The sequence below is a fragment of the Microbispora sp. H13382 genome, assembly GCF_014161445.1.
Taxonomy (GTDB): domain Bacteria; phylum Actinomycetota; class Actinomycetes; order Streptosporangiales; family Streptosporangiaceae; genus Microbispora.
In genome coordinates this window covers 1-55,942 of sequence record NZ_JABBXA010000028.1, presented here as the reverse complement: position 1 = coordinate 55,942, position 55,942 = coordinate 1, and the positions used below count along the sequence as shown (strand labels likewise).

The window sequence follows — 55,942 nt, the reverse complement described above, 5'->3', positions numbered from 1 at the left end:
ACGAGCTCACCGCCCTGCGAGACAAGGGAGTGGTGTGATGTCGTTGTGGCGGTATCTCGACGACGCCAAAGTCGTCGATCTCGCGCAGCCGATGCGCACGGGTATGCCCCAGTCGCCGAACCATCCGCGGTTCAGGATGGTCATCGAGCGCAGGCACGGCGACATGGTCCGCGAGGACGGCGGTTCCGCGGCCAACGAGGTCATCCTCACCGGGGGGCACGTGGGCACACACGTCGACGCCCTCGGGCACGTGTCCCAGGACGGCTACGTGTACGGACGAGTCGAGGCCTCGGGCATCCAGTCGCACCAGGGCCTGTCCCGGTACGGGATCGAGACCTTCAAGCCCTATGTCGGACGAGCCGTGCTGCTCGACGTGACCGCAGTACACGGCGTCGACGTGCTGCCGCCCGGCTACGAGATCACTCCCGTGGACCTGGAGGCCGCGCGGCGCAGGGCCGGCGTGGAGCTGCGCCGCGGCGACGCCGTGCTGATCGGCACCGGCTGGTCCCGCGAGTGGGACCGGCCGTCCCGGTTCACCGGAGAGGAGGGCGGGGTGCCCGGCCCGGGCCCGGACGCCGCTCGATGGCTGGTCGGGCACGGGGCCGCGGTGGTCGGCGGAGAGACGATCGCCTTCGAGCGAATCGCCCCCGGGCGCGGCCACGCGACCCTGCCCGTGCACCGGATCCTACTGGTGGAGGCGGGCGTGAACATCGTCGAGACGATGCGCCTGACCGAGCTGATCGGCATCGGGAAGCCCGAGTTCCTGCTGGTGCTCAACCCGCTGCCCGTCGTGGGCGCCACCGGCGCACCCGTGCGACCCCTCGCGGTGCTCGCGGCATGACCATCGTCTCGACCCTGGCCGAGTTCGCCGCCGCCAGTCGTGCCGGCCTGCCAGAACCGATCGTCGCCGACGTGACCGGCCGCGTGCTCGACACCTTCGGAAACTGCCTCGCCGCCCAGGAGCTCACCGGCCCCGCAGAACCGCACGAGGCGATCATGCGCCTGGCGGGCAGATGGGGCGGCGCCGGGGAGTCATCGGTCATCGGCCGCAGGCTCTCCCTTCCCGCGCCCTCGGCGGCGCTGGTCAACGGCACCCTCGCACACGCGCTCGACTTCGACGACACCCACCTGCCCTCGGTGCTCCACCCGTCCGCCTCCGTCGTTCCGGCCGTGCTGGCCGTCGCGGAGGCGGTGGGCGCCTCGGGCGCCGAGTTGTGTCAGGCGGTCGCGGTGGGCGACGAGATCACCAACCGTCTGGGGATGGCGTCCTACATTCCGGAGATGCGCAACTCCCTCTTCTTCGAGAAGGGCTGGCACGCCACGTCGATCTGCGGGACCGTCGGCGCCGCGGCCGGCGCGGCGCTGCTGATGGGCCTGGACGCCGACGGAATCGCCCACGCGATGGGGATCGCCGCCAGCATGGGAGCCGGCGTCATCGAGGCCAACCGCACCGGCGGCACCGTCAAGCGGATCCACTGCGGCTGGGCGGCCCACGCGGGCGTGGTGGCCGCGGGGATGGCGGCGGAGGGCGTGACCGGGCCGCCGACGGTCTTCGAAGGACGATTCGGGTTCTTCCAGGCGTTCCTCGACGGGCGGTACGACGAGGGCGCCATCACCGACGGGCTCGGCGATCGGTGGGAGCTGCTCAGAACGGTGTACAAGCCGTATCCCTCCAACCACTTCACCCACCCCGGCATCGACGCCGCCCTCGCCCTGCGCGCCGGCGGGCTGCGGCCCGACGACATCGCGGAGATCGAGCTCGGCGTGGCGGCCGCCCCGCTGCGCACCATCGGCGAGCCGTACGAAGAGAAGGTGCGGCCGCGCACGCCGTACCACGCGAAGTTCTCCGGCCCCTACACGGTGGCCAGCGCCCTCATCGGGGGCGGCGGACTCGGTCTGCACCTCGACGACTTCACCGAGTCCGCCTTCCGGGACGAGCGCAGGCTCGCCCTGGCCGCCAGGGTGCGCGTGGTGCCCGACGCGGAGTGCACCGAGGAGTTCCCCCGGGCGTTCTCCGCCGTGCTGAGGGTGCGCACGACGGACGGGCGGCGGCTGGAGCACCGTGTCCACTCCTCGCGGGGCGGGCCGGAACACCCGCTGACCATGGACGAACTGCAGACGAAGTACGAGCTCAACGCCGCTCGCGTGCTGCCGGCCCGGGCCGCGGCCACACTGGCGGCGGAGGTACGCGGCCTGCCGGGCCGCGCGAAGGTCGCGGGCCTGCTCGACGCGGCGCTGATCGCGGGCGGGTGAGCGCGGCGTCCGCGCGCCCCCGCCCGGCCCTGGTGGCGGCTACCTGCGGTGTCGGACTCGGGCTCGTGATGTTCGACAACACCGCCGTCGTCGTCGCGCTCCCCGTCATCGGCGCGTCCCTGGCGGCGTCCGTCTCCGGCCTGCAGTGGGTGGCGGCGGCGATGTCCCTCGCCGCCGCCGCGGTGCTGCCGTTCGCGGGCGCGTTCGGCGACCGCTTCGGCACCCGGCGGGCGGTACGGCTCGGGCTGGCGCTCTTCGGCCTGGCCACCGCCGCGGCGGCCGCCTCACCGTCGCTGCCCCTGCTGCTGGCGGCACGCGTCGTGGAGGGAGCGGGTGTCGCGCTCATGCTGCCGAACTCCGCCGCCCTGCTGGAGGCCAACGTCAGCCAGTCGGACCGCGGCCGGGCGTTCGGGACCTGGATCACCGTGTCGTCCCTGGGCCTCATCGCCGGCCCCACCGTCGGCGGCTGGCTCGTCGGCACGCTCGGCTGGCGGGCGGTCTTCCTCGTCCACCTGCCACTCGCGGCGCTCGGGATGATCGGCACTACGCGGCTGGCCGAAAGAGCACGACGGGCGAGCGGGCGGTTCGACATCGCGGGGGCAGCCGTCACCGGAGCGGGCCTCGCCGTGCTCTGCTGGTCCTTCATCGAGCTGGGCAGGCCGGACGGCAGCCCGGAATGGGCGTTCGCCGGTCTGGCCGCGTGCGTTCCGCTGTTCGCCCTGGTCGTGATCGTCGAGCGGCGGGCCGCCCAGCCCGCCGTCGACCTGACGATGCTGCGCGATCCCGCGTACGCGGCGATCATGGTGAGCAGCCTCCTCTACAACGGGACCATCACCGGCGGCTCGTTCCTGGTGTCGCTGCTCTTCCAGGAGGTGCGGGGGTTCAGCCCCGGCCAGGCCGGGCTGATCGTCCTGGCCGGCGCGATCGGCATGCCGCTGGGCGGGCGGCTCACCGCGCGACTGGCCCGCCGGAGCGGGCTGGCCAGGGTGATGGCCTGCGCCGTCGCGGTCCTCGCCGTGGTCTACGTGCTGGTCGCGTGCGCCGCGCTCGGTCCGACCGCCCTGATCGTGGTGCCGCTCGTCCTGTCCGGCTTCGCCGCCGGGATCCTCTACAACGGGGACACGCTGGCGGTGCTCGGCAACGTGGACGCGGCCAGGGCCGCGTCGGCGCTGGCCGCGCTGTCGCTGGTGCGGCAGACGGGGGCGGTGCTGGGGATCGCGGTGCTCGGCTCGCTCTCCACCCTGGCCGAGCAGGCGCGGATCCTCGACACCGGTCTGCGTGCCGGGCTGCTGGGCGCCGCTGTGGCGGTGCTACCCGGGGTGCTGCTGCTCCTGCGTCACCTCGGCCGGGCCGAGAGGTGACGGGGCGGGCCAGCGCCGGGCCAGGACGGGACCCGGGAGCCCGGGGAGGGGCTCCCCGGGCGGGACGTACGCCCACCGGGGCGAATCGACGAACAGCAGGTCGACGGCCTCGGCGAGGCGTTCGGGGAGACCGGCGACGGAGGGGAGCACCGCGGAATCCCCCGGGACGGCCGGCCTCCGCCTCCGGCACAGGCCAGGCGGCCCGTGGACCGGCCCGTGAACCGGGTCGTGGTCCGGGACGTCGGCGGCCGGGCCCTCCCGCCAGACGGGCGCGCCGGAGAACCAGGCGACGGCCAGGCAGCCGCCGCTTCCGGCCACGGTGGCCGTCCTCGTCGCCCTCGGGGGCAGGTAGGCGTACGTCCCGGCCTCGACGTCCGTGCCGCTGACGGAGATGCGCCCCTCGATCACGACGAACTCCTCGGCGCAGGTGTAGTGGCCGGCTCCCGGCCTGCTCCACCCGGCGGGGAAGCGGACCAGCGACACCGAGGAGCGGGTCGCGCGGTCGAGGTGCAGGCGGACCAGCCGGACGGGGTCCGCCGCCCCGGGCATGGGCACGGTGGTCCACGCCAGGTCCGGGGCGTGCAGATCGACGACTCCGGCCTCGCCGGACGTCACCGTGCTCTCGCGAGAACCCGCCGTGCCTGGCGCACGACCGCCTCGTCGACCATGCGCCCGTTCGAGTCGACGAGCACGCCCGACCCCTCGGCCTCGAACCTGGCCACCAGGTCCCGCGCCCAGCCGACCTCGTCGTCGGCCGGCGTGAAGACGTCGTTGATCACCGCGATCTGCGCCGGGTGGATACAGGCGCGGCCGACGTAACCGAGCCGGGCCAGGCCGAGCGTCGAGGCGCGCAGCGCGTCGAGGTCGCGGAAGTCGGTGGAGACCGGAGCCACCGGGGGGTCGATGCCGGCGGCGGCCGAGGCGAGCACCACCTGGGAGCGGACCCAGAGCAGTTCCCGCTCGTCGTCGCCCGGGGTGATGCCGGTGTCCGCCCGCAGGTCCGCCTCGCCGACCTGCAGGCGGGCCACCCTGGGGGCCGCCGCGATCCGCGGCGCCCGCAGGACGGCCGCCGCGGATTCCAGCAGCGGGACGACCGGCAGCCGTTCGGCGCCGATGCCGGTCAGCAGGGCGTCGAGCGTGCCGAGCTCGTCCGCGGTCTCGACCTTCGCCAGCACGAGACCGGTCACCCTCGGGGAGGCCGCCACGGCTCGCACGTCCGCCTCGCGCAGCTCACCGGGATTGACCCGGACCCAGATCTCCACCGGTCCGGGGTCGGCCGTGTCCAGCCAGTCGCGTACGGCGGCCCGCGCCTCGTCCTTGCCCGCGGCCGGGACCGCGTCCTCCAGGTCGACGATGAGGGCGTCCGCGCCCCTGCCGAGTGCCTTGCCGAGCTTCTCCGGGGAGTCGCCGGGAACGTAGAGGTAGGAGCGCGCGGTCACCCGCCCCACCCCACCTTCGCGTCCCCGCGGGTGAGGGCCTTGGCCACGACGGTGCGCAGCACGTCGTTGGTGCCCTCGCCGATGCTCATGAGGACTGCGTCGCGGTACAGCCGCTCCACCTCGTATTCGGTGGAGTATCCGTATCCGCCGTGCACCTTCAGCGCGTCGATGGCGGCCTGCAGCGCGACCTCGGAGCAGAAGATCTTGGCCATGCCCGTCTGGGCGTCGGCCCGTCCGCGCCGGACCCGGTCGGCGGCCCAGTACGCCATGAGCCGGGCCGCCTGGAGCGTCGTGGCCAGCGAGGCGAGCTGGAGTTGGACGGCCTGGAAGTCGGCGATGGGCCGGCCGAACGCCTTGCGCTGCCCGGCGTAGGCCAGGGCCTCGTCGTAGGCGCGCTGCGCGATGCCCACGGAGCGGGCCGCGATGTTGACCCGGCCCCACTCCAGCGCGGACAGCGCCTGCTGCATGCCCCGGCCCTCGGCCCCTCCGAGGAGGTTCGCCGCCGGGACCCGGGCGCCGTCGAGCACGACCTCACACGACTCGGTGCCCTTGTAACCGAGCTTCGGGATGTCCTTGGTGACCGTGTATCCGGGGGTGTCGGCGTCGACGAGCAGGATGCTCATCCCCCGGTGCGCGGGCGTCGCGTCCGGGTCGGTCTTGACCAGCACCGGGAGCGGATCGGCGTGCCGCGCGTTGGTGATCCAGGTCTTGGTGCCGGTCACCACGTAGTGGTCGCCGTCGCGGCGCGCGGTGGTGCGGATGCCCTGCAGGTCGGTGCCCGCGTCGGGCTCGGTGAGGCCGATTCCGGTACGCCGCTCACCGCTGGCGAGCCCCGGCAGGTAACGCCGCTTCTGTTCCTCGGTGCCGTGCATCGCGATCATCCGGCAGGCCAGGGAGTGGCTGCCGAGAATGCCCGCCACCCCCATCCAGCCGCGCGAGAGCTCCTCGAAGACGAGCGCGAAGGACACCGGGTCCAGGTCGAGCCCGCCGTACTCCTCCGGCACGGTGACGCCGAACAGGCCCATCGCCTTGAAGCCGTCCACGATCTCGGTCGGGTACCGGCCGGAGTGCTCCCAGTCCCGTGCGACCGGCACGATCTCCTTGTCGACGAACGCGCGCAGCAGCGCGCGGAACTCACGCTGGTCGTCGTTCAGCTCGAAGTCCACGAATCACCTCTGGGAAAGTACGAAGACCGGCAGCGCACGCCCGTCGGGCAGCGGCCGCCAGTCGAGCCGGAGCGTGTCGCCGACGCCAACGTCATGCGGGCGCTCGGCGACCACGTTGCTGAGCAGCAGCACGCCCTCCGCGAGGCGTACGCGCGCCACGACGTAGGGCGGCCGGAAGCCGGGCATCGCCCGCTCGACGACCGTGCAGGCGTCCACCACGCCGTCGCCGGTCGCCTCCGACCAGCCGAGGTCGCGCGGGGATCCGCAGGCCGTGCACAGCGCGCGCGGGGGATGCTGCGCGTGCCCGCAGGCCGCGCAGCGCTGGACGAGGAGGACACGCCGCCGGGTGGCGTCCCACCACGGCGCGGTCACCTCGTCGGGGTCGGGCACCTGGCCGCCCCCCGGTACTTCGGTGCTCATCGGTCCACCCCCAGCAGGACGGTCGCGTGCGTGGACAGGATCCCGCCCGTGCCGTGCGCGAGGGCGATCTCCGCCCCCGCCACCTGACGGGCGTCGCACTCCCCGCGCAGCTGCCGCACGGCCTCGACCAGCAGCAGCACGCCGTACTGTCCGGGATGGCAGTAGGACAGGCCGCCGCCGGAGGTGTCGAGCGGGAAGTCGCCGCCGGGCCGGATCCGTCCTCCGGCGATCCAGTCGAGTGCCTCGCCCCTGCCGCAGAACCCGAGCGCCTCCAGGGTGAGCACGACGGTGATGGTGAAGGAGTCGTAGACCTCGGCGACGTCCACGTCCGCGGGGGTCAGCCCGGCGCGGGCGAACGCGGCCCGTCCGGACTCGACGGCCCCGGTCACGGTCAGATCGTCCACGGCGGTCATCGAGGTGTTGGTCGTGCACTCGCCGTACCCGAGCACGCGGACCGGCGGTCTGCGCAGGTCGCGGGCCCGGTCGAGCGAGGTGAGCACGACCGCCCCTCCCCCGTCGGTCACCAGGCAGCAGTCGGCCGTGGTCAGCGGCGTCGACACCATGGGGGCGCCGACCACGTCGGCCACGCTCAGCGGGCCCGTCCCGTGCCGGAACGCCGCCGGGTTGAGCAGCGCCCACTCGCGGGCCGCGACGGCGACCTCGGCGAGCTGCTCCCGGGTCCCGCCGTACCGGTGGAGGTATCGCTGGGCGGCCATCGCGTAGTAGGAGATGGGATAGAGGGGTCCGTAGGGCGTCTCGAACTGCGCCTCCGGAGTGTGCGACTCCACCACGCCGGCCAGGGATCGGGACCGGGCGGAGCGCTGGTTGGAACCGTACGAGATGACCACGGTCGAGCACTGACCGGCCTCGATTGCCTGGACGGCGCGGGCGACGTACATCTCGAACGCGGAGCCGCCGGCGAAGGTCGAGTCGGTCCAGGCCGGGCGCAGCCCCAGGTAGTCGGCGACCTGGGTCGCCGAGAACCGGGACACCCCGGTCGTCGCCAGGCCGTCCACGTCGGCGAGGGTCAGCCCGGCGTCCTCGAGCGCCCGGCCGATCGCCTGGGCCTGCAGGCCGAGGACGGACTTGCCGGTGACGCCGAGATCGCTCTCGGCCGCTCCGGCGATCGCGACGGAGGTGGTCATGGCGCCTCCGTCCCCTCCGGGTCGCACTGCTCGGGGTCACGCTGCTCGGGGTGGCGCAGCACGACCTCGGCCCCGGCCGGCTCCACCGCCACCCGTTCCGGTTCGTCTCCGTCGACGATCAGGATGCGCTGCTCCACTCGGATGGTGTCGCCGTCGACCGCGGTGACCCGCCCGACGCAGCGGACGGTGTCCCCCGCGAAGACCAGATTCTTGAACCGGAAGTGCAGGCGGCGGACGACGGCTCGCGGGCCGAGCCAGTCCTGGAGCTGCTCGACGAGCAGCGCGCCGAAGACCTGCCCGTCGACCACTGGCGCGGGCAGCCCCCGCTCCTGCAGGTACTCGTGGTCGTAGTGCAGCCGGTGCCAGTCCCACGTGGCGCCGGCGTAGGCGATCATGTCGCGGAGGCCGATCGTGCGCTCCAGCGGAGCGACCTCGGTGCCGGCCTCCACCGTCGGGTCGGTCACCGCCGGCCCAGTCACCGTCGGGTCGGTCACCGTTCCTCCTTCAGCGCGACGAAGATGATGGTCTCCTCGTTCGTGACGAGCAACCTGCCCTGCTGGTCGGTGTACTCGGCGGCCGAGGAGACGACGAGCATCTCCTGCCCCCCGGAGGTGCGGCGCTCGGCGATGCCGGTCAGACGCCAGGTCGCGGTGACGACGTCACCGGGCCGGACGGGGCGGTGGAAGGTGTAGGTGTTGCCGCCGCGCACCTTCCGAGTCCCGGGGATCTCGATGTGCCAGTCGTGCCCGGCATAGCCGTCGGGATCGGGCGGCACGTCGGCGTACTGGTTCGTCTCGCAGACCAGGGTGGGCGGGGCGATGACTCCGTCGTAGCCGTGCCGCCTGGCGTACGCGTCGTCCGTATAGAGCGGGTTGTCGTCGCCGACGGCGCGGGCGAAGTAGCGGATCGAGGCCCTGCCGAGCTCCTCGGGCGCGGTGTAGGAGACCTCCTTGCCGACGAGCGCGCGGATCTCCTCCGTCAGCAGGCTCATGGGAGCACCGCCGCGGGGAAGACCTCGATGAGGAACTCCGGACGCAGCAGTCCCGCGCAGATCGCGCCGGTGGACGCGGGCCATGGCTCGCGGAGCAGGCGCTTGCGCACGTCCGCGACGCCCCGATAGGCGCTCAGCCCCTCGGGGCAGACGTACTCGATCGTCGACAGCAGGTGCTCAGGACCGGCGCCGGCGGCGTCCAGAACCCGCAGGATCGCCTCATAGGTCACCTCGGCCTGCGCCACCACGTCACCCGGATGCAGCGCCTGTTGCGTCTCCATGTCCAGGGCCGCGAAACCGCTCATCCACAGCATGCCGCCGGCCTTGACGCCGGGGGTGTAGGTGAGCGTGTCGTAGCGGGCCCAGCCGGGGTTGACCGCCTCCAGGGGATGCCGGGACGCGGTGACGTCGAGCGCGACGAGCACGCCCGGGCGGTGCAGCCGGCTCATCAGGATGCCGCCCGCGCCGGGGTAGACGCCGGCCCCGCCGAGCCGTTCCTTACGGACCGCGTGCGTACGCCGGTAGACGTCCCGGGTGGCGGGCGTCGTGTAGTCGTAGGTCGTGACGGCGGCGTCCAGCGACGACCCGATGCCGCGCAGCAGCAGGTCGGCCCGCTCGAGGCAGTAGGCGTACTGGCCGGTGAGATCGCCCTCGGCGACCACGTCGCCCCGCTCGTCGAGGGGCAGCACCGTGGGCAGGAAGATCGTGCCGTCCGGGGCCTCGGCCACGCCGCCGGCCGCTGCCGTCGCGCCGCCCGCGCTCGCGTGCACCTCGATCTCGATGAACGCCGCCGGGCGCAGCAGGCGGTCGACGATCACCGTGCTGACCGCGGGGCGGTGCTCACCGAAGATCTCCGCCCGGACGGCCGCCGCCTCCTGGTAGGCGTCCAGGCCCGCGACCGTGACGTTCTCCGTGACCCGCGTGACGTCGGCGAAGGACAGCCCGGCCGCGTCGAGGATAGCGCCGATCTTCGCGTACGCCGTGCGGGCCTGGTCGGTCATCCCGCCGCGCACGACGATGCGCCCGGACTCGGGGTCGTACTCGCTGGCCGAGTGCCCGGACAGCCAGGCGCCGTCACCGTGCGTCAGGCCGAGCGAGAAGGAGTAGCCGTCATAGCGGAACCATGGGAAGCGGCTCGGACGGATGGCTTGCAAGGTCATCACTGTTCCTCCGGCGCCGACCGGGCGAGCCGGTCGGCGAGTGCGGCGATGGTGGAAAGATCGGGCTCGTCGGCGAGGCCGCGCACCCTGCGGGCCAGCTCGGCGGTGTCCTTCGGGTCGCCCGCGGCGTTGGCGGTGAACTTCGCGTCCAGCTCGCTGTCGCGGAGCGGGCGGTCGGGGCCGCCGGCGCTGCCGGGCACCCTCCCCTCGATCACCCGTCCGCCGTCGAGCCGCAGGAGCACGCGTCCCGGCGCGTCGGCGGCGACGGTGCTCGATACGCCGGCAGGGGTGACGACGGTGCGCACCCGTGCCGCGAGATCCGCCACCTCAGGACGGCGAATGGATTCCGGGGAGTACGTCCCGAGCGTCACCTCGCCGTCGAGGAGCAGCGCCGCCACACTCCACGGCAGGGAGAACTTGGCGTCGTACGGCGTGCGCGGGCGGGTCTTGCGCTCCGCCGGCTCGCACACGATGGCCGCGCTGTCCGGGTGCACGTCGGCGACCACCTCGATCACCTCGGACGCCCGGACGCCGTGTCCGCGCAGCGCCTCGGCGACCGCGTCGAGGGTCACGTGCATGAGCTGACACGCCGGGTAGGGCTTGACGGTGATCCGGGTGGTCTCCCACGACTCCCCCAGCCCGGAGGTGACCGCGCCGGCGTCGACGGTCCGGCCGGCCAGCGCCGCGTACAGCCCGTGCGGGCCCTCCAGGACACTGTCCGGACCGGTGGCCCCGGCCGCCGCGAGCCGGGCGGCGAGGATGCCGGAGGCCGACGCGAAGCCGGGGTGGAGTTGCTTGGTGGACGCGCCGGTGGACAGGAACTCGAGCAGCCCGCCCGCCTGGCTGCCCGCGATGCCCAGCGCGTCGACGGTCCGGTCGGCGCCGAGCCCCAGCAGCCGGGCCGCCACGACGGCGGCCGACATCACTCCGCAGCTCATGGTCGCGTGCAGGCCGCGGGTGTGGAACCCGTGCGGGACAGCGGCGGCGACGCGGCACACCGTCTCGTAGCCGGCGACCGCCGCGGCGAGCACCTCGGCGCCGGACGCGCCCACCTCCTCGCCGACCGCGAGGGCCGCCGGCAGCACCACCGCGGTGGCGTGGACCAGCCCGCCCGCGTGCGTGTCGTCGAAGTCCAGGGCGTGCACCAGCGTGCCGGTGGCGAGCGCCGCCGCCACCGCCGACCCGCGTTCGCCGGTGCCGAGCACCGTGGCCTCCGCCGGGCCCCCGAGCCCTCGCGCGACCGCGACCGCGGGCGCGGCGATCCGGGTACGGCCGGCCGCGACGGCCGTGCCGAGCCCGTCGAGCAGGTGACGGCAGGCCGCCTCCCGCACCTCCGGGGGCGCGCCGGCCGGCCCCGGACCCAGTGCCCACGCGGTTAGGGCGCGCGCGGCGGTCACGACGCCACCTCCCGGGCGGGCGGTCCGAAGGCACCCGCCTCCGCCAGCGCCGCCACCTTCGCGTCGCCGTATCCCAGGAGCCCGCGTACGACGTGGCCGAAGTCCTCGTTGCGCTGGGGCGCCCGCCGGTACTCGGGGGGCCGCGAACCGACCCGGATCGGGGAGGCGACCTGGCGCAGCGTGCCCCAGCGGGGGTGCTCGGTCTCCACGACCAGGCCGCGGGCGGCGGTGTGCTCCTCCGTCAGGGCGGTGGCGACGTCGTTGATCGGGCCGCACGGAATCGACGCCTCGTAGAGCGGCGCCAGCCATTCGTCGACCGTTCGCCCGCGGAACACCTCCTCGAGCATCGGCAGCAGGACGTCCTTGTTGCGGCGGCGGTCGGCGAACGTCGCGAACCGCTCGTCGTCCGCCCATTCGGGGTGGCCGATGACCTTGGCGAGCCGCTGCCAGAACTTCTCCTTCGCACAGCCGACGACGAGCCAGCCGTCCTTCGCCTCGAACGCCTGGAAGGGGACCAGGGACGGATGGGCGGAGTGGCGGGTGCGCTCCGGAACGAATCCCTCGTTGAGGTGCCAGACCGCCGGATAGGTCAGCAGACCGATGGCGGTGTCGTAGAGGCTGACGTCGCAGTCCATGCCCACGCCGTCCCTGCGGGCCGCGTGCAGGCCGGCCAGGAGCGAGATCGCCGCCACCAGGCCGCCCGAGTAGTCGACCATCGACAGACCGGACTTGGTGGGCGGCCCCTCGGGCTCCCCGGTGATGTCCATCCATCCGGCGAGGCCCTGCAGGACGTAGTCGTACCCCGGCTCCTTCTGCCTGGGGCCGGTCATGCCGAACCCGGTGAGCGAGCAGCACACGATGGCGGGGTTGAGGTGCTTCAGGTCGTCGTAGGTGATGCGGATCTTGGCGGGCACGTCGCCGCGCAGGTTGCTGTAGACCACGTCGCTGACCCGCACCAGGTCCTCGAAGACCGCACGCCCCTCGTCGGTGGCGAGGTCGAGGGACAGACTGCGCTTGTTGCGGTTGAAGGTCTCGAAGAACAGCGAGTCCTCGCCTTCGCCGTACGGCGGCACGTACCGCCCGACGTCGCCGCCGACCCGCGGATCCTCGATTTTGATCACCTCGGCCCCGAGGTCGGCCAGGTGCACACTGCCGAACGGGCCGGCGCCGTACTGCTCGACGGCAACGATCCGGACGTCCTCCAGGGGTCTCACGCCCGCCCTCCTGTGATGTCGGCGATGAGCTGGATGATGGATTCCTGGGCCGCCCTGGTCTCGGACGCGGGGAGCCCGTGCGTCGGCGGGGTCAGCTTGACGGTGTCGGCGAGACCCTCGTAGGCGGCCAGACGGGCGCGCACCTCATCGGGGTCGCCGGCGATGGTGACCGCGTCGACCATCCGGTCCGGCACGACGTCGCCGAGATGGTCGGCGCCGCGTCCGGAGCGGAAGGCCTCCACCACGGCGGCCTGCTCGCCGGCCAGATCGTGGAAGGCGAAGAAGTCGGCGTAGCTGCGCACGCTCGCGTAGAAGCCGACCAGGCCCGCGGCACGACGCCGGGCGACGCCCGCGTCCGCGTCGACGGAGCAGCACGCGGAAACCACGAGGTCGAGGTCTTCCCGGTTCTTTCCCCGCGCCTTCGCCAGCCCCGCCTCCACCTCCGGGAGGACGCGCTCGGCGAGGTACGCCGGGGAGCACAGCTCGTGCGATATCCAGCCGTCGCCGATCTCGGCCGCGAGCCGGGTCATCGCGGGGCCCACCGCCGCCAGATAGATCGGTATCCGGGTACGGGTGACCGGGAACGGCCGCCGGTATCCGCGGATGCGCATCGGCGCGTGCTCTCCGTCCAGGACCATCGGCTCACCCGACGCGCAGTGCGCCCAGAAGTGCCGGATGTCGCGGACGGTCTCCCGCAGCCGGCCGACCGGCTTGCCCCACCGCACGTTGTGCCAGTCCTCGTTGAGCCGCTGCACACCGGTGCCCAGCCCGAGAACGAAACGGCCGCCGGACAGTTCGTCGACGTCGAGCGCCTCCAGCGCGGTCACCATGGGACTGCGGGTGAAGGCGAGCGCGATCGCCGTGCCGATCCGGGCGGTGGCCGTGGACTGTGCCAGCGCCGCCGCCGACACGATCGCGCTGCGGTGCATCTCGGGAACCCAGACGACCTCGGCGCCCGCCCGCTCCGCCGCGCGCGCCGCCTCCACCTGCTCCGCGAGGGTCTCTCCCCAGGGACCGTAGGTGATGCGCATGTCAGCCCTCCAGGCTGAGCGGCCGCTCGGCCACGGGGAAGACACCCTCGATCTGCTCGGCGCCGCGGCGGTAGACGTAGAAGGTCCGCTTGAACGAGCAGACCTCCTTGCCGTCCTGGTTGAGCGTGCGGGTGCGCACGGTGACGATGCCGGCGTGCGGCCGGCTGGCCGACTCGCGCTTGTCGAGCACGATCGATTCGCTCCACAGCGTGTCGCCCGCGAACACCGGGTGGGTCATCTTGATGTCGTCCCAGCCGAGATTGGCGAACGCGTTCTGGGTGAGGTCGGTGACGCTCTGCCCCACCGCGATCGCCACCGTGAAGGTGGAGACCACGAGGGGCCGGCCGAACTCCGAGCGTGCCGCGTACTCCGCGTTGAAGTGCATCTGGTTCGTGTTCATCGTCAGGAGCGTGAACCAGGTGTTGTCCGCCTCCGACACCGTCCTGCCGAGCGGGTGCCGGTAAACGTCACCGACCTCGAAATCCTCGAAGAACCGGCCCTGCCAGCCCGGCTTGACACCCATGACGCTCCCTACCTCGGACCTGTCGTGTTACGGGCCCGAGCCTAAACGTCAGACCATTTAGGGGTCAAGGGATTGTTCCGCTCTGCATAACGGCGTTCCAATCTACGCGCGCCGCGGCCCTCAGCCGTCTCCCCTGCGGCGCTCCCTGTCGATCTGGGAGTAGGTGCTGCGCAGGTGTTCCAGGTGCTCCCGCTGAGCCCGCTCCGCGCCGAGGGAGTCCCCCGCCTCGACGTACGCCAGGATCTCCCGATGGTCCCTGTCGACCCTGTCCCAGTGGTCGTCGGAAACGCCGTGCCGGTCGAAACCGCTCTCCAGCACGCTGAACACGGGCGCCGTCACCGCGTCGAGCAAGGGGTTGTTCGCCGCCTCCAGGAGCGCCTTGTGGAACTGCCGGTTCGTCCGGTAGAGGTCCTCACGCTCGACCTCGCGCGGGTTGAAGATCGCGGCCCGCAGCGCCTCCAGCTGTTCCGGGGACCTGCGGACTGCGGCCAGGCCGGCGGTGGGCACCTCCAGCAGGACGCGCACCTCCAGTAGATTGGCGACCGAGCCCGAATCCCGGAACAGCGCCAGACTGGACAGCAGATAGCTGCTGATGTGCTCCGGCTCGGGGCGGGCGACGAAACTGCCTCCCGCCACCCCCCGCCGGGTGACCAGCAGCCGCTCGCTGGACAGGACGCGCAACGCCTCGCGCACGGTGCTCCGGCTCACGCCGTACATCGCGCACAGGTCGGGCTCGACGGGAAGGCGGTCTCCGGGCTCGAACTCTCCGGAGAGGATCTGCTCGCGCAGCCGGTCGGCCAGATCCTGATAAGCGGGCGCCGAAACACGATCGGTGGACACGGCGACAGCCTAACCTCATCGACGCTCGATGTTGAGCCCGTGTTCCCCCTAGCGAAACAACGTTTCGATGTGTAAGCCTGGGTCCTGCCTGACCGAGCCGGTGTCGCCGGAGAAGGAGAAGCGGATCGGATGAGCCTCCCAGGGACGCAACGGAGAATCGTCCTGGCCCGGCGCCCGCGAGGCGTGCCGATCGAAGACGACTTCCGTACGGAGACGACCGCCCTGCCGTCACCGGGGCCCGGCGAGACACTGGTCCGCACGGTTCACCTCTCACTGGACCCGTACGTCCGCGGCACCCTGACCGGGCGCGACCTCGGCCATCCCCCCGTACACCCCGGCGAGCTCGTGCCCGGCAGGGCCCTCGCCCAAGTGGTGGACACGGGCGAGTGGGTCGTGGCCGAGACCGGATGGCAGGAGTACGCCGCGGTCCCCGCCTCATCCCCGCGCCCGCTGCCGGTGCCGTCCGGCGTGCCGCGCACCGCGGCACTCGGCGTGCTCGGCATGCCGGGGCTGACCGCGTACGCCGCGGTGAGCCGGCTGCTGCGCCCGGAGGTGGGTGACACCGTCGTCGTGTCCTCCGCGACCGGCGCGGTCGGCGGCACCGCGGGGCAGCTCGCCGGGCTCGCCGGCGCACGCACGGTGGCGATCGCCGGCGGTCCGGACAAGTGCCGGGTCGCGGTCGAGCGCCTCGGCTACGCGGCGGCCGTCGACCGCCACGACCCGGACTGGCTCGACGCCCTCGCCGAGGCCTGCCCCGACGGTGTCGACGGGTACCTGCACATGGCCGGCGGCGCGGTCCTCGGCGGCGTGCTGAACCGGCTCGCCGCCGGTGCCCGGGTGGTGCTGTGCGGCCTGCCCGACAACGCCAACGAGACGGGACCGACCACGCTGCCCGCCGGGGCGGTGATGCGGGCACGCGCCACCGTGCACGGCCTCGTCGTACACGATCATCAGGACCTGCTGCCGCGGTTCGCCGACCGGGTCGGCCGGCTCGTCGCGGAGGGCCGGGTGCGCGTCCTCGAGGACACGCACGAGGGGCTCGGCTCCGCCCCCGCGGCCTTCTGCCGGCTCATGGCCGGCCGCAACATCGGCAAGACCATCGTGCACGTCGCACGCGGCGACGGACGTACGCCGGGCCCAGCCGATGCCGGCGAGCCGGGTGGGTGAGAGCCTCGTGACGACGCCGCCGCCCGTCCTTCCCCAGCCGGGGCTCCTCGGCCCGGTCATCGTGACCGGCGACACCGATCGGCAGACCAGTCTGTTCACCAGGGCGTTCGGGCTCGAGGTGCACAGCGTCACGCGGCGTACGGCCCGTGACTCGGAGCGCATCTGGTCGGTCGGCCTTCCGGCGCTGGAGACGACCCTCATGACGCCGGGTACCCGGTCCGGCATCCGGCTCCTCGAATTCACGCCGAGCTCGACCGCGGTGGCGCGCGGCCCGGAGAACGGCGACGCGAAGGACGCCTTCAAGGTCATCGACTTCTACTGCCCCGACCCGGAGAGGGTGGAGCACAGGGCACTCGAGCTGGGGGCGCGCAAGCTCAGGCCGACCTCCCGCTACGACCTCGACGGCTGGAGCTTCAGCGAGACCCACCTCTGGATCGACGACGGCGTGGTGTGCGCGCTCTGCTCCGGCGATCCGGTGCAGTTCCGGCAGTACGTGACGATGACGGATCGCGACGTCTCCGAGGTGATGAGTGTCTCCGCCCCCGTCCGTGATCCCGCAGACGCCCGATGGTTCTACCTGGACGTCCTGGGCCTGAACAAGGTGTACGAGTACGCGTTCGCGGACGAGTCCTTCCAGTCCATGGTCGGTCTCGCCGAGGGGCACGGCATCAGGGCCGCGAACTACGGATCCCGGCTCGCGGAGCCGTACATCGGCATCATCGACTACGGGCGAGGCGCGCGGGACGTCTCACTGCGTGGCGTGCGCCCGCCGACCCGTGGCCTGGTCGCGTGCACGATCGCCGTCCCCTCGGCACGGGACGCGGTCAGGGCGGCGAGGGACGCGAGTCTGCCCGCCCTCGAACCCGCCGAGGAGGAGATCCCTCCGTTCGGCAGGGTGACGAGCGCGCTGATCGAGTCCCCGAACGGAATGCTGCATCACGTCGTGTCGCCGCCGGGCCCCTGATCCCCCAAGCTCCTGACGTCACGGAATCGAAACGATGAACCGGAACACATTTGAGATCACGGAAGGCGTGCCCATGACCACAACACCGCTCGGCACCGCGGAGGCGATGCTCACCGCCGTCATCGAAAGACGACTGGACGGCGTGCTGGAGACCTTCTCTCCCGCCGACGACGCGTACGTGTTCGTCGAGGGACCACGCTGGACCACCCACGGCGGCGACCGGATCAGGGCGGGATGGGAGGCGTACTTCAAGGCGCCGATCCGCATCAACGGGTTCCGCTGGGTCGAGGGTCCCTTCACCTGGGAGAGCGACACCCTGGCCCAGGTCGTTGGCGTCATCGACTACGACATCATGGGCGACGGCAAGGCCGGACGGCTGCGCATGCGGATGACCTGGCTGGTCCGCCGCGAGGAGGGACGCTGGCGTATCGTCCACGAGCACGGTTCCCAGCCCCTGGAGGATCCGTACGGCGCCGGCGACTGGTGGCCCGAAGGCGCCACGCCGCTCGCATGACCGGCCCGGCGAAGGGGACGCGTCCTGTGATCAGTGAAATCCGGGTGGCGACGGTGGCCGTCGCGGATCTCGAACGGTCCTGCGCCTTCTACGCGGACACGTTCGACTACGTCCGTCTCGGTGAGGGAACGGTCGGCGGCCGGGAGGCGGAGCTCGCCTGGCAGATGCCGAGCGGCCTCACCGGGCACGCGGTCGTGATGGGACCGGTGAGTGCGACCACCGGGCTGCTGCGCCTTGTCCGATTCGACGCCGACCAGTCCGTCGCGCCCGGCGAGCCCTACTGGGGCGACTACTCGCGGCCGCAGGACTACGGCCATTACGCGCTCAACATCCGGGTGCCCGACATCCGCTCGGCGATCGGCCGGTTGCGCGCGGCGGGCGGCCGTTCCAAGTCGGAGCCGACCCATTGGACTGTCACGCCGGACCTGTCGGCGTGGGACTCGTTGTCCTACGACCCCGACGGGGTCGTCCTGGACGTGTTCGAACTCGAGCCCGGCGAGGGCTCGGCCCTGGCCGGCTACGACGGGCGACCGAGCGAGCTGCAGACGGTCGCGATGCACGTGAGCGACGCCCGCGCGTCCGCGTCCTTCTACCGGGCGCTCGGTTTCGCCGAGCTGTACGACAAGCTGATCGAGAACATGGAGTCCTTCTTCCGCCTTCCGCGGGGAACCGGACTGCACAACATCAACCTGTACGTTCCCGGCAGCAGCCTCAACGGCCGGGTGGAGCTCGCCCAATACGTCGGGTTCCCCGGTGAGCAGCAGCGGGACCGCGCCGTTCCGCCCAGCCTCGGAATTCTCTCGGTCTCGCTGGAGACCGATGATCTGCAGGCCACCGCGGACCTGGTCGGCAGGCTCGGAGCCGAGCCGGTGTGCGACCCCGTCGAGGTGGACCTGCCGCCGTACGGCCCCGCCCTCGTGCAGACCTTCTTCGGTCTGGACGGCGAGGTCCTGGAGTTCTACCAATGTCGGTGAGCGCCGGAGTCGCCCTGGTGACGGGCGCGGGCAGCGGACTCGGGCGAGCGATCGCCGAGTCCCTGGCGGCGGCGGGGTACGCGGTGGTGTGCGCCGGCCGGCGCGCGAACCGGGTGTCCGAGGTGGCCGAGGCGATCCGGGCCGCGGGAGGCGCCGCGACCGGCGTGCCGCTCGACGTCACGGTGACGGAGCAGGTCGACCATGTGGTCGCCCGCGTCGCCCGCGAGTACGGCAGGCTCGACGTACTGGTCAACAATGCCGGAGTGTTCCGCAAGAGCGAGATCCTGGAACTGACGGACGAGGCGTGGCGGGAGACTCTGGACGCGAACCTCACCGGCGCGTTCCTGTGCGCCCGCGCCGCGGCCCGGCAGATGATCCGGCAGGAACCCGTCGCGGGCAAACGCGGCCACATCGTCAACGTGAACTCCGGCGCGGGCCTGCGCGGCTACCCCACGGGAGCGGCGTATTCCGCGTCGAAGTTCGGGCTGCTCGGCCTGTCCGACACGCTCCGCGCGGAGCTTTCCGACCGCCTGGTGAAAGTGACGGACCTCGTGGTCGCGGCCATGGTGAAAAGCGAGCTGTCCAGCCGGTTCAACCCCGACCGGCTGGACGCCTCCGTCGTCGGCGAGCTGGTGCGGAACCTGGTCGCGCTCGACGGCGCCGCCGTGGTCACCCGCCTCGACCTGGGACAGCTCCCCCCGGCCTGAAGCCCGGCCCACGCGGCCCACGGGTGCGCGTGGGCCGACGTCGGGGCGTGGCAGCAGGGCCCGCCGGGCGGCCGTACGGCCCGTCGGCGCGGGGGAGCCGGATCATCCGCTCCGTCCGGCCATCGGGGGCGTCACGTCCCTTCGCGCAGCTCGGCGAGGTGGTAGGTCGAGGAGAGCCGGTCGGAGCGCAGTCGCACCATCAGCCAGTCCCCGTCGCGGCTCGTCCACAGGTGCTCCTCCGCGCCGCCGTCGCTGGTCAGCAGGAAGTGCCAGGTGGCGAAGGTCCCGGCGGGGACGGCGACCGTCTCCGCGCCGACGAGGGCCGCGGTGATGCCGGTCATCTCCTCGGCGTACGGGCCCGTGGCGCCGTCGGGCCGGGGCGAGGAGCGGAACCCGCCCACCAGTGCCTGCCGTCCGCCTGCGGCCAGGTCATAGGAGGGCACGATCCAGGAGTCGCAGCAGACCGCGTGCGGGACGAAGAACGGCGGGGGCGCCGCAAGATCGATCCGCTGCGACGCGTGGCCCGCCTCACGGAGCAGCAGGTGCGATTCCAGCAGGGCATCCCCCGTGACGAACCAGCCCTCCCCGAGAAACTCCCCGGCCAGCCGATGGCTGATGAAGGTCCGCATCGGGCGGAACGCGGGCGAGACCGTATGCACGACATCGCGTTCGATCCGGCTGTCCCACATGCGGCAGTGGGCGCGCAGCGTGCGGGTGCCGTCCTCGGCGACGGTGAGCGTCCACTCCTCCCGGCCGCGGAGGCCGACGCCGTCGCCGACGTAGTCGATGACTCCGTACCGGTATCGGCTCATGTTCCCGCCTCGTCCAGAGCGCTGAGCAGTTCGTCGACGCCACCCCGGCCATCACGGCGGGAGGACGGCTGGATGATCTCCGTCGCGGCCAGGAACGGGTCCCAGATCGGATCCGCGGCGACGACCGGGGCTCGGAGATCGGCCGGCTGCCGGGCGAGGGCGGCGAGCGCCGCGACCCGGAAGGCGGAGCCGTACGAGGGCCAGGCCTTGACGATGTCGAGGACCCTGCGATGCGGCTCGCCCAGAGCCCGCCCGTCGTAGACCTGGCCGGCGCGGAGCGCGCCGTCGCGGACCAGGTGCCATGCCCGCAGCAGGTGGATCCCGTGGTCGTCCGGGGTGAGGTCGGGGGTGCGTGCCGCCACGAGGCCGGCGGAAACCCGGTCCGGGTCGGGCAGCGCGGCCAGCGCCAGGGCGTGCACGCGCGCCGGATGGCGCCGGGCCACCTCGGCGGCGATCGCGCCGCCCGCGCCCGTGCCGTACAGGTCGACCGTGTCCAGACCGGCCTCGTCCAGCATGTCCACCACGGCCCCGGCCAGCTCACCCGCGTCCACGTCGAGGGGACCGTCGAGCTCCGAGTCGCCGGTGCCCGGCAGGTCGACGGCGAGCGCGGGGCGGCTGCTGCCGGCCCGCGCCAGCAGTCGCTCCACCGCCCGCCCGGAGGCCGGAGCCGGCGGCAGGACCGCCAACGGCCTGGCGCCGGCCGCCGGCGCGATCCACCTGATCAGGCTCTGACCCAGCCGGGTCCGGACATAGCGACGGGACAGCCGGTCCGCGAGGAGCGGCCCCGGCGGTTCCGGCGCCTCCCGCACGCCGGCGGAACACCCCGTCGCCTGGGCGCGCAGCCGGGCCGCCACATGCGCGGGACCGGCTCCAAACGGCGGATGCTCGACGCGGACCCCGGCCCCCGCGGCCGGAATCCGGGCGAGGTGCGCGTGCAACGGGTCGCCGGGCGAGGCCAGCACGAGGGTCGGCACCGCGAGCCGTGCCAGCATCGGCACCGGGTCGCAGGTGAACGCCGCCCGGTATGCCAGCGGGTACGCCTCCCCCGCTTCGAGCAGGCCCGCCGTCACGTCGTGCAGCTGTTCGGGGTCCGGCATCGCCGCGGACAGCCGTGCTCCCGGCTCCTCCCGGTACCAGGGCCAGAACAGGAACATGTTGCGCACCTGGTGCCACGCCGCGACCAGGTGGGTTCCGTCCCCTCGCGGCAGCACGGGAGGAAGGTAGTTCGCGAGCTGGTCGGCCCGTTCCCCGGGGGTCGAGATCCCCAGTCCGTCGAGCACGAGGGACGCGACCCGTTCCGGGTGCTCGACGGCGAACGCCAGTGCGATCTTCGCTCCGGTGTGCGTGCCGTACAGGTGGACCCGCTCCAGGCCGAGCGCGGTCAGCGTCTCCCCGAGCGCGGCGCCGTAGTCCTCGACGCCCGGCTCGGCGGCCGGGAGCCGGTCGGACCCGCCGTGACCGGGAGTGTCGAGCGCGTACACGCTGAACCAGGGCGCCAGCTCCCGGACCAGTTCACGCAGTGGCCGGTGGTCGCCGGGCGAGGCGTGCAGGAGCACGACCGGCAGGCCACACCCCGCCCTCAGGTAATGGACCTGGCGCTCACCGACCGTCACCAAGTGCCGTTCCACGTCACTTGGTGACTTCGACGGTGGTCCAGCCCTTGTCGTCCTTCTTCCACTGGTAGACGTGGATGTCGTCCATGCCGTAGAACTCGTGCTTGTCGGGGGAGACGGAGTTTCCGGACGGGGTCTCCTGGTCGGAGATCTCAATCTTGTCGAGCGCGGCGGTGACGGCGTCGGGTTCGAGAGAGCGGGCCTGGTCGGCCGCCTTCACGTACGCGAGCACGCAGTCGGCGGCGATCTCGGCGGCCTTGGGCGACTCGGCGCCGGTCTTCGGGCCCACGTTCCTGCCGAACCGCTTCTCGATCTCCTCGACGTGCTGCCGGTAGCCCGGCTTCCATGTGTCCCGGGCGTCGCGGCTCGGGTACGGGTAATAGGTGGCGCTGAAGAGCGCGCCGTCCGCGGCGTCGCCCGCCGCCTCGACGAAGGAGATGTTGCGGGCGCCGGAACCGCCGACGATGAGCCCCCGGTAACCCGCCTCACTCGCAGCGGCCATGGTCTTGGCGCCGCTCGCGGAGTTGGAGATCCAGATCGCCCCGGCGTCCTTGAGCTTGTCGACGTACGCGCGGTGCGACTGGTCGTCGGGCCGGGTCGCCTCGAAGCCCTTCCAGGTCAGGCCCGCCGCCTCCGCCTGGACCTTGACCTCGTCGGCCGTGCCCTTGCCCGCGTCGTCTCCCTCGTAGATCACGCCGATCGAGGTGACCCCCTCCGCCTTGAGGTGGGCGATCATCTTCGCGACGTCGAGGCTGACCGGGTCCTGGGCGCGGAACCCGTACTTCAACGAGCTGAAGTCGCCGGTCGCCACCATAGGCTGGCAGTTGACCTTCCTGCCGCTTTCGAAACTGCCCTTGGCGGCGTTGTAGAACGCCGACAGCGCCGGCCCCACCACCAGGCCGATGCCGTCGTCGCCGGCGAACTCGTTCGCGGCCTGCACGGCCTTCGCCGGGTCGAGGCCGGAGTCGCGGACCACGAGCTCGAGCTTGGCTCCGCCGACGCCGCCGTCGGCGTTGAGCCGGTCGATCTCGACCTTCAGCGAGTTCTCCAGCGAGATGCCGGCGACGGCGAACGGCCCGGTCATGGGACCGATGAGGCCGACCTTCACCACTGGACGCCCGACGCTCCAGCCGCTGCCGGAGGATGTCTGCGCGTCTCGGGCGCGTTCCTCCTTGCTCGCGCAGGCGGTGAGCAGCAGGGCCGCGCCGAGCAGCGCGGTCAGTTTGCGACCGGTGGTGAGGGCCATGGGGGGATCCTTTCGGGCGAAGATCAGGCTTTATCAGGACTTCGGGGTGACATCGGTGATGAACCAGCCGTCGGCGTCCTTGTCCCAGCGGTAGATGTGGATGTCGCCGACGTGGTAGAACTCGTGGTCCGCCGGCTTGATCGTGTTGCCGGACGGGGTCTGGGTGTCGGGGACGTCGAGCTGCGCCATCGCCCCGGCCAGCTTGTCTGGGTCGAGCGACTTGGCGCTTTCCGCCGCCGCGGCGAACGCGGTGACGCAGTCGGCCGCGATGGCGGTGCCCTTCGGCATCTTCGCGCCGGACTTCGGCCCCTCGACCACCCCGAAACGCTTCTCGATCGCCTCGACGTGGGTGCGGTAGCCGGCCTTCCACGTGGCCTTGTCGCGGATGTTGAACTGCAGGTTGCCCGCCGCGAAGACGGAACCGATGGCGAGATCCTGGGCCGCGTCGAGGAAGGACACGTTCTGCAGCCCGGACGTGCCGACCATCAGGCCCTTGTAACCGGCCTCGTCGGCCGCCGCCATCGTCTTCGCGCCGCTGGCGTTGCTGGAGACCATGATGGCCCCGGCGTCCTTGAGCTTGTCGATGTACGGCCGATGCGACTGGTCGTCGGGACGGGTCTGCTGGTAGCCCAGGTAGGTGAGCCCGTACTTGGGCGCGAACTCCTTGAGGTAGCCGTCCATCGCCTTGCCGGTGTCGTCGGCCTCGTACACGAGTCCGACCGACTTGACGCCCGCGCTCTGGAGATACTGCGTCATCTTCTCGACCCCGATGTCGTTGGGGTCCTGGGAGCGGAAGCCGTACTTGAGGACGCCGAAGTCACCCGTGCCGACCCCGGGCTGGCAGTTGAGCATGCGGTTCTGCTCGTAGATCCCCTTGGCGGCGTTGTAGAACGCCGAGAGCGAGGGGCCCACCACCATCTTGACCTGGCTGTCGCCCACCATCTCGTTGGTCGCCTGGACGGCCTTGCCCGGGTCGAGCGCGGAGTCCCGGATGACCAGTTCCAGCTTGGCCCCGCCGATGCCGCCCGCCTGGTTGATCCGGTCCATCTCCACCCGGATCGAGTTCTCCTGCAGAATTCCGAGGATCGAGTAGGCGCCGGTCATGGGACTGATGAGCCCGATCTTGATGGTGTCGGTGCCCGCGGTCCAGCCCGAGCCGCTCGTTCCGCCCGCCTCGGCGGCCCGCTCTTCCTTGCTCGCGCATCCGGAGAGCACCAGTGCGCCGACGGCCGCCGCCGCCACCCATCGAATACCTGGTCCGCGCACGTGCCACCTCCTGTTCTCTTGACTTAGATTCCACTGTGCGGAACAGCGTTACGGTGAGCCTAGGAATGCGGCCATCCCCATGTCAATGAATTGGTCTGATGTTTAACCCAGTCGCAATGAGCCGGCTCACAGCGGCTGCCAGAGCTCCACGGAGATTCCGTTGGGCGTGTCGGCCACGGCGAGCCTGGCGGTGCCGTGCAGCGGAGTCGTGGCCTCGAAGGGAGGGCAGAGCACACGCCCTCCGGCGCGCACGGCGCGGGTCACCGCCGCGTCGGCATCCCGCGTGCGGACCGACCATCCCGTGTGCCCGAGGCCGCGGCCGGGCCGCTGCGACGCACGCCGGTCGACCCCGCGCGCGTCTCCGGGGATGTGGACGATCTCGATGCGGGTCGTCCCGCCCTCGGCTCCGGCGAGGAACGCCAGCCGTACGGCGGTGCCCGCCGGCAGGCCGGCCATCGCCTCCAGGCCGGGCGAGCTGAACGTCACGTCGTACCAGACCGACAGGCCGAGCCCGTCGGTACCCCAGAACCGCAGCTCAGCCTCGATGTCCGGAACGTGACAGACCACGGAGGTGAGCTCGGTGTAGTGCCGGGCGGGATCGGTGTCCCAGGCCACCGTGCCGCGCGCCTCGCCCGGCTGGACGAAGACGATGTCGAGCCCGTCCGGCCCGAAGCAGAAGCCCTCCGTGACCGATATCGAGCCCTCCCCCAGCGGCACCTCGTACGTCGACGGCCTGCTGCCCCACGGGTGGCCCCGCGCCCGCAGGCGGTCGTGGGACGCCTGGATGTCACGAGTGTAGAGATCGATGCCGGCGAGGCCGACATCCAGCGTGTGGGGGTGCGCCGCGGCCGCGACCGGCTCGGCGACCTTCAGCAGGTGGATCCGGCCGGTGTCCGCACCCGCCGCGGTGAGCAGCCTGGTCTCCACGTCGCCGAGTCCGTCTCCCCACAGCCGTGCCGCGTCGGCCGCCGCCACCACGCCCTCTCCGGACACCTCGAACCCGAGCTCGCCGCAGAACAGGTCGAGATGGGCGTCGAAGCCGGTGACTCCGATCACCGCGGAGGTGACGCTCTCGACCAGCGGCGTGGAACCCGAGCCGGCGCTCACGAGGCGTCCCGGCCGGCCGCGAGCCGCGCGCCGAGCAGCCGGCCCAGTGTCATGGCCGGAGTCACGCTCATGCCGCCGACGTAGTTGTCACCGGCGAAGACGTTGTTGCCGAGCACCTCTCCCACGGCGAAGAGGCCGGGGATGGGAGCGCCTTCGCGGTTCAGCACGGCCAGGTCGCCGTTCACCCGCAGGCCGTCCCGGCTGAGCAGGGAGGCGGCGACCGAGGTGATCCCGTAGAACGGCGGTGTCCCAATGGGCACGGGCAGGGTCGTCCGCCCGAAATCGGGATCGTGGCCGGCGCGGACCGCCGCGTTGTATCGCTCCACGGTCGCGGTGAGCCCGGCGGCGTCCACGACGAGCCGTTCCGCGAGCTCCTCGATGGTGTCGGCGGCGACGATCCATCGGCCGCGCTCACATTCTGCGAGCATGCGCTCGTGGGTCCAGTCCCCCGCACCGTTGCGGATCAGCGGTTCCGCCGTCTCGGCGATCGCGCGGTCCCAGACGACGTGCATGGCGATTCCCGGCTGGCGCAGCAGCGCCCGCTCCCGATGCTCGGGGCTGGTGCCGTCCTCCGCGACGAAACGCCTGCCGTCGCGGTTGACCCAGATCTCGTGCGGGGTCCGGTAGGCCGGGGCGAACTCCAGGAACGCCTCCCGGTAGTCGACCGCGAACCCGCTGCGGCCGGGATCGGGGATCAACCCCATCACCGGAATGAAGAACCCGTCGCGGCTGACGTCGGCGCCGATCTCGACAGCCATCGCCAGCCCGTCACCCGTGGCGTGGTCGAGACAGGCGACGATCGCGTCCTCACAGCCGGGAGGGAGGAACTCGTTGCGCAGGGCCGGGTTGGCGTCGTACCCGCCGGTGGCGAGCACGACGGCGTCGCCGTACGCGACCACCTCACCGCCGTCTGAGCCGGTCCCGGCGACGCCGGTCACCCGGCCGTCGTCCAGCACGGCGCTTCGGACCCGCGTGCCGAGGAGCAACCGCACCGAGCCCGATCGGACGGCGTCGTCGAGCCGCCGCCGCAGCACCCGCAGCACCGACCTGCCGAATTCAACGCCCCAGTAGGTGCGCGGCACCGAGTAGACCTCGTGCCCGTGGACGAGGCCCGGGGTCGCGGGGTCGAAGTCGAAGCCCTCACTTTCCAGCCAGTCGACCGTGTCGCCCTGCGCACGCACGGTCTGCCAGACGAGGTCCCGATCGGCCTTGCCGTGGGACAGCCGCATCACGTCGTCGAAGTGGCGTTCCGGGGTGTCGTCGATGCCGCGGGCGGCCTGGCGCCGGGTGCCCGCTCCGCTGAACTCGCCGTTGGCGATGTGCAGCATGCCACCCACGTCGGCGAGCTTGTCGACAACGAGCACGCTCGCCCCCGCGGCGGCGGCCTCGATGGCGACGCACAATCCGCCGGTCCCGGCCCCGACGACCACGACGTCGAAACATCCGAGATCCCGTGTGGTCATCGCGCGCCTTCCCGAGGCTCGCACAGCTCCACCTCCAGGCCCGCCGGCCCGCGCACCAGGTGCTCCCCGAGGCGTACGCCGCCGTGGGCCGCCAGCCTGGCCGCCGTGGCGGCGGGGTCGTCCGCTTCGAACACCACCCGGCGCAGCCCGAGCGGCCGATCGGACAGGTCCGCCGCGTCGACCCCGGTGAACGACATGATCTCGAAACGGGCGGGGGCCTGGCCGGCGGAGACGAGGAAGGACAGCCGCAGGCTCGCCCCGGCCGGCATGCCGGTCATCCGCTCGAACGTCTCACCGTTCATCTCGCCGTCGAACGCGACGCTCAGCCCGCCGCCCTCGGCGAAGAACCGCAGCGCCTGCTCATGGTCGGCGGGCACGACGACGGCCGTGTGCAACTCGCCGTGCAGCCGGTCCGGATCTCCCTCGAGCGCGGGGCTCGGCCGGTGCGCGGCGCCCGCCTGCGGAATCGTCCACCAGACGCCGTCGGCGCCGAGCGCGACGCATTCGCTCAGCGTGCCGGAGCCGTACGGGTAGGTCGCGATCGGCAGCGACCGGCCGCCGGCCTCGTCGATCTTCCGCGTGGTCCGGGCGAGGTTCCTGGAGTAGATGCCGAGAAGCCTGGGGCCGATGTCCCAGACGCGCGGCTCAGCGGCCCCTGCGGCGTCCGCGGGGGCGGGGACGAGCCGTATCCGGCCGGTCTCGCCGCCGCGCACTCCCAGAAGCGCTTCCGTGTCGTCGCGTTCGATCATGTCGAGGTCGAACGCCCGGGTGTGGAAGGCGATCGACGCCTCGACGTCCCGGCATGCGATTACTGCCTCCACTACCGCTCCGAGCGACAAACCAGCCTCCGTTCCATCGGGGTCTCGATGTTCCGCAGAACGGAACAACGTTTCACGCTAGAGCGACCACCCCTCCATGTCAATGAAGCGTCAGACCTTTCGGATCCGGGAGGCTCTTCCCTATAGTCGGGACAGAAACAGCGTTTCGATGTGTGGAACGGAGATCCTGTGAGCCGAGATGCTGCGGAAGGGGCGGTGACCGCCTTCCGTGCGGTCGCGCTGCAGACCGCGTGTCACGCCGTCAATCGCGCCGACGACACCGCGGCGAGCCGCGACATGATCCGTACGGCCATAGACCGGGTCCGGGAACAGGTCGTGGCGACGAAACGCTTCGTAGGGCCGGACCTGCGGCTCGTGGTGCTTCCCGAGTACCTCCTGACCGGCCACCCCATCGGGGAGCCGGTCCCCGAGTGGTGCGAGCGGGCGGCCCTGGCGCCCGGCGGCCCGGAGTACGCGCGCCTGGCCGAGATCGCCGGCGACGCCGGGGTGTTCCTGTGCGTCAACGGCTACGAACTCGACGAGCACTTCCCCGGCGTCTACTTCCAGGCGTCGGTCGTGTTCGACCCGCGTGGCGAGGTCGTCCTGCGTTACCGCCGGCTCAACTCGATGTTCGCCGTGACCCCGCACGACATCCTCGACGACTACCTGTCGGTCTACGGCGAGGACGCGCTCTTCCCCGTCGCCAGGACCGAGATCGGCACGCTGGCGGCGATCGCGTCCGAGGAGATCCTCTTCCCCGAGGTCGCCCGCTGCCTCGCCATGCGGGGCGCCGAGGTGTTCCTGCACAGCTCCTCCGAGGTCTGCAGCGCGCTGCTGTCGCCGAAGAACGTCGCCAAGCTCGCCCGCGCGGTCGAGAACGGCGCCTACGTGGTGTCCGCCAACACCGCGGGGCTGTACGGCACCGGCCTGCCGCCCGAGTCGGGCGACGGCGGCAGCCAGATCGTGGACCACCGGGGCATCGTCATCGCCAAGGCCGGTCAGGGCGAGTCGATGGCCGCCAACGCGGAGATCGACCTGGCGGCACTGCGCCGGGCGCGCAGGACGCCGGAGATGATGAACCTCCTCCCCCGGCAGCGCTTCGAGCTCTACGCGCCCAGCTACGCCGGCACCTCCTTCTACCCGCCGGACAGCGTGCGGCCGGGCGAGATCTCGCGTGAGCATTTCGCGGCGACGCAACGCCAGGTGATCGAGCGGCTGTCCGCGGACGGCCTGATCTGAGAAACGGTTGAGATGACGAAGAAGATCTCCGTCCGCAACCCTCGTACGGGTGTGGCGGACTACACGATCGAGGCCGCTGACGCCGGAGAGATACGCCGCGCGGAGCAGCGGCTGCGAGCCCGCCAGGCGGAGTGGGCCGCGCGGCCGGTCGAGCGGCGGATCGCCGTCCTACGGGAATTCAGGGAGACGCTCGTCCGCCGGCGGGACGAGATCGTGTCCAGGCTGGAGGCCGACACCGGACGGCGGTGGGTGTCCGGACTGGAGGTGGACGCCGTCGTCGGCGGCATCGACCGGGCGTGCCTGTTCGCCGAGGAGACCTTCGCGCCCGCCGCGCCCGCCCCCACGCCTGATCCGGAGGTCCACGCCGCCGCCGACCTGGTGGCCTACCCGCTGGTCGCCGTCATCTCTCCATGGAACTTCCCGTTCCAGCTCGCGCTGATCGACGCGGTTCCGGCGCTGCTCGCGGGTTCGGCGGTGCTGCTCAAGCCGAGCGAGATGACGCCCCGGTTCATTCCCGTGCTGCGCGCCTGCATAGCGGAGACCCCGGACCTGCCGGGCGTCTTCGAGGTGGTCGAGGGCGACGGCTCCACGGGCGCCGCGGTGATCGACGCGGCCGACGCCGTCTGCTTCACCGGCAGCGTCCAGACCGGACGCGCCATCGCCGCGGCGGCGGCCGCCCGCTTCATCCCGGCGTTCCTCGAACTCGGCGGGAAGGACCCGGCGATCGTCACGGCGTCGGCGGACCTCGACGCCGCCGCCTCCGCGATCCTGTGGGGCTCGACCATCAACTCCGGGCACTCCTGCATGTCCCTCGAGCGGGTGTACGTGGACCGGCTAGTCGCCGGCGTGTTCGTGGACACGCTGGCCGCCAGGGCGGAACGCGTACGGCTGGCCTACCCGGACCTCGCCGACGGGCAGATCGGGCCGATCATCACCGCCGCGCAGGCGGAGACCATCCGCGAACACCTGGACGACGCCGTCGCGAAGGGCGCCCGGGTGAGGACCGGCGGCTCGATCAAGATCCTCGGCGGCGGCATCTACCTGCGGCCCACCGTGCTGACCGGGGTCGACCACACGATGCGCGTCATGCGCGAGGAGACCTTCGGTCCGATCATCCCGGTGATGGCCTTCGACGGCGCGGACGAGGCCGTCGCGCTCGCCAACGACACCGACTTCGGGCTCAGCGCCGCCGTCTTCGCGGGCACGGCCGACGAGGCGCTGTCGATCGCCCACCGTCTCGAGGTCGGAGCGGTGAGCGTCAACGACGCCTGCCTCACCGGCATGGTCCCGGCCGTCGAGAAGAACTCCTTCAAACTGTCCGGACTCGGAGCCTCCCGCATGGGCCCGCCCTCCGTGCGGCGCTTCCTTCGGCGGCGAGCCCTGCTGGTGCGCGACGCCGCCGGTCCCAGGCCCTGGTACTACGACGGCGCTTCCAGCCAGACGGAGGAACGATGACCATCGCCGACATCCTGCGCGACATGTCCGGAGTGTGGGAGGGCACCTACACCGTGCTCGACGCCGCCGGCGCCCTCGTGGAGCGTTTCGCCAGCCGCCAGGAGGGTCTCATGGAGGGGACCGACTGGACGGAGAAGGTGGTGTACCTCCGCGAGGGCGAGGAGCCCGCGGTACGGCACTACCGCGCCGTCGTGGACGGCGACCACGTCGAGTTCGTCGACACCGAGATGTGGGGCACGACCAGCCGTGCGGGTGACCAGGCCATCGTCTTCACCTTCGGCTGGAACCATCGCCCGCAGGAGCGGATCGTCGAGATGTCGATGCCGCAGGGGGACTACCGCACCCGCCTGTGGCAGCACTTCGAGGAGGGCAGGCTGACCCGCCTGACGCTCATCGAGGAGCGCCGTGTTCCCGGTGCCGAGCCCGAGCGGTGGTACAGCCCGGCCGCATGAAGGACGCGGCGGAGTGATGAGAGCGACAACGGAAAGCACTACAGGAGATCCACCAGTGGAATTCAGCTACGACCTCGTGGTGGTCGGCGCCGGCACCGCCGGCATCCCCTGCGCGGCGGAGGCGGCCCTCGCGGGCGCGAAGGTGCTTCTGGTGGAGAAGGACCACCAGATCGGCGGCACGCTGCACATCTCGGGCGGGCACATGGCGGCGGCGGGGACCCGGCGACAGGCCGAGCGGGGCATCGCGGACTCCGTCGACGCCCACCTCGCCGACATCCGCCGCATCAGCGCCGGGACCGCCCGCGAGGATCTGGTCCGCATCGTGGCCGAGAACGCCGCCGAGACCGTCGACTGGCTGGACGACCGTGATTTCCGCTTCGCGTCCGAGACACCCCGGATCGTCTACGGGCACGAGCCGTACACCACGGCGCGGACCTACTACGGCGCCGACGAGGCGATGTCGATCCTGGAGGTGTTCGAACGCCTGCTGGACGAGGCGATCGCCACGGGCCGGCTGGATCTGTGGAAGAACTCCCCGGTGATCGGGCTCATCCCCCGGAACGGCGGGGTCGGCGGGGTCTCCGTCCTGCGAGGCGACCAGGACGTGGAAGTACACGCCCGTGAGGTGGTGCTGGCCACCGGCGGTTTCGCCGCCGATCCGGATCTGTTCCTGGAACTGGAGGGAGCGCCGCTCGTGTCGGCGGCGCACCCGACCTCGACCGGCGACGGGATCCACCTGGCGAGAGAGCTCGGCGCGGCGGTGGCCGGGACCGGTTCGTTCCTGCCCTCGTTCGGCGGCCTGCCCCATCCCACCTCGCCGGGAAAGGCCAACTGGTCCGACCGTCAGCTCCTCATCGCGGCCGAACGCCCACCCGTCGAGATATACGTCGACAAGCACGGCCGGCGCTGGGTCGCGGAGGACGAGCCCTCGATCGACGACAAGGAACGCGCGCTCACCCGCATCGACGACATGACCTTCTGGACCGTGTTCGACGACGCGATGGTCGAGTCGACGCGGTCGGGCCGCCCGCTCGTCGTGGGCTGGACACCCGAGGATCTCCGCGCCCGTGCCGACCATCGCACCGGCGTGCACTCGGCCGGGACGCTGGAGGAACTGGCGGCGAAGGCCGGGATCGACCCGGCGGGCCTGACCGCGACGGCCGCCCGCTACAACGAGGCGGTGGCCTCCGGCGTCGACCCCGACTTCGGGCGCGCCCATCTGCCGCTGCCCCTCCTCCAGCCGCCCTTCTACGCGATCCGCAACCACGCCATCTCCCTGGTCACGTTCGCGGGGATCGACATCGACTCGGACTTCCGCGTACGGCGGACCGACGGTTCGCCGCTGCCCAACCTGTACGCCATCGGCGAAGTGATCGGCGCCGCGGCCACCTGCGGACAGAGCTTCTGCTCCGGGATGCTGGTCACGCCCGCCATCACGTTCGGCCGGTTGCTCGGCCGCCGCCTGGCCGCGGAAGACCGGTGAGATAGACCGGCACGTTCACGAGGGAACCGCCTCCTCTGGTGAGGGGGCGGTTCCTTCTTTCACGACGGCCTCACGCGATCCCGTCGAGGTATCGGGCCAGCAGGACCGCGTTGGCCTCGGGCGAGCCCGGGGCTCCCAGGGGCGCGAAGGTGGCCTCGGTGGCGTCCCTCAGAAGCCGCAGCGCCACCGGGGTCATCGGCGCCAGCGGATCGGTGAGCGTGCTGCCCACCAGCACGGGCCGCTTCACCAGCGGCAGCCGCTCGGTGCAGGGCCACTGCCAGGCGGCACGGTAGTAGCGGTGGTAGTGCGGCGCGGACCGCAACATGTCGAGCACGACCCGATGCAGGAACTCCGGCCGGTAGGCGTCGACGTCCCGGACACCCTCCGGGGTGTGGTTGAACCAGGGCCACCACAACGCCATGTCCGCGCTCGCCCCCCAGGCGCGGCGCAGATGCGAGCCGTGCGTGTCGGGGGTCAGGTCCACGAAGTAGTTCTCCATGACGGAGGCGACCAGCTCGGGCTGGTCGTCGAACAGCGGCACCCCGTCGAGGACGAGCGCGCCCACCCGGTCCGGCGCGGCGACGGCCAGCTCGACGGCCATCGCCGCGCCGGTGTGGGTGCCGTACACGTCGCACGTCTCGATGCCCTGCGCGTCGAGCAGTTCCACCAGCAGCGGCACGTAGGTGCCGCCGAGGGTCGGCGCGTCCGCCGCGGTCCCCGGCAGCGGTGTGGACCGGCCGTGACCCGGGGTGTCCCAAACGAGGACCGTACGGGTCTCACCCAGTGCCCTGGCCAGGGGCTCGAGGCCGGACCCGGATCCGGGATTGGCGTGCAGCATCAGCACCGGACGGCGGCCGGAGGACTGAGCGCCGAAGCGGCGGACATGGACGACACCCGTGCTCACCTCGACGTAGTCGCGTTCGCCGGACTCGCTCTTCGCCGGCTCCGCGACCACGTCCCCCTCGGGGAGGGCCAGGATGTCGGCGGCCCAGTCGTCACCGGCGACGGCCATCCCGGAGAGCCCCGCCACGCCGGGCCATGCCTCGGCCGCGCTCGACGCCAGTCGCCGGTGCGCGTCGCCGTGGTCGGCCGTCTCCAGGAAAAGGGCGTGCAGGACCTCGGCGGAGGGCAACCCACGACTCCGCCGGTTCCGGGCCGATGGGCGCCACCAGGGGCTGAAGACGAGGCTGTCCCGGACCTCGTCGTACAGCCGCAGCAGGTGCCCGCCGCTGCCGTCCGGCGCGGACGGCGCGGGCGGACGCTCGGCGCCGCCGTACGGAACGTGCAGCACCAGGAAGCCGTGGACCAGCCCGGGGTGGCGTTCGGCGAGCCGGGCGGCCACGGCTGCCCCGGCCCCCTCGGCCGCCACCGGGGTGCGGCGCACGCCGAGCAGGGTCAGCGCCGCGGCGAGCATGTCGGCCTGGACGTCGAGATCTCCCGCAGCGCCGTCGTCGACGGTGGTGCCGCCGAAGCCGATCAGGTCCGGGGCGATCACCCATCGCCTGCCGGCGATCGTCTCGATCAGCTCCGGGTCCCAGCCCCCGGCGCAACCGGGGGCGTCGTGGAGGAGCAATACGGGTGAGCCGGCCCCGGCCTGGCGCAGATGCACCTGCCCCGAGGGCAGAGTGAGGTATCCCGGTCGCATTCTGTTCCTCTATTTAGAACGCTGTTTCACTCCAGGAACCTATTGACGACCGGGCGAGCATGTCAACGCCCTGCCGGCGTCGCCGAGAGCCCGCTTCACGATCACCTCGTAGCCGGCCCAGGCGAACCCGACGCCGATCACGGTGCCGAGCAGGGCGGCCGCCACCGACAGCAGCACCACCTCGGCGATCGCTCAGAGGCTCCGCCCGGACACGGCGAACCCCGCCTCCCATGTACGGGAGGCGGGGTTTTCGCTGCTCAGCGGCTACTTGAGGAGCTGGCGGGCCATGACCATGCGCTGGATCTGGTTGGTGCCCTCGTAGATCTGGGTGATCTTGGCGTCGCGCATCATGCGCTCGACCGGGAACTCGCGCGTGTAGCCGTACCCGCCGAGGAGCTGGACGGCGTCGACGGTGATCTCCATGGCGGCGTCGGAGGCGGCGCACTTGGCGGCGCTGGAGAAGAACGTCAGGTCCTTGACCGGGGTGCCGTTCATGGCCAGCTCCGACTTGGCCGCGGCGGCGTAGGTGAGCTGCCGGGCCGCCTCCAGCTTCATGGCCATGTCGGCGAGCATGAACTGCAGGCCCTGGAAGTCGGCGATCGGCTTGCCGAACTGCTTGCGCTCCTTGACGTACCCGATGGCGTAGTCGAGTGCGCCCTGGGCGATGCCGAGCGCCTGCGCGGCGATCGTGACGCGGGTGTGGTCGAGCGTGGCCAGCGCGGTCTTGAACCCGGTGCCCGGCTCGCCGATCATCCGCGAGGCCGGGATGCGGACGTCCTCCAGGATGACCTGGCGGGTGGGCGAGCCCTTGATGCCCAGCTTCTTCTCCTTGGGACCGAACGACACGCCCTCGTCGTCCTTCTCCACCACGAACGCGGAGATGCCCCGGGCGCCGGCCGAGGGGTCGGTCACGGCCATGACCGTGTAGTACTCCGACACGCCCGCGTTGGTGATCCACATCTTGGTGCCGTTGAGCACGTAGTGGTCGCCGTCACGCTCGGCCCTGGTCTTCATCGAGGCGGCGTCCGAGCCCGCCTCCGGCTCGCTCAGGGCGTAGGAGAACATGGCCTCCCCGCGCGCGACCGGCGTCAGGTAGCGCTGCTTGAGCTCCTCCGACGCCGACAGCAGCAGCGGCACGGTGCCCAGCTTGTTGACGGCCGGGATCAGCGAGGACGAGGCGCACGCGCGGGCGACCTCCTCGATCACGATCACGGTCGCGAGCGCGTCCGCACCCGCCCCGCCGTACGCCTCGGGGATGTGGACGGCCTGCAGGTCGGCCCCGACAAGGTCCTTGTAGACCTCCCAGGGGAACTCCTCGTTCTCGTCGGCCGCCGCGGCACGCGGGGCGATCTTCTCGTCGGCGAGGGCCCGGACCGTCTCACGGAGCATGGGGTGTTCCTCCGCCGCGTCGTGCAGGTGTTCTGACAGGCTCATCCACTTCTCCCAGACCCGAATAGCACTGAGTGCCTTATGGTAAGTCACTCAGTGCCATAGCGCCAGAGTGGGTGTTACGGTAGGTCGGCGAGCAGCGGCCGGAGGGACCTATGTCGACGAGGCGGGACGCGCGGCGGGAACTGATGTCAGCGGCCATCGGTCTGTCGCTCGACGCGGGCTTCGACCAGACGACGGTGGACGAGATCGCCAGAACCGCCGGAGTGGCCAGGCGGACGTTCTTCCGGCACTTCCGGAACAAGGAAGACGCGATTTTCCCCGACCACGACGAGTGCCTGGGGCGGGTGACGCGATTTCTCGAATCGGCCTCCCCGCTGCGTCCGCCCCTCCCCGTGATCGCGGAGGCCGCCGCGATCGTCCTGGACATGTACGCGGAAGACCCCGAGACAGCGGTCAAGCGCTACGAGCTGACGCGGCGCGTCCCGGCCTTGCGTGAGTGGGAAATCGCGGCCATCAGTCGTTACCAGCGGGCGTTCGTGCGCTACATGGATGACCGCCGCGAGGAAGCGAGCAGGGAGACGTTCCGGCTGCGCCACGAGGTGGCGGCCGCCGCCATAGTGGCCGCGCACAACCATGTACTGCGCGCCTGGCTCCGTACGGGCGCCCAAGGGGACGTGCGAGCGCAGTTCGACGCTGCGATGACCGAGGCGATGGCGGCGCTACACCCCTGGATAGACGGCCGGGCAACTGGAGACGAGTCATCTTCCGAGGTCGTCGTGGTCTTGACCGTCAAGGGCGCCCCACTGTGGAAGGTGGCCGAGGAGATCGAGGCGGCCACCCGGCACTGACGGCGACATTAGGGCCTTTATCGAAGTCGATCAGAGCCATTCGGCGATCGCGGCGATGAGGATCGTTGCTTTGTGGCGGACGGCGAGTTTGTCGTACCTGGTGGCGACAGCGCGGTGGTGTTTGAGCCGGTTGATGCCGCACTCCACCGCGTGGCACCGCCTGTACATCTCAGGGTGGAAGGCGGGTGGCCGCCCGCCCTTGGACCCCTTGGCGCGGCGGTTGGCGTCCTTGGCGGCCTTGCTCGGGATGGCGGCCTTGATCCCGCGCCGCCGCAGGTAGGCGCGGTAAGCCGTGGAGGTGTAGGCCTTGTCGGCCAGGACACGGTCCGGGCGCGTACGGGGCCGCCCGGCATACTGCCCCTGTTCACAGGCCAGATGCAGCTTGGTGGTCAGCCCGCCACGAGAACGCGCCAACCCGTGATCGGCAGTCACCGCACCCGCCCCCCGGCGGCTCGGCTTGAAGATCCCCCTTCCCGCCCCCCGGCGGCGTGCTGATGCGCCCGGACAACCGTGGAATCGACGCTGACATCCCAGGTGATGCGCCCGGCCGCGTCCGCCAGCACCTGCAACGCGGTCGGTGGCCCTTGCGGTAGGACTCGTGCGCGCGGATCGCGGCGACCCCGTAGACGACGACCTCCACCAGGCGCGTGGGGACATAGGTGGAGCCGTCGCGGTTCGGGGTGGGCGGCCCGTTGACCTCCAGCACCGCCGACCACATGGCCGGCGCCTCGTGATCGGGAGCGAAAAAGCGCGGGTCGTAGGCGATCCTGCCGGTCAGGCTGATGTGGATGTCGAGCACGGGTCCTCCCCCTCGTCGGCGGCCCCGGGTGGGGCCTGGTGTCTGCTGGCCGGTGGGAGCCGCCCTTCGGCGGCGGCCCCGTTCCGGCAAGGAGCGAACGTCGCGACGGTGTGACCGGAGCTGCAACCCGGATGGTGGCGGGATTCAAGATGTTTTGCGAAGCAAAAGATCTTGAATCCCGCCACTCGCCCACCGCGGCCGCGGTGACACGCGGGCGAGAACCCGGGTTGCGGCGACGGGCTAAGCCGGCGCATAGTCAGCCGCCGGAACAGGGGTGACACCGCAGGCGTGACTACGCCCAGACAGCCAGGCCCTGGCGAAGACCGAGAGTCTCGGAGAGGATCCGTCCGACCCCCTGCACCAGACCCAGGGAGCGCCCGTACATCGGGCGACTCGGAGGCTGCTCGCCTCGGTTCCGGTCCGCCGGTCTGTCCAGCGGGCAGCCTCCTGGCGTTTCGCCGCGCTTCACACCAGAAGGTGCCGTCCTCGCCGGGAGGGCTATTTATCGGAGGCAGGAGGCGGAGCGGGTTGACGCCAGACAGCGGTTCTTGGATCGTCGGCAGCGAACCGGCCGGAACCCTATCCGCGGAAGGGTCGAACCCATGGCGATGCCGACCGTAATCCGAATCGTCTCCGATGAGGAGTACCGTCCCGAGCGTCACAAGGCCGGCTCGGCCCCCTCGCCGAGGCAGCTGCAGCTGGCACGGCGGGCCGCATCAGATCACCCGATCAATGCAACTGGAGGAAGAACGCGCGAATGGCGTACGGGTGGCGCTGTATGGGGTGTGCGATGCGGCGCGTGCCGAGATCATCGAGCAGGTGTAGCGGACAGCCAGCGACTGAGCGATCACGAGCGGCCTGAGGCGCCACCGGAAACGGCCAAGGACTGGATCCGGCAGTACGCGGCCGGGGCCAACAGCTGGACCGTCACCCGCTCGAGGCAGGGAGACTAGCCTTCCCCGGACCCTGGCTCTACTGAGCGGCGATTTTGCCGACCCACGACGGTTAGGCTTGTTGCGAGATGTCGCGACTCGCGTGCTGAGCCAGGACACCTGTGAGCTGAGGAGGTAACGGCATGACCGCCGAGCCACACGACTTGCTCAGTGTCCGGACGCCTGAACAGGTCGTGGAGTCCCTGCAGGCCGACCGGACTCCGCGCAACATTCGTGCGTGCCTGCCTCCTGCCGACCGCGAGTACTTCGACAGGGACTATCGGCGGGCCATGGCCAAGGCCACAGAGGAACTGGACCTCGCGCCGGTGAACGCTCTGCTCGCGCACTGGTGGCACATGGCCAGGATGAAGGCGACCGGGGAGTACGAAGCGGTCCTGGAACGCGGCGCTCGTATCCAGGAGCAGATCGAACGTGGCGAATATGTTCCGGGCAGGCCGTTGCGAGAGGTTCTTGCCGAACGGGCATCTGTGCTCGGCGTGGAACTCGATCTCTAGATGTACACGGTCGGCATCAGCAAGCAGGTAGACGAGCAGATCGCCGCCCTGCCTGCAGAAGCGCTCGCGGCGTTCCACGAAGCGACCGTGTTCCTTCAAGTCGCGCCGTGGAACGGCAACCCCTTCATGGGAGAACGACCAGACGCCCCGATGCGGACGCAGACCTTTGGCGACGGCGGTCGAGGCATGGTCACGTACCTGATCATCGAGTACCGACGAGTGGTGGAGATCATACAAGTCACCTGGTACGGCTGAACGCTCAGAGAACACAACAGCGCCATCGGTGGAGCGCTCTGGGCCTGGTGGAGGCTCGAAGCCCTGAGATGATCGAGTCATGGCGCGTCCGTCCCCACCCGGCAGCACTTCGCGAGCGCGCGGTACGCATGGTCGCCGAGATCGGTTTCGGAACGACCCCATACAGTGCGCTGCGATGAAAGCGGTCGCGGCGAAGCGGCGTATCGGCGCGGCCGAGACGGTGCGCACGTGGGTTCGCCGGGCCGAGATCGACGTAGGCCAGCGGCCGAGAACGACACCCAGCAGGCCGAGGAGATCCAGCACCGGCCGACCTCGGCGAACCTGACAGTGGCGCCCCCTGAGACGAGGCGTTCGAGCCGCCCACGTAGCGGCAGCCCCATGTGCAACCTCGCGGTGCAGGGAACGCGATGGGCACCGCCGCAAGTGTGGCCCTCTCGACCTGCAAGCCCCGTAGGCTGGGGGCCACAAATCGTGACGTGAATGAGGTGCATTGTCAGCCGTGACGACGGACCCGACCCAGATCGAGTTGTGCGTGCTACAGCGCAGGATCGGCGCCGGCACGGCCGTCCCGCCTACAGCGGGGACAGCGTTCATGCCCGCCCTCGGCGGTGGCAGGCGGCACAGCGCATTCAGGGCCGAGAGACGCTCCGGCGCATGGTTTCCTGCATCGGTGACAGCTCCGTCGAGCTACGCGATCACGGGCAGGGGCCCGGCCACGTCCCGGCCGAACTCCTCACCTCCGCAGCGCTTCCCACCAGCGGGCGTACGCGGGCCGTGAAGTCTTTTCCGCGCATTGGGTCCGTCGTCCCGACGACGCAAAGGGTGGCGTGATGCGGCCGGGCTGGTGGGTGGTTGACGGCCAGCGGGTCGTCGCGGGTCCGTTCGAGGATCGCGGCGAAGCCGACTGTTGCGACCTGCCGCCCGAGTACGTCGACGACGATGAAGCGATCAGCCGTTTGCGATCCGCGTACGGGTCGCCTCGCGCCGACGGCACCTTCGACGAACGGCTCAGTCCCGAGGATCGGGCGTGGGAGGCGCACCTGGCCGAGCAACTGGAACGCATCCCCGGTTCCCTCGGCAAGAGGTGGCTGGCGGGCGACCGGTCCCTTGAGGTGGCGGGGGCAGTTGCCGTCGCCACCGCCTTGGTCGAGGTGGGCCTGCCGCTGCACGACTGCGAAGGTCACAGTCCGCTCGGCAGAGCGTGTGTCGCACCGGGACAAGACAGCATCTCCGTCACCTGGTCTCAGCACCGTCGTGCCACCTTCCGAGCCTCTGAGCTCAGCGGGCGCTTCCATGCCGTCCAGGACGTGATGACCAAGGCGATCGTCGACGTCCTCGCCGCCTCTCTCGGACTGACCCTCACCGATGACGCATACGAGGCAGGAAAAGCGCACGCTGCTCTCCTCGATCGTGAGACTGCAGAGGAACGAGCGTGGCAGGCGCACCTGGCCGAGCAGTTGGAACGCATCCCCGGTTCCCTCGGCCACCGGTGGCTGGCAGGCGACCGTAGCCCGCAGGTGGTGCTGGCCGCGGAGATTGCCAGTGCAGTATTCGCGGCGGGTCTGCCGCTGTATGACAGCGACCGCCAAAGCTCGCTCGGCGGTGCGTACATCGGCCACGCGTTGCAGGCAGACGGCTACACCGTGCGCTGGGCCCAGCGCGACCGGCAAGCCCGCCTTCACGTGCACGGCTATCAGGTGTTCGACGACGTGCAGAACGTGATGAACCATACGCTCCGCGATCTCCTGCGCGTGCTCGGATTCCATGTCGAGCCTGATGAGAAGAAGAGCGGGTCCCTGGTCACCGGCCGCACTTGCAGATAGGGCCGATCCGCACCTCCTGCGGATCGGGTCGGGGTCTTGAGGTTGGACACGGTCCAGGCTCGGCAATCCGAGGGGCTCCCCCTGACGCCATTCGTCCTCCTCGTGACCCTGCGCACGTTGATCATCAGGGGCCGTCGGGGTCCGGCTGATTGCAAGGAACGTGGCGTGCACCGCGCGCGGCCCCTACCACCATTGATCAACCAGCGATAACCTTCCTTATCGCTAGTCGATGAACCCCACAGGTCAAGCCGCGGCTCTGCTCAGGATCTGCAATGGATCGAGTTTGACGCTGTCGGACCCCGGCCCCCGCCAAGGCACTGCAGCTAGCTCGCTCTGGATCTTCCCGGTCGGGTGGAATACGCTCCGCGCCTATGACTACGGGTGCTCCCACGACCTGTTCCTGCTGCGGCGAGAATATTACCGAGACAGACCAGATCGACGTGCGGTTCACCCTGCCCGACGCCGCTCTGACCGTTCCAGAGACAGCGCGGCATTGGGCGAACGGCGAACTGCTCCGCGTGGAGGACGATGAATGGTTCGCCAGGTGTCTCCTGCCGGTGCGGCTGTCCGGAGAGTTGCTGCTGGTGCTGGGCACCTGGATACGCATCAGCGGCGCCGATTTCGCCCGTGCCCGCACCCTGTGGGACGAGCCCGAGTACGCCGGTCTGGTGTTGACCGGCACGCTGGCCAACGGCATCGGGCCGTGGGGCGAGGACCTTCTGGGTGCGCCCGTGACCGCAGTGGTGCGCGACGTAGACGAGATTCCCTCCGTGGACTCCAGCGATGATGAACTCCTCTCCCATGTCCTGCACACCGTCTGGAACCGCGATCACGTGCTGCGCTGCTTCGAGCATCCCCTGCCTGTCCCGGTCCAGACTGCGCTGGATGAGCGGTGGAGCATCGAGCGCACCGCCGGTCTGGCGGCGCGCGTGGTCGAAGGTGTGTGGCAGTTCGCGGGTCCCGGCCGGACCGCGCATGCCAAGATCTCAATCCATGCGGAGGACGGGACGCCGGCCGAGTTGCTCGCGACGCTCACGCACGGTGCCCCTCACGTGGACGCGGGCCACCAGGTGACGGAAGAACACGCTGGCGGTCTCAGGCACGCGTTCTGGCTGACTTCCTCCGAGGAAGGCGGTACCCGGCACGAGCTGTACGGCTATGTCATCCAGGACGGCCAGGCTCTACGCCTTGCCTGTCTGTACGAGGAACCGGGCGACCTGCGCTGGGCGCAGCACGTATGGCGGTCCGTGAGGTATCGGCAGTGAGCTCCGCAATGTGGAGGTAGATGGATGGTGCCGCGTCCAGACGGCAGCGCTCACCCATCGGCCCGTGGGACGTCGTTCGGAGGTGAGGATCGCGGCGGCCGGGCCTTGGGCAAGGTGAGCTTCTCGGTCGCCTCCTGACGGCGCCGCTCGGGCCGCCGATCGTACCTGGCGGTAGTGGCGGGGGATGCGTGCCCGACCAAGGCTTGGGTGGTGGCCAGGTCGACGCCGGCGTCGAGCAGTTCGCCGACGAAGGTGCGGCGGAAGTCGTGCGGGGTGCGGGGCGACCGCAGCCTGGGCGTAGCGCGCGTCGAGGATGGTGCCGAGCGCGCGCGGTGTCATGTGCACGGGCTGGCCGCGCCCGTCGACGCGCAGGCGGCCGCCCTTGCGCAGCGGCGGGAACAGGGCGCCGGGGGTGCGGCCGCGCAGCGCGATCCACTGCTCGAGGCGGGCCATGGCCTCGGGGATGAGGTAGACCAGGCGCTCCTTGCCGCCCTTGCCCCGCACCCGTAGTGACCGGGTGCCCGGGTCGTAGTCGGCGAGGGCCAGGCCGGTGAGTTCGGCACGCCGGCACCCGGTGGAATACAGTGCAGCGAGGATGGCCCCGTCCCGGGCACCGGCGATGCGGTGGGCCTCCAGTTCGGAGGTGGCGGCGGCGTCGCACACGCCCAGGACGGCGGCCAGGGATTCGGGGGGGACGTGTGTCCCGGCGGGTAGCCGGGTGCCCTTGACCGGGGGCAGGTCGCTGGCGCGGTCACGCTGCTCGGCGCTCATCTGGCCGAGCCGCCAGGCCTCCTTCAGCACGCGGCGCAGCGCCACCAGGTGCTTGTTGATGTAGGCGGGTGCCCAACCCTGTTCGATCAGCAGGGTGCGAATGTGACTGGTGTGGGCGTAGGTGAGCTGCCCCCAGTGCAGGGTGGCGCCGAAGTCCTCCCGGGGGGTTGGGGGAAGCTGTTTCCACTGCGCGGCATCCACGCCAGCTGTGAGGCGGGCGATGCGGTTCAGGCAGCCACGCATGGTCCGCTTGGATTGATCGCTGGTGAGGGAGTCGAGGTAGACGTGGTAGGGGGACCTGTCGGACGTGGTCGAGGTAGCGGGTAGCAGCTCGGTGGTGGTCTCGGCGATGTCGGGGAGGGCCGTCACGCGGCCGCCCCCGAGTGGTGCTGGATGCGCTCAGCCGCGGCGGCGTGGGCGCGCTGCTCGGTCCGCACAGTGAGGCAGTGCAACGACAGTCGAAGGGTTCCCGCGGTGGCTGTTTTCTCTTCCATGCCTGTCACTGCTGCCGGTCGCCCGCGATCGTGAGGAGGGGGTTGAGGTGATCGAGGAGTTCGTCGACGAGGGGACCGCTTCCCGGAGTGAGGCGCCCGCCCGAGCCCGGGACGGTACGGACGCCGGCGTCGAGAAGGTCGGAGCGGGTGAGGAGAACGCGTACGGCGGCACCAGCGAGGGCGGTGTCAGGGGTGACTGCGGCGAGGTCCCCGTTGCCGTCGAGCACCAGCACCGTGCGGTCGGTGCCGACGAGGAGCGCGCTGGCGTGGACGCGAGTGATCGTCTGGGGGCGCCCGCGCGCCGGCGGTGGGGTGACGGTCATGAGGTGCTCCTTCCGGAGGAGGACGCCATGATCGTATTAGCATTACTTCCGGGAACTAGCCTTCCATGAAGTTAACCTCGGCCCTCAGTACGACCGAAGCAGGACACGAGGTGACGCTGAGACATAGTGGCCAGAGAAAGGGACGCTTGCGCTCCATCTGCGCGTCACGCCGGCTTGCGAACTCATGGCCTGGATGCAGTTGCTCGCCCTGACTGTCAACGACGCTCGAAAACGGGATCAGGCACACTTTTCGTGATCTGACCCTGGTCAGTCGGCCAGCAGGAGGCGTTTGCGCAGGAGGTCGGGGTTGGCGCGGCCGTACATCTGCCGCTTGAGCATTTTGGTCCGGTTGACGTGCCCTTCCACGGGTCCGGAGCTGTAGGGCAGGGTGAGGCCGGCCGTGACTGCGTCTTGGTCGCGGTGTAGCCCGGTGAGTGGTTCCACCTGACCGGCGTGTACGACGCCGCAGCCAAGACTGCCTCGCTGTACCTCAACGGAACCCTCGTCAAGACCGCGCCCGTCAGCTTCGCCCCGTGGAACGCGGACACCGCCATGAGCCTGGGCAGCAAGGTGAAGGGCGACCTCGACGAGGTCCAGATCTACCAGCGACCTCTCAGCGCCGAGGATGTCGCCGTCATGATCACCTCGATCACGGCCCCAGCATCTGTGGCTGCGCCGGTGGCGCAGAAGGAAGCCGCGAAGGCTCTGGCGGCAGCTGTACCGGGCTCTTTCGACTACCAGCGCACAATCTGCAGACGTGTCAGGTCAGCCCCGGTGAGACTGGCTATGCGGAGTACGATGCCCGCATTCGTGAGCTGTCCTACAATTCATGCTGGTCCGCGTACCTCCAGTTTAATGATTACGAGGAGGACGATGCGACTGGGCGAATGAAGAAGTCTACCTGTAAGAGTCTGCCCAATAAGATTAAGTGGATTTGCAAGCAAATTGAGGAGGCGTTCGATGAGGAGTACGCCCTCCGCTTCCGCGCGACAACGGTTATCCACAGCTATCTCGGCGACTCGACCGGAAACGGAGTGGTCGGCGGCGCCGGAACCGGCATCAAACCGTCGGATATGAAGGTTTTCGTTCAGTTCGATGACTTCGCGATCGTCGATGAGGATGGTCACGTTGTCGTTCCTGCGGCAGAGCTGCGCGACCTGCCTATCACGGCGAGGGTGCGTACCTTCGCGCAGGCATGGGAAGATGGCGACTGCGAATCTGGCCCGGACAAGAAAAAGGACATCACGAGCTGGGTCTCCAGCTCGTACGAAACCTTCAACGTTCGAGCAACGATCGACACGTCAAGCGTCTTCCTCTGCAGAATCATGCCGTATGCCGTCTTCCAAGAAGAGTTGCTGGGGATGGATTATGACCTCGAGCTTCCTCTGTGGAGTCAGAAGGTCATAGCTGCGGACGGCAAAACGGTCGGTGTATTCCGCAAGGGAAGCGAACGGCCCAGCGGCCACATGCGACATATCCCGAACTGGCGATGCGACAATAGGGTCTTCGGCGCGAATAATTCGAATATTGAGGATCGCCGCGGCGGCTGCATCAACACCAGAGCAAAGCGCGTATTCGTCATGTCCTACAGCCGAAACGCGGAATTCGCGGAGGTCATCAAGCATATCCAAGACGCATTCACTCCCGGCTTCATGCCAACCTATCCGCCATACAGACCAGGGACGAATTGGGATACGCCGTCGCAAGTGCCCACACGCAAGACGCTCGGCACCGAGCAGGCAAAGAACATAACCGTCGGAAACTGGGCGACCAAGAGTGACCCACTGAAAAAGCTTGCCCCTGGAGCCCAGGACGTAAACAGAAAGCAATTCTCCAAGATCGAGATGCATATGGACGTGGGAAGCCTGGATCCACTGCTTCCGGAGATGCACTGGCTGATCCCAGGGAATACCCCGGAGGAGAAGGAAAAGAACCAGCACAGATTCTACATCAACTACTGCAAGTACTATCAGCCCGAAAAGTATCCGGCTCCGTTCAGAGCAGACAAACTGCCTATAGGCGGACCCAACAGCTGTGACGAATATCCGTTCGCCGCAAGCAAGGAAGGGGCTGGCACCGCTCGGGGTAACTACTCTTTGCGAGCCCTGAACAGGGTCCACAACCGGCTGCAGGGAAATGCAATCGGAAGATGGTACACAGAATATCGAGTTGGCGAAGGCAACTCTTATTGGGTGCTCATTGAGCCCTAAAATCTGAAGAGAAGGAAGTTCCAAAGAGGGTGACGAGAGGCATCATGCCCGCTCTTGTCACCCTCCCTTCCGACTCCCACGCAAACGGAAAGCGGATTACTTATGACTCTTTTTCCTGCCGAAAACCAACAACGTCTACTGGTGGCGCACGGACTCGACAGGTGGTTCGGCGCCCAATGGGTCAGCATTGAGGACGGTCACGAGGTGGCCCGGCGTCTGCACTTCCCGGCGGAGACGATAGAGACCTGCGACTTTCAAACCGCTATGAGGTCATACGATCCTGTAGGCTCTGCGCAGCGGGTTTGGATCACGTCACATGCACCCGGCTGGTCCCATGTCCTTCTCCTCAGTGGCGGGCAGGCGTCGTCCGCGGAGGAGCTCAGCCGCCATGGCCAGCGCGCGTTTGAAATCTCATATGTCGGCGAAATCGAGGAACTTGATGAGCCGATCTACACCCTCGACGGCGAGTACAGAAGCATCTTTGACGAGGCCGAGTATGAGGCCTATCGGACAAACCTATCAAACGACAACACGATGCCGGTATCAGACCTGGAGCAACTTCTGATCATCATAGGAAGAATCACGGGGCGTTTCCTCGACCAGGACTGGGTTTCATCGCAGGGGCTCTTGTGTGTTATTCCATGATGCCGGCGTAATAACTAGTGAACGGATACAAGTGGGGCGATTAGGCTGATAAGAATCGGCCAGTCCAGGCCAGCGGCCACTGTGCGCTCCAGCTGGGTGCCCGCCCGCATCGGCCACTTCGGCACTCGTGTCACGCCCTTCGTCCTTGCATAGTGGCAAGTTGCGGAAGCCCCGTTGGATTTCGTTTCGGCGGGGCTTTCCAGCGGCGAATCCCTGATCACGGGTGTCCGTTATACCGAAGTCAACTCACGACGCTGCCGTACTGCCATGAGCGCGCTGACGGGGACCCTGAGGCGTTCGATGTGCGCTGCGATGCCGTCGTTCGGTTGATTGCGATCGGCGGGGCCAGGCGCACGAAAGGTGCGGGCACCTCCCTGACATGTTTGGCGGAGTCGACGCCGGAAGGGAGAGGCGGAGCGGGTGCGAGCCGTACGCTCCCGTCCACGGCCACCGCTCCGTCTGACACAAACGCTCGATGTACCGGAGTACGTTCGACGTGGTCTTGTCCAACATGAGCTGGACTCGCAAACCGTACTTTCAGGCTTGGCGGCCGCCGCGTCCTTGGCCACGTTCGAGGCGGGCAGCGCTGATGATGAAGTCGGCCACGAGCCGGCGGCCGCCGTCGGACATCTCAACCAGGGCGCGGAGCGCCTCACGGTTGAGGCCGGACTCGCCGATTAAAGAGGACGCCACTACCTGGTCGGCCGTCGCCTCGGCCTCCGCGTCGTCGCCGAAGTAGCCGATCGGCACGCCGAAAAACTTCGCGAGTGCCTTCAACGTCTTGAGCTGGGGGTTGTCCGACCTACCCGTCCGCAGCTTCCAGATCGTCGTTGAGGACAGCCCCTCCCCCGTCGCCTCCGAGATTGCCGCCGCCGCCTCGTGACCTGCTGGCCGAGGACTTGCCGGAGCTCGTCTGGATCAACCCGCCCCGGGAGGTGGCGGTGCCGTTCCTGCGCGGGGTGGTGCCGGGCACGCCGCGCGACGACGCCGGGTTCGCCGAGCACGCCGCCGCCGTCCACGCCTGGGCGGGGTTCCTGCAGGCCGACCCGGAGTGGGTGCCGCTGCACGACGGAGGGCCGTGCAACTCCGGGGGCGAACTGACCGTCACCGGCTGGCACATGGGCGTCAAGGTGACGGTGCGGGCGTGGCTGCCCGCCGCCCCGGAAGGCGGCCCCCGGTGACCGCGCCGGTGACCGCGCCCCGCGCGGGGGACGACTGGCTGCAGTCGGTGCGGCGGGAGCGCGCCCTGGCCGGTGTCGCCGCCGCCCGCCGCCCGGGAAGCCGGCGCTACGTGGGACGAGGTCGCGCAGCGGCTCGGCATCAAGCAGCCGAACGCGGTTCAGTACGCGAGGAGTGCACCGACCGCCTACTGATCTTCGACCGCGGCCATGCCGAGAAGATCCTCCACGACTACGCCCGCCACTTCAACGGGCATCGACCGCATCAGGGCCGGAACCAGCTCGCGCCTCTGGACGACCCGAACGTCGTACCCTTCCCGGCAACCCGGATCGAACGCCGACAAGCCGTCGCAGGCCTCCTGCACGAGTACCACCGTGCAAGTTGATCACTGAGCAAACCCCAGCTCACAGGCTGTGCAGCCATTCTGAAGCGGTACGGGCGTCACGGGCGCCCGCGGTGCCCGACGTGAGCAAGCGCCGGTATGGCCGGCGCCGCCGAAAGATCTGATCAAGCGGCTCTTAAGCCGCCGTCAAGGTTCGTCAGTCCGGATGAAAGTGCCCTGCCGTACATAAGAGGTGCCTCACTACACGACTGTGAAAGGACACCCGATGCGCCGCGCAACACTCACCGCTCTGACCGGCGTCACGATTCTGGCGGCGGGGCTCGTTCCTCTCACGGCGACACCCGCCAATGCCATGCCCGCCGGATGGTTCCATCTCCGGGGCACCACGAAGGACAAGACCGCCCCCTTCGCCCTTCGCTCAATGGACGTGCAATGGGCCCCAGACGGCAAGATCAATGGATTCGTTCGGTTGAACGCGAGCGGGTTCGCCAAAGATTCGCAGCTCTGGAAGGTGAGGTTTCCCAGAACTGGCAAAATAGGCGAGGTCAAACTGGAGAACAAACTGACGGGACAATGCATCGCATTTGGCGCCGCGTCCTCGCCGGACGGCGGTAATGCAGTGGTTCTCGGGCCGTGCAGTGGCAACACCGTTTGGATGGCCGTCCCGATGGGTGTCGACAAGTACGTCTTCCGCTCCCGCGCCTACTACCCCGATCACCCGTTCTGCCTGAGTAAAAGCACGGTGGGCAGCCCGGAGTTCCTCAGACTCAAGATCTGCAGCGACAACCGCTTCACTCCTGAGATGGTCTGGGAAGCGTACAGCGGGGGGTAGAAACGACACGGCACGGAATACCGCTCGCAGCGGCCCGCCGTCGCATCGTCCGAGGCCGGGCGCCTGGCCGGTGCGGGACACGCACGCCGCAACCCCGCCGACCCCTCGGTCCCCGAAATCGGCGACGAACTCGCCACGGCCCGCGCGCTTGCCGACTTGACGGACGAGCTCCTGGTCATCACGTCCAAGGACATCGCCCAGGTCGCCCCGCCCGCTGAGCGGAACAGTCTGTGGTAGCCGGCAGCCGCGCCATTGTCCGGGAGCGCGGGTCCGGCCTGCCTGGATCACGGGCCCATGTTGCACTCCGCCAGTGATCATGTTGTGTACCTCCCTTAAGGGCCACGCCTCCGGCGTACACCTTCCGCTGCGGAGACTGACGCTCTTGTCGATCTTGCGACCACGCTGGGACTGTACCGAGCCGACCTGGACCGGCTGCACCGTCACTATCTCACCGCGATGGCCCGGGCCGCCCTGGCCGACGGCGTGGTGGCTGAGGCCGAGCGCCAGGAGCTCAACCTCGTCGCCACCCTGCTCCATCTGCCGCTCGAAGCCGTCGAGGACGCCCGGGCTGATGCGGCCAGAACTCCCAGCGCCCGACGAGCCGGTTCGAACTGCCGCCGGGCGCTCTCGTCGTCTTCACCGGCGACGGAAAGGCCCGTAAGGCTCGCGCATACGGGATTCCTATCGTGACTCCTGACGCCTGACGCCCGGATGCTTGGGTGAGCACGAAAGCGAACGCCTTTACCTCGTAGATCAACATGACCCCTGGTTGTGAGCTACCCGTTGAACATTCGCGTCCCGGGCTGACGTCGGTGAGCCGGAACACGCGACAGCCTGCGGCAATGACGGGCAGCGGGGTGTCGGCAACTGACGGCTCGTCCGAGCAACAAACGAGCAACGAGAAACAGAAAAGCCGTGATCACCCTCGCGTGATCACGGCTCCGACCTGCTAGAACAGTGTCGGGACGGCGGGATTTGAACCCACGACCCCTTGACCCCCAGGACGTTGGAGTAGGCGTTTTCGCAGCCCAACGGCGTTTAGGTAACTCCGGACGGCGTCTAGTGACGTGCGGATTGTTCGACTGCGCGCAAGACGTGTGGTCCTCACCTGGTCCCCGGGCGGGACTGTCCCGCCAGCAGTCTGCTTGACGTACGACGAAACGACCCTCATCTCGGGCCGAGGTCAGCGCAGGGATGCGAAGAACGCGCGGATGTCGTCGGCCACGAGGTCGGGGCGTTCCAGCGAGGCGAAGTGGCCGCCCTCGTCTGGTACGGCTCGAACCTGTGGACGCGATCCTCCACGCCGACCACCCGCTGGCGGACGCCCCCGCGATCCGTCCGGCACAGTTGCGCGACGGCGTGCTGTGGACCCCCGGCCCGCTCCACCGGCTGGACTTCCTGCACCGCTTCCCCACGGCCTTCGGCATCCACCAGCACGCCGAAGGCACGAATCTCGGACTGGACCACTTCCTGGCAGACCTGGCAGCCGACACGCAGCACTTCAGCCTGCTGCCCGCGGACATACCCCTCCCGCCGCACCCGACGATCCGCTCGGTCCCGCTGATCGACCCCACACCGCTGTACGCCTGGTCACATTGCGCTGGTAGGCGAGTGGGGAACGACCGTGGGCAGCGCAGTCGGGGCTGGACTGCTTGGCGGGAGCGCCGAGCTGCCGGGGTACGGGATCAGGCCTTCTGGCGCTCGCCGCACGAGGTGCGGGCGACCAACGTAGGCGCGAAGACCAACTCGACCGGCCCGCTGGGGCGGTCGACGACGAGTTCGCCCGCCTTCAGGCCCATCTGGTAGGAGGGCTGGGCGATCACGGTGATCCCGAGCGCGGTGGCCCACGGAAAATCGTCCATCGTCACGAACGCGATGTCGCCGGGGATGGCGATGCCGCGAGCGGTGAGGGCCGCGTGGACCGCGACGGTGAGTCGGCCGGTGGTGCAGACGATCGCGTCCAATGGCTCGCCGCGATCACGGCCACGGACGAGCAGCGTGTCGACGGCACCGCTCACCTCGTCTTCGGTTTCCGCGACCATCACCGCGTCCTCGGGCAAGGGCAGCCCCAGGTCCGCGAGGGCCCGCCTCAGCCCCGCCGTGCGCTCGATCTGAGACGTGCGGCGTCCCGAGGACACGACGCCTATGGACGACCGCCCGCACCCGGCCAGATGGACGGCCATCAGCCGCCCGGCCTCGACGTTGTCCAAGCTGATCGAGTGCATGCCGGGCGGCGCGTCCAGCACGGAGCGCGCGATGATCACGCAGGGGGTGCCGTTCTCGGCCATCCGGCGTGTCCGGCCATCGGTCGCTTCGCCGGTCGTCACGATCAGGCCACGCACCCTCTGTTCGTCCATGGTCCGTACCTGGGCGACCTCGCGGTCGACGCGACGGAAGGTGTTGGCGAGCATGACGAGGCTGTCGTTTGCGGCCGCCACCTCGTCGATGCCGCGGATCAGGTCCAGGTAGAACGGGCTGCTCAGGTCGCGGATGACGACTCCGATCGTGCTGGAGCGTCCGGCGAAGACGCCCCTGGTGAGCGCGTTGGGGGTGTACTCGAGACGAGCGACCGCTTCCCACACCCGGGTGGCGGTCGCCTCGGTGACGGCGCCGCCGTTGAGGACGCGGGAGACCGTGGCCGTGGACACGCCGGCGTCCGCGGCGACGTCGCCGATGGTCGCTCGTTTCACCATGATTCTCCCGGTCCCCCCCAGCAGTTCCGGCGCCGGTCAGGCGGCGACGCGCCGACCGGCTCTCGCGACGATCTCGCCACCGACCATGACGATCCCCACGTGGTGGAGCTCCGCAGGGTCCGTCAGCACGAGGTCGGCGATCGTTCCCGGCAGGATACGGCCACGCCGCGGCGCCACGCCGGGGATGGCGTCCGCGACGTTGGCGGTCGCCATCGCGACCGCCGCCGGCAGACTCACCACACCCGCCTTGATGGATCGGTCGATCGCCAGCAGGATCGGGTCGTGGTGGCCGCCCGCGTAGTCGGTCGAGATCGTGTCGACCACCCCCGCGGAAAACATCGCATAAAGCAATTCCGGCCCCGTTGTGAGCCGCTGTGCCCCGAAGGTGTCCAGGGTGGAGACATCCACGATCGCACCCATCTCCTTGAGCCGTCCGGCGTGCTCGACCGCCTCGCGGAGCTCGAAGCTCGAGTGGTTGGAGTGCCCGGCGATCAGCGTCACGTCCGTCTCCGCGATGGAGGCGACCTGGGTCATCGATGCCGCCGCGTTGTGCACCAGCACCGGGACGCCCGCCTCGCGAGCTTGCCCGGCCGCCTCGGCGAGCCCGTGCAAGGCGATGTCGAAGGCCGGCAGCACGATGCCGGAGACGATCTCACGGGTGTCCTCGACCGAGAGCGTGCCAGTCAGGCCCGCGCTCGCCAGGGCCTCCTCGACACGGTCCCGATCGAACGCCTTCTCCGAGATGTGCCGGCCCAGCACCGCGGTCTTCAGCCCGTTCGCCTGCCGGGGTGTGATCTTCACGCCGGTACGTCTCTCGATCTCGGCCGGGATGTACATGTAACTCGCCCCGCCCCCACCGAGGGTGTGTCCCGCCCCGATCTCGCCGAGCGCGACCGCGCCGGCGCGTACCGCGTGCCGCGCGGTGAACATGCGGTTCGCCTCGGTGAGGCCGCCGCCGTCGGCGATGGTCGCCGCCGCCAGGCACGCCGGGGTGTTGCACGAGGCGAGTTTGACGTTGATCGGGTGCACTTCACCGGTGCGCGCGAGCGCCTCGGCGGTGACGAACCCGTCCACGCAGAGCACCGTGGTCGTCCCTTCCAGCAGGTGCCGGTCGAGGTTGGCGAGGACCTGCTCGTGTGGCAGGCCCACGTGTCCGCTGGGAAACAGCGGTCCGTACGCGGTGCCATGTGTGTGGTTGTTGATCAGTCCGGGGATCATCAGCATTCCGGCCGCGTCAACGATCTCGTCCACCGTGCCGTAGGCGTCAGCCGGTCGCGCGGGAACGATCTCGCGAATGGTGCCCCCCGCGACGACGATGTCCACCCCGTGCCGTGGATCCGTGCCCGTGCCGTCGACCAGGTCGCAGCCATGCAGGACGATCGTGCGCATGATCCCTCCGTTACCGGGCCGCCAGTGCCGGCCGCTCGAACCGGAACGCGGCCAGCGCGTCGTCGTGGTCCTCACCGAGCACCTCGCCGGCGACCAGGTCGCCGGCGTGCACGCTGAGCGTCGCGCCGCTGTGCGAGACCGCGAAGTGGAAGTTGGGCAGCGCGACGACCCGGCCGAGTACCGGCAGGCCGTCGCCGGGGATGGGCCGTTGACCGACCCGGACGGCTTCCACGGTCGAGGCTCGCATTCCCGGGTACAGCGCACGACCGGCCTCGACCACCTTGTCGATGGCCGACGGGTCGACGCTGATCTCCCCGGTGCCGGACACGTGTGCCGTGCCGTCGATCTCATGGGTGTGCAGCAGCAGCCGCCCGCCGCCATCCGGGCGTAGGTGGACGTGCGGGGCATGGATGACGCGCGAGACCGATACCGCGACCGGTGAGGAGCAGACGAGCACACCGCGGGTGTTGCGCATGGGCAGAACCAGTCCGGCCAGCGCGGCGATCCCGGCGGCCTGGGGTCCTGCACAGTTCACGACCGCATCCGCGAGGAGCCGCCGGCCGGAGGCGAGCCGCACGGCGCGCACCGTGCCCGCAGTCACCTCCAGTGCGGTGACGGCGTCGTTCGCCGCCAGTTCGGAACCGCCGGCCACCGCCCTCGACAGCAGGTGGGCGATCAGGCGCACCGGCTCGATCCAGCCTTCGCGCGGGAAGTAGGCGATCTCGCCTGCCGGCAACTCGGCGGGGTCCATGTCCGGTTCCAGGCCCAGCGCCTCCGCTCGGCTGAGCCACCGTGCCTCGTATCCGTAGTCGAGGACGCCCGCAACCTTCTTGCGCAGTGCCTCGCGCCCGGCGTCGTCGGCGGCCCATTCGAGGTTGCCGCCCTCGTGGTACCAGTCGCCATGAGGCACGTCGGTGGCCAGCTTGCGATGGGCCGCCATACTCGCGACGCTGAAATCGTGGTACGACCGCGGCTGCTTGCCGCAGGAGTTGGTCCACGAGAACGTCGCACCAGAGCTGCCAGCCGCCGGTGCACCGGCGTCAACGACCGTGACACGAGCGCCCCGCCGCGTCAGCGCGGCGGTCACCGCCGCACCGTAGACGCCGGCACCGATTACGACCACATGCTCGACCATGCTGATCCGGTCTCCCTCGTCTTTCGTGGGGCTTGTCGGGTCGTTTCGGGTGTCGCCGATCTCGGCGCTCATCGTCTAAGCCGGGGCGAATGAAAGGGAACTGATGACCTCGGCTCGACGGCTTACGCCCTCTCGAAGGTAACTAGTTGCTGTAACTAGTTACAAACAAAGCATGCGCCGTTCCGCGTGTCAATCGACGGGATGTCGTCCGTCACGCGGATCCCGGTCTGCTCCAGCTCGGCGCGCACCCGGGCGCGCTCGGCCGCCTCGGCCTGCTCGGTACGTACATGCTCGACCGCGTAACGGACCTTGTGTCCCCAGCCGACCCTCTGGTGGATCTCCGCCAATGCCTCTTCGTCGCCGTCGAACTCGGCCAGCAGCGCCAGGTCCTCCAGCGTCCAGGCGTAGTCCATCTCCTGGGCGGCCCGGCGGGTCGTCGCCGACAGCCGTCCCGCGGTGATGGCCCCCGCGACCTCTTCGCGGGTGCGGCCGGTGAGTTTGCGGATGCGGGTACGGCCGGCCCCGGCCTCATACGCCGCAAACAGCGCCTGGGCCTGCTCGAAGGCGGTCAGCCCCCGCCGAAAGTCGTCGTCGTTCTCGACCACCATGTCGATGAACTGGCCGGCGCGGTCGCCGGCCTTGGCCAGATCGATCAGGCACAACAGGTCGGGCAACTGCTCGCGGCGGGCGGCGGCCAGACGCCGGTTGCCCTTGGTCACCCAGAACCGATAGCCCTCCCCCCGCGGATGGTCCTCGGGAATCGGGACGACGTGCACGGCAACCTGCTGCTCGGCTGCCAGGGACTTGCAGAACGCCTCGGTCAGCGCGTAGTCGGCCCGGACGTTCCCGGGGTGATGGTCGAGCAGGTGCAGGGGGATGTGGGCCAGGCGATCATTGTCGGCCTCGCGCAGACCGTTCTCCCAGTCGGCTGTTTCAGGCATGCGAGCTCCTTGTTGGTGAAGCGGACAGGAACAAGAGGGGAAAGCCAATGGCATGCCGTCTCGGCACGCTGCGGCGCGACGGCGTCCGTACTCATGACGGGAGTGCGGGCGGCCAGGTGCAGGGCCGCCCGCAACAAATCAGGTCAGGCGGCCAGCGGGGTGGCCGGCCCTTCCATGGCCGCCGAGGCGCCCTGGGCCAGACGCCGGGGCGCGGCGGCGACCGGCCACGCGGCCTGTTCCTCACGCACCGGGCTGTATCGAGTGGCCAGCCCCAGGTCGGTGGCGATCACCTTGACCGCCGCGCGTACGACCGGCTCGCCCTCGCGGCTCTTGGTCTCGTACGTGCGGGACATCAGGTCGCAGCCGTGCGCCATGACCAGGTGGCCCTTGCGGTAGGACTCGTGCGCGCGGATCGCGGCGACCCCGTAGACGAGGACCTCCACCTGACGCGTGGGCACGTAGGACGAGCCGTCGCGCCGCGGGGTCGGCGGTCCATTGACCTCCAGCACCGCCGACCACATGGCCGGCGCCTCGTGATCGGAGGCGAAAAAGCGCGGGTCGTAGGCGATCCTGCCGGTCAGGCTGATGTGGATGTCGAGCACGGGTCCTCCCCCTCATCGGCGGCCTCGGATGGGGCCTGGTGTCTGCCGGCCGGGGGAAGCCGCCTTCGGCGGCGTCCCCGTTCCGGCGAGGAGCGGACGTCGCGACGGCGTGACCGGAGCCGCAACCCGGGTGGTGGCGGGATTTCAAGATGTTTTGCGCAGCAAAAGATCTTGAAATCCCGCCACTCGCCCACTGCGGCCGCGGTGACACGCGGGCGAGAACCCGGGTTGCGGCGACGGGCTAAGCCGGCGCATAGTCAGCCGCCGGAACAGGGGTGACGCCGTGGGGCGGCCACGGAGGGAAGGCGCAGGCCCAGGTGGAGAATGGTCCGGCAGGGACCGGACTGGCCGCCCGGATCGGTCTCGCTATCGCTTGGCATCGACAGCTCAGGTCTCGCAGCGTCAATCTCGCACGGGCGGGGCCACCATCGAGCGAGTCTCCATCAATAGGGTCATGTGTCCTTCGCTTCTGCCGCATTGCCGCTGAACGACATCAGCCACGCCGTCTGAGGTTCCCCCCGTAGCACGGACACCTGTGGTGTGGTCACTCGATGGTGTCTGAGGGCAGGTAGAGGCTCTCGAACGTGACGGGGCTGTGCATTCCGATACTGGAATGACGACGGTATGGATTATACCAGCATTCGATCCATTCGAATATGGCGTTGGCGAGCTCTTCGCGGGTTTCCCAGGT

General features: G+C 70.1%; 57 protein-coding genes and 3 pseudogenes (1 of these 60 cut by a window edge). 26 read left to right on the top strand and 34 right to left on the bottom strand.

Features of this window, described 5'->3' with window-relative positions; all coding sequences use genetic code 11:
• The 4 genes in view from HHX41_RS36475 to HHX41_RS36460 are tightly spaced (each overlapping or abutting the next) and all read left to right on the top strand, a layout consistent with a single transcriptional unit that may run on beyond the window.
• Window positions 1-38, top strand: partial view of a CaiB/BaiF CoA-transferase family protein gene (locus tag HHX41_RS36475; protein WP_259401593.1) — the end only. 1,147 nt of this gene lie to the left of the window's left edge; only the last 38 of its 1,185 coding nucleotides appear in the window; its start codon lies beyond the left edge, outside the window; it ends in the stop codon at window positions 36-38.
• Complete coding sequence (locus tag HHX41_RS36470; RefSeq protein ID WP_182909590.1) at window positions 38-841, top strand: cyclase family protein; 804 nt, start codon at window positions 38-40, stop codon at window positions 839-841. Before HHX41_RS36475 ends, HHX41_RS36470 begins: the two co-directional genes overlap by 1 nt.
• On the top strand, window positions 838-2,253 hold the full coding sequence (locus HHX41_RS36465) for an MmgE/PrpD family protein (protein WP_182909589.1): 1,416 nt from the start codon (window positions 838-840) through the stop codon (window positions 2,251-2,253). The genes HHX41_RS36470 and HHX41_RS36465 overlap by 4 nt, the downstream gene beginning before the upstream one ends.
• Window positions 2,250-3,614, top strand: coding sequence for an MFS transporter (locus HHX41_RS36460; RefSeq protein WP_182909588.1), 1,365 nt, complete (start codon window positions 2,250-2,252; stop codon window positions 3,612-3,614). Before HHX41_RS36465 ends, HHX41_RS36460 begins: the two co-directional genes overlap by 4 nt.
• On the opposite strand, the gene HHX41_RS36455 is transcribed toward HHX41_RS36460, so the two are convergent.
• The 13 genes from HHX41_RS36455 to HHX41_RS36395 all read right to left on the bottom strand — a co-directional run bounded on the left by HHX41_RS36455 (window position 3,564) and on the right by HHX41_RS36395 (window position 14,940).
• Window positions 3,564-4,229, bottom strand: coding sequence for a cupin domain-containing protein (locus HHX41_RS36455; RefSeq protein ID WP_169988619.1), 666 nt, complete (start codon window positions 4,227-4,229; stop codon window positions 3,564-3,566). The genes HHX41_RS36460 and HHX41_RS36455 overlap by 51 nt on opposite strands.
• Complete coding sequence (locus HHX41_RS36450; protein WP_182909587.1) at window positions 4,226-5,053, bottom strand: CoA ester lyase; 828 nt, start codon at window positions 5,051-5,053, stop codon at window positions 4,226-4,228. Before HHX41_RS36450 ends, HHX41_RS36455 begins: the two co-directional genes overlap by 4 nt.
• Window positions 5,050-6,219, bottom strand: coding sequence for an acyl-CoA dehydrogenase family protein (locus tag HHX41_RS36445; protein ID WP_169988615.1), 1,170 nt, complete (start codon window positions 6,217-6,219; stop codon window positions 5,050-5,052). Before HHX41_RS36445 ends, HHX41_RS36450 begins: the two co-directional genes overlap by 4 nt.
• Window positions 6,220-6,222: 3 nt before the next feature.
• On the bottom strand, window positions 6,223-6,639 hold the full coding sequence (locus HHX41_RS36440) for a Zn-ribbon domain-containing OB-fold protein (protein WP_169988613.1): 417 nt from the start codon (window positions 6,637-6,639) through the stop codon (window positions 6,223-6,225).
• Window positions 6,636-7,784: an acetyl-CoA acetyltransferase gene (locus tag HHX41_RS36435; protein ID WP_169988611.1), complete on the bottom strand. Its 1,149-nt coding sequence runs from the start codon at window positions 7,782-7,784 to the stop codon at window positions 6,636-6,638. Before HHX41_RS36435 ends, HHX41_RS36440 begins: the two co-directional genes overlap by 4 nt.
• On the bottom strand, window positions 7,781-8,278 hold the full coding sequence (locus HHX41_RS36430) for a MaoC/PaaZ C-terminal domain-containing protein (RefSeq protein ID WP_310742337.1): 498 nt from the start codon (window positions 8,276-8,278) through the stop codon (window positions 7,781-7,783). Before HHX41_RS36430 ends, HHX41_RS36435 begins: the two co-directional genes overlap by 4 nt.
• Entirely contained in the window at window positions 8,275-8,775 is a 501-nt protein-coding gene (locus HHX41_RS36425; RefSeq protein ID WP_169988609.1) for a MaoC family dehydratase N-terminal domain-containing protein, read from the bottom strand. Before HHX41_RS36425 ends, HHX41_RS36430 begins: the two co-directional genes overlap by 4 nt.
• Complete coding sequence (locus HHX41_RS36420) at window positions 8,772-9,935, bottom strand: RidA family protein (protein WP_182909586.1); 1,164 nt, start codon at window positions 9,933-9,935, stop codon at window positions 8,772-8,774. Before HHX41_RS36420 ends, HHX41_RS36425 begins: the two co-directional genes overlap by 4 nt.
• Window positions 9,935-11,332, bottom strand: coding sequence for an MmgE/PrpD family protein (locus HHX41_RS42120; protein WP_310742336.1), 1,398 nt, complete (start codon window positions 11,330-11,332; stop codon window positions 9,935-9,937). The genes HHX41_RS36420 and HHX41_RS42120 overlap by 1 nt, the downstream gene beginning before the upstream one ends.
• Window positions 11,329-12,546 (bottom strand): CaiB/BaiF CoA-transferase family protein, encoded by a 1,218-nt coding sequence (locus HHX41_RS36410; protein WP_169988605.1) that lies wholly within the window; start codon window positions 12,544-12,546, stop codon window positions 11,329-11,331. The genes HHX41_RS42120 and HHX41_RS36410 overlap by 4 nt, the downstream gene beginning before the upstream one ends.
• On the bottom strand, window positions 12,543-13,577 hold the full coding sequence (locus HHX41_RS36405; protein ID WP_169988603.1) for an LLM class flavin-dependent oxidoreductase: 1,035 nt from the start codon (window positions 13,575-13,577) through the stop codon (window positions 12,543-12,545). Before HHX41_RS36405 ends, HHX41_RS36410 begins: the two co-directional genes overlap by 4 nt.
• 1 nt (window position 13,578) lies before the next feature.
• A complete protein-coding gene (locus HHX41_RS36400) occupies window positions 13,579-14,100 on the bottom strand; it encodes a MaoC family dehydratase (protein WP_169988601.1) in 522 nt (173 codons plus the stop codon).
• Between the two features lie 120 nt (window positions 14,101-14,220).
• Window positions 14,221-14,940 carry a FadR/GntR family transcriptional regulator gene (locus tag HHX41_RS36395; RefSeq protein WP_169988599.1) on the bottom strand — a complete coding sequence of 240 codons (720 nt, stop codon included), beginning with the start codon at window positions 14,938-14,940 and terminating at the stop codon, window positions 14,221-14,223.
• Window positions 14,941-15,069: 129 nt separating this feature from the next.
• Between HHX41_RS36395 and HHX41_RS36390 the strand changes: the two genes are divergently transcribed.
• From HHX41_RS36390 to HHX41_RS36370, 5 genes are all read left to right on the top strand, one after another.
• Entirely contained in the window at window positions 15,070-16,107 is a 1,038-nt protein-coding gene (locus tag HHX41_RS36390) for an NADP-dependent oxidoreductase (RefSeq protein ID WP_182909585.1), read from the top strand.
• 7 nt (window positions 16,108-16,114) lie between these two features.
• Window positions 16,115-17,071: a hypothetical protein gene (locus HHX41_RS36385; RefSeq protein WP_182909584.1), complete on the top strand. Its 957-nt coding sequence runs from the start codon at window positions 16,115-16,117 to the stop codon at window positions 17,069-17,071.
• Between the two features lie 73 nt (window positions 17,072-17,144).
• The gene (locus HHX41_RS36380; protein ID WP_169988593.1) at window positions 17,145-17,585 is read left to right on the top strand and encodes a nuclear transport factor 2 family protein; all 441 of its coding nucleotides are present in this window, start codon (window positions 17,145-17,147) and stop codon (window positions 17,583-17,585) included.
• Between the two features lie 26 nt (window positions 17,586-17,611).
• The gene (locus HHX41_RS36375; protein WP_182909583.1) at window positions 17,612-18,559 is read left to right on the top strand and encodes a VOC family protein; all 948 of its coding nucleotides are present in this window, start codon (window positions 17,612-17,614) and stop codon (window positions 18,557-18,559) included.
• Complete coding sequence (locus HHX41_RS36370) at window positions 18,550-19,266, top strand: SDR family oxidoreductase (RefSeq protein WP_169988589.1); 717 nt, start codon at window positions 18,550-18,552, stop codon at window positions 19,264-19,266. Before HHX41_RS36375 ends, HHX41_RS36370 begins: the two co-directional genes overlap by 10 nt.
• A gap of 131 nt (window positions 19,267-19,397) precedes the next feature.
• Here the strand turns inward: HHX41_RS36370 and HHX41_RS36365 are convergent, their stop codons facing one another.
• The 7 genes from HHX41_RS36365 to HHX41_RS36335 all read right to left on the bottom strand — a co-directional run bounded on the left by HHX41_RS36365 (window position 19,398) and on the right by HHX41_RS36335 (window position 27,594).
• Window positions 19,398-20,078, bottom strand: a complete 681-nt coding sequence (locus HHX41_RS36365; RefSeq protein ID WP_182909582.1) for a hypothetical protein — start codon at window positions 20,076-20,078, stop codon at window positions 19,398-19,400.
• Complete coding sequence (locus HHX41_RS36360) at window positions 20,075-21,691, bottom strand: alpha/beta fold hydrolase (RefSeq protein WP_182909581.1); 1,617 nt, start codon at window positions 21,689-21,691, stop codon at window positions 20,075-20,077. The genes HHX41_RS36365 and HHX41_RS36360 overlap by 4 nt, the downstream gene beginning before the upstream one ends.
• Before the next feature lie 16 nt (window positions 21,692-21,707).
• Window positions 21,708-22,937, bottom strand: a complete 1,230-nt coding sequence (locus tag HHX41_RS36355) for an ABC transporter substrate-binding protein (protein ID WP_182909580.1) — start codon at window positions 22,935-22,937, stop codon at window positions 21,708-21,710.
• Between the two features lie 33 nt (window positions 22,938-22,970).
• On the bottom strand, window positions 22,971-24,203 hold the full coding sequence (locus HHX41_RS36350; RefSeq protein WP_182909579.1) for an ABC transporter substrate-binding protein: 1,233 nt from the start codon (window positions 24,201-24,203) through the stop codon (window positions 22,971-22,973).
• Window positions 24,204-24,329: 126 nt separating this feature from the next.
• A complete protein-coding gene (locus HHX41_RS42115) occupies window positions 24,330-25,310 on the bottom strand; it encodes a VOC family protein (RefSeq protein ID WP_182909578.1) in 981 nt (326 codons plus the stop codon).
• Window positions 25,307-26,773, bottom strand: coding sequence for an FAD-dependent oxidoreductase (locus tag HHX41_RS36340; protein WP_182909577.1), 1,467 nt, complete (start codon window positions 26,771-26,773; stop codon window positions 25,307-25,309). Before HHX41_RS36340 ends, HHX41_RS42115 begins: the two co-directional genes overlap by 4 nt.
• Window positions 26,770-27,594 (bottom strand): VOC family protein, encoded by an 825-nt coding sequence (locus tag HHX41_RS36335; RefSeq protein ID WP_169988574.1) that lies wholly within the window; start codon window positions 27,592-27,594, stop codon window positions 26,770-26,772. The genes HHX41_RS36340 and HHX41_RS36335 overlap by 4 nt, the downstream gene beginning before the upstream one ends.
• A gap of 186 nt (window positions 27,595-27,780) precedes the next feature.
• On the opposite strand from HHX41_RS36335, the gene HHX41_RS36330 reads away from it, so the two are divergent.
• From HHX41_RS36330 to HHX41_RS36315, 4 genes are read left to right on the top strand one after another with little or no spacing between them, the layout of a single operon-like run.
• On the top strand, window positions 27,781-28,830 hold the full coding sequence (locus HHX41_RS36330) for a nitrilase-related carbon-nitrogen hydrolase (protein ID WP_220504748.1): 1,050 nt from the start codon (window positions 27,781-27,783) through the stop codon (window positions 28,828-28,830).
• Window positions 28,831-28,842: 12 nt separating this feature from the next.
• On the top strand, window positions 28,843-30,285 hold the full coding sequence (locus HHX41_RS36325; protein ID WP_182909576.1) for an aldehyde dehydrogenase family protein: 1,443 nt from the start codon (window positions 28,843-28,845) through the stop codon (window positions 30,283-30,285).
• Window positions 30,282-30,737, top strand: a complete 456-nt coding sequence (locus tag HHX41_RS36320) for a DUF3598 family protein (RefSeq protein ID WP_169988570.1) — start codon at window positions 30,282-30,284, stop codon at window positions 30,735-30,737. The genes HHX41_RS36325 and HHX41_RS36320 overlap by 4 nt, the downstream gene beginning before the upstream one ends.
• A 55-nt stretch (window positions 30,738-30,792) precedes the next feature.
• Window positions 30,793-32,220 (top strand): FAD-dependent oxidoreductase, encoded by a 1,428-nt coding sequence (locus HHX41_RS36315; RefSeq protein ID WP_220504747.1) that lies wholly within the window; start codon window positions 30,793-30,795, stop codon window positions 32,218-32,220.
• A gap of 70 nt (window positions 32,221-32,290) precedes the next feature.
• Here the strand turns inward: HHX41_RS36315 and HHX41_RS36310 are convergent, their stop codons facing one another.
• The 3 genes from HHX41_RS36310 to HHX41_RS36300 form a co-directional block, all read right to left on the bottom strand.
• Window positions 32,291-33,865 carry an alpha/beta hydrolase gene (locus HHX41_RS36310; RefSeq protein ID WP_182909574.1) on the bottom strand — a complete coding sequence of 525 codons (1,575 nt, stop codon included), beginning with the start codon at window positions 33,863-33,865 and terminating at the stop codon, window positions 32,291-32,293.
• A gap of 39 nt (window positions 33,866-33,904) precedes the next feature.
• On the bottom strand, window positions 33,905-34,045 hold the full coding sequence (locus tag HHX41_RS36305; RefSeq protein ID WP_169988564.1) for a hypothetical protein: 141 nt from the start codon (window positions 34,043-34,045) through the stop codon (window positions 33,905-33,907).
• A gap of 84 nt (window positions 34,046-34,129) precedes the next feature.
• Window positions 34,130-35,299, bottom strand: a complete 1,170-nt coding sequence (locus HHX41_RS36300; RefSeq protein WP_182909573.1) for an acyl-CoA dehydrogenase family protein — start codon at window positions 35,297-35,299, stop codon at window positions 34,130-34,132.
• A gap of 110 nt (window positions 35,300-35,409) precedes the next feature.
• Between HHX41_RS36300 and HHX41_RS36295 the strand changes: the two genes are divergently transcribed.
• Window positions 35,410-36,105, top strand: a complete 696-nt coding sequence (locus HHX41_RS36295) for a TetR family transcriptional regulator (RefSeq protein ID WP_182909572.1) — start codon at window positions 35,410-35,412, stop codon at window positions 36,103-36,105.
• Between the two features lie 30 nt (window positions 36,106-36,135).
• On the opposite strand, the gene HHX41_RS36290 is transcribed toward HHX41_RS36295, so the two are convergent.
• On the bottom strand, window positions 36,136-36,519 hold the full coding sequence (locus HHX41_RS36290) for a transposase (RefSeq protein WP_220504746.1): 384 nt from the start codon (window positions 36,517-36,519) through the stop codon (window positions 36,136-36,138).
• Window positions 36,520-37,979: 1,460 nt separating this feature from the next.
• Here HHX41_RS36290 and HHX41_RS36285 point away from each other — a divergent pair.
• The 5 genes and pseudogenes from HHX41_RS36285 (at window position 37,980) to HHX41_RS36270 (ending at window position 41,694) form a co-directional block, all read left to right on the top strand.
• Complete coding sequence (locus HHX41_RS36285) at window positions 37,980-38,351, top strand: DUF6247 family protein (protein ID WP_182909571.1); 372 nt, start codon at window positions 37,980-37,982, stop codon at window positions 38,349-38,351.
• The gene (locus tag HHX41_RS36280; protein WP_182909622.1) at window positions 38,352-38,606 is read left to right on the top strand and encodes a hypothetical protein; all 255 of its coding nucleotides are present in this window, start codon (window positions 38,352-38,354) and stop codon (window positions 38,604-38,606) included.
• A gap of 68 nt (window positions 38,607-38,674) precedes the next feature.
• Window positions 38,675-38,874 (top strand): annotated as a pseudogene (locus tag HHX41_RS41375) (IS3 family transposase); the annotation flags it as partial.
• A gap of 562 nt (window positions 38,875-39,436) precedes the next feature.
• Window positions 39,437-40,429 carry a hypothetical protein gene (locus HHX41_RS36275; protein WP_182909570.1) on the top strand — a complete coding sequence of 331 codons (993 nt, stop codon included), beginning with the start codon at window positions 39,437-39,439 and terminating at the stop codon, window positions 40,427-40,429.
• A 371-nt stretch (window positions 40,430-40,800) separates the two neighbouring features.
• Window positions 40,801-41,694, top strand: a complete 894-nt coding sequence (locus HHX41_RS36270) for a DUF2199 domain-containing protein (RefSeq protein WP_182909569.1) — start codon at window positions 40,801-40,803, stop codon at window positions 41,692-41,694.
• 50 nt (window positions 41,695-41,744) lie between these two features.
• On the opposite strand, the gene HHX41_RS42530 is transcribed toward HHX41_RS36270, so the two are convergent.
• The 3 genes and pseudogenes from HHX41_RS42530 to HHX41_RS36260 form a co-directional block, all read right to left on the bottom strand.
• Complete coding sequence (locus HHX41_RS42530; RefSeq protein WP_396795736.1) at window positions 41,745-41,933, bottom strand: hypothetical protein; 189 nt, start codon at window positions 41,931-41,933, stop codon at window positions 41,745-41,747.
• Window positions 41,934-42,141: 208 nt separating this feature from the next.
• Window positions 42,142-42,465 (bottom strand): annotated as a pseudogene (locus HHX41_RS42525) (integrase); the annotation flags it as partial.
• 499 nt (window positions 42,466-42,964) lie between these two features.
• The gene (locus HHX41_RS36260) at window positions 42,965-43,282 is read right to left on the bottom strand and encodes a hypothetical protein (RefSeq protein WP_182909568.1); all 318 of its coding nucleotides are present in this window, start codon (window positions 43,280-43,282) and stop codon (window positions 42,965-42,967) included.
• A gap of 453 nt (window positions 43,283-43,735) precedes the next feature.
• On the opposite strand from HHX41_RS36260, the gene HHX41_RS36250 reads away from it, so the two are divergent.
• The 3 genes from HHX41_RS36250 to HHX41_RS36240 all read left to right on the top strand — a co-directional run bounded on the left by HHX41_RS36250 (window position 43,736) and on the right by HHX41_RS36240 (window position 46,137).
• Window positions 43,736-44,173: a LamG-like jellyroll fold domain-containing protein gene (locus HHX41_RS36250; protein ID WP_182909567.1), complete on the top strand. Its 438-nt coding sequence runs from the start codon at window positions 43,736-43,738 to the stop codon at window positions 44,171-44,173.
• On the top strand, window positions 44,170-45,492 hold the full coding sequence (locus HHX41_RS36245) for a NucA/NucB deoxyribonuclease domain-containing protein (protein WP_182909566.1): 1,323 nt from the start codon (window positions 44,170-44,172) through the stop codon (window positions 45,490-45,492). The genes HHX41_RS36250 and HHX41_RS36245 overlap by 4 nt, the downstream gene beginning before the upstream one ends.
• Window positions 45,493-45,633: 141 nt before the next feature.
• On the top strand, window positions 45,634-46,137 hold the full coding sequence (locus HHX41_RS36240; RefSeq protein ID WP_182909565.1) for a hypothetical protein: 504 nt from the start codon (window positions 45,634-45,636) through the stop codon (window positions 46,135-46,137).
• A gap of 537 nt (window positions 46,138-46,674) precedes the next feature.
• Here the strand turns inward: HHX41_RS36240 and HHX41_RS36235 are convergent.
• Window positions 46,675-46,914, bottom strand: a complete 240-nt coding sequence (locus tag HHX41_RS36235) for a hypothetical protein (protein ID WP_220504745.1) — start codon at window positions 46,912-46,914, stop codon at window positions 46,675-46,677.
• 86 nt (window positions 46,915-47,000) lie between these two features.
• Between HHX41_RS36235 and HHX41_RS36230 the strand changes: the two genes are divergently transcribed.
• The 4 genes and pseudogenes from HHX41_RS36230 to HHX41_RS36215 form a co-directional block, all read left to right on the top strand.
• Entirely contained in the window at window positions 47,001-47,318 is a 318-nt protein-coding gene (locus HHX41_RS36230; RefSeq protein ID WP_182909563.1) for a hypothetical protein, read from the top strand.
• Window positions 47,315-47,701: a transposase gene (locus HHX41_RS40005; protein ID WP_220504744.1), complete on the top strand. Its 387-nt coding sequence runs from the start codon at window positions 47,315-47,317 to the stop codon at window positions 47,699-47,701. Before HHX41_RS36230 ends, HHX41_RS40005 begins: the two co-directional genes overlap by 4 nt.
• Window positions 47,702-47,924: 223 nt before the next feature.
• A complete protein-coding gene (locus HHX41_RS36220) occupies window positions 47,925-48,491 on the top strand; it encodes an RICIN domain-containing protein (protein ID WP_182909562.1) in 567 nt (188 codons plus the stop codon).
• Between the two features lie 54 nt (window positions 48,492-48,545).
• Window positions 48,546-48,728: pseudogene (locus HHX41_RS36215) on the top strand (dsRBD fold-containing protein); the annotation flags it as partial.
• A gap of 1,448 nt (window positions 48,729-50,176) precedes the next feature.
• Here HHX41_RS36215 and HHX41_RS36210 read toward each other — a convergent pair.
• The 6 genes from HHX41_RS36210 to HHX41_RS36185 all read right to left on the bottom strand — a co-directional run.
• Window positions 50,177-51,184 carry a LacI family DNA-binding transcriptional regulator gene (locus tag HHX41_RS36210; protein WP_182909561.1) on the bottom strand — a complete coding sequence of 336 codons (1,008 nt, stop codon included), beginning with the start codon at window positions 51,182-51,184 and terminating at the stop codon, window positions 50,177-50,179.
• 36 nt (window positions 51,185-51,220) lie between these two features.
• On the bottom strand, window positions 51,221-52,573 hold the full coding sequence (locus tag HHX41_RS36205) for an amidohydrolase family protein (RefSeq protein ID WP_169988444.1): 1,353 nt from the start codon (window positions 52,571-52,573) through the stop codon (window positions 51,221-51,223).
• A 10-nt stretch (window positions 52,574-52,583) separates the two neighbouring features.
• Complete coding sequence (locus HHX41_RS36200) at window positions 52,584-53,708, bottom strand: FAD-binding oxidoreductase (protein WP_169988446.1); 1,125 nt, start codon at window positions 53,706-53,708, stop codon at window positions 52,584-52,586.
• Window positions 53,709-53,863: 155 nt separating this feature from the next.
• Window positions 53,864-54,649 carry a hypothetical protein gene (locus tag HHX41_RS36195; protein WP_182909560.1) on the bottom strand — a complete coding sequence of 262 codons (786 nt, stop codon included), beginning with the start codon at window positions 54,647-54,649 and terminating at the stop codon, window positions 53,864-53,866.
• 143 nt (window positions 54,650-54,792) lie between these two features.
• On the bottom strand, window positions 54,793-55,251 hold the full coding sequence (locus tag HHX41_RS36190) for a single-stranded DNA-binding protein (protein ID WP_182909559.1): 459 nt from the start codon (window positions 55,249-55,251) through the stop codon (window positions 54,793-54,795).
• Between the two features lie 544 nt (window positions 55,252-55,795).
• Window positions 55,796-55,942: IS3 family transposase (locus HHX41_RS36185; protein ID WP_182909558.1), on the bottom strand; the 147-nt coding region annotated here is incomplete at its 5' end.

Excerpts from the sequence above, each read along its gene's own strand:
- HHX41_RS36470 (WP_182909590.1), top strand. The coding sequence starts at position 38 with ATGTCGTTGTGGCGGTATCTCGACGACGCCAAAGTCGTCGATCTCGCG.
- HHX41_RS36465 (WP_182909589.1), top strand. The coding sequence starts at position 838 with ATGACCATCGTCTCGACCCTGGCCGAGTTCGCCGCCGCCAGTCGTGCC.
- HHX41_RS36440 (WP_169988613.1), bottom strand. The coding sequence starts at position 6,639 with ATGAGCACCGAAGTACCGGGGGGCGGCCAGGTGCCCGACCCCGACGAG.
- HHX41_RS36435 (WP_169988611.1), bottom strand. The coding sequence starts at position 7,784 with ATGACCACCTCCGTCGCGATCGCCGGAGCGGCCGAGAGCGATCTCGGC.
- HHX41_RS36425 (WP_169988609.1), bottom strand. The coding sequence starts at position 8,775 with ATGAGCCTGCTGACGGAGGAGATCCGCGCGCTCGTCGGCAAGGAGGTC.
- HHX41_RS36420 (WP_182909586.1), bottom strand. The coding sequence starts at position 9,935 with ATGACCTTGCAAGCCATCCGTCCGAGCCGCTTCCCATGGTTCCGCTAT.
- HHX41_RS36405 (WP_169988603.1), bottom strand. The coding sequence starts at position 13,577 with ATGCGCATCACCTACGGTCCCTGGGGAGAGACCCTCGCGGAGCAGGTG.
- HHX41_RS36400 (WP_169988601.1), bottom strand. The coding sequence starts at position 14,100 with ATGGGTGTCAAGCCGGGCTGGCAGGGCCGGTTCTTCGAGGATTTCGAG.
- HHX41_RS36390 (WP_182909585.1), top strand. The coding sequence starts at position 15,070 with ATGAGCCTCCCAGGGACGCAACGGAGAATCGTCCTGGCCCGGCGCCCG.
- HHX41_RS36380 (WP_169988593.1), top strand. The coding sequence starts at position 17,145 with ATGACCACAACACCGCTCGGCACCGCGGAGGCGATGCTCACCGCCGTC.
- HHX41_RS36370 (WP_169988589.1), top strand. The coding sequence starts at position 18,550 with ATGTCGGTGAGCGCCGGAGTCGCCCTGGTGACGGGCGCGGGCAGCGGA.
- HHX41_RS36365 (WP_182909582.1), bottom strand. The coding sequence starts at position 20,078 with ATGAGCCGATACCGGTACGGAGTCATCGACTACGTCGGCGACGGCGTC.
- HHX41_RS36355 (WP_182909580.1), bottom strand. The coding sequence starts at position 22,937 with ATGGCCCTCACCACCGGTCGCAAACTGACCGCGCTGCTCGGCGCGGCC.
- HHX41_RS36340 (WP_182909577.1), bottom strand. The coding sequence starts at position 26,773 with ATGACCACACGGGATCTCGGATGTTTCGACGTCGTGGTCGTCGGGGCC.
- HHX41_RS36325 (WP_182909576.1), top strand. The coding sequence starts at position 28,843 with ATGACGAAGAAGATCTCCGTCCGCAACCCTCGTACGGGTGTGGCGGAC.
- HHX41_RS36320 (WP_169988570.1), top strand. The coding sequence starts at position 30,282 with ATGACCATCGCCGACATCCTGCGCGACATGTCCGGAGTGTGGGAGGGC.
- HHX41_RS36310 (WP_182909574.1), bottom strand. The coding sequence starts at position 33,865 with ATGCGACCGGGATACCTCACTCTGCCCTCGGGGCAGGTGCATCTGCGC.
- HHX41_RS36300 (WP_182909573.1), bottom strand. The coding sequence starts at position 35,299 with ATGAGCCTGTCAGAACACCTGCACGACGCGGCGGAGGAACACCCCATG.
- HHX41_RS36295 (WP_182909572.1), top strand. The coding sequence starts at position 35,410 with ATGTCGACGAGGCGGGACGCGCGGCGGGAACTGATGTCAGCGGCCATC.
- HHX41_RS36285 (WP_182909571.1), top strand. The coding sequence starts at position 37,980 with ATGACCGCCGAGCCACACGACTTGCTCAGTGTCCGGACGCCTGAACAG.
- HHX41_RS36280 (WP_182909622.1), top strand. The coding sequence starts at position 38,352 with ATGTACACGGTCGGCATCAGCAAGCAGGTAGACGAGCAGATCGCCGCC.
- HHX41_RS36275 (WP_182909570.1), top strand. The coding sequence starts at position 39,437 with ATGCGGCCGGGCTGGTGGGTGGTTGACGGCCAGCGGGTCGTCGCGGGT.
- HHX41_RS36270 (WP_182909569.1), top strand. The coding sequence starts at position 40,801 with ATGACTACGGGTGCTCCCACGACCTGTTCCTGCTGCGGCGAGAATATT.
- HHX41_RS36260 (WP_182909568.1), bottom strand. The coding sequence starts at position 43,282 with ATGACCGTCACCCCACCGCCGGCGCGCGGGCGCCCCCAGACGATCACT.
- HHX41_RS36245 (WP_182909566.1), top strand. The coding sequence starts at position 44,170 with ATGAAGAAGTCTACCTGTAAGAGTCTGCCCAATAAGATTAAGTGGATT.
- HHX41_RS36220 (WP_182909562.1), top strand. The coding sequence starts at position 47,925 with ATGCGCCGCGCAACACTCACCGCTCTGACCGGCGTCACGATTCTGGCG.
- HHX41_RS36210 (WP_182909561.1), bottom strand. The coding sequence starts at position 51,184 with ATGGTGAAACGAGCGACCATCGGCGACGTCGCCGCGGACGCCGGCGTG.
- HHX41_RS36205 (WP_169988444.1), bottom strand. The coding sequence starts at position 52,573 with ATGCGCACGATCGTCCTGCATGGCTGCGACCTGGTCGACGGCACGGGC.
- HHX41_RS36200 (WP_169988446.1), bottom strand. The coding sequence starts at position 53,708 with ATGGTCGAGCATGTGGTCGTAATCGGTGCCGGCGTCTACGGTGCGGCG.
- HHX41_RS36195 (WP_182909560.1), bottom strand. The coding sequence starts at position 54,649 with ATGCCTGAAACAGCCGACTGGGAGAACGGTCTGCGCGAGGCCGACAAT.